Source organism: Actinacidiphila yeochonensis CN732 (assembly GCF_000745345.1).
Taxonomy (GTDB): domain Bacteria; phylum Actinomycetota; class Actinomycetes; order Streptomycetales; family Streptomycetaceae; genus Actinacidiphila; species Actinacidiphila yeochonensis.
This window is the reverse complement of sequence record NZ_JQNR01000003.1, coordinates 113,261-170,931: the sequence shown is the minus strand read 5'-3', so window position 1 is coordinate 170,931 and position 57,671 is coordinate 113,261. Positions and strand designations below refer to the sequence as shown.

Here is a 57,671-nt window from a genome sequence, read left to right as displayed (position 1 = left end):
GCGAATGGACGGTGGCGAACGGGTCCGGTGGCGTACCCGTTCCCGGGGTGTCTCCTGACGCACGGGAATGCCCGAAGGTTGTACGGATCGGTGTGAGAAGGCGGTGAATTCGGCGAACCGCCGCCGGGGTGCCGTGGGGAAGGTCGCCGCAGGTGGACGGTGTACAGGTGCTGTTTCCCTGTGGATCAGCGGCAGGCTGTTCCCGGTTGGCTGAAGTTGCCGTAGGGTCAATCGGGTTGTCGCGCCCATAAGGGCGTACTTGGGGCTCGCGGGAGGGACGCCGGCATGGCAACTCGGCGGTATGGGAGGCGGCTACGCAGGGGAGCGGCCGGTACGGCGGTGGCCGCCGCGGCGATGGCCGCACTGGGCGCGTCGCAGGCGCCGGGCCTGATCGGGGTCGCCAGCGGCGCCCCGCAGGACGGGCGCACGCCGGCGGCGACGGCCACCTCCGCGCAGCAGGACGACGGCACCCCGATCGACGGCGGTTCGCCGTACGTGACGCAGCTGCCGCCGTTGAACACGCCCACCGGCCCCGTCGCGGCGAGCTCCGGCGGGCAGGACACCACCGTGACGGTGCCGGCCGGCGGCGCGACCCTGCCGACCACGGTGCTGGCCGCGTACGAGCGGGCCCAGGAGCTGATCGCGAAGAGCGACCCGGGCTGCGAGCTGCCCTGGCAGCTGCTGGCGGCGATCGGCCAGGTCGAGTCGGGCCAGGCCCGCGGCGGCGCGGTGGACGCCAACGGCACCACCTACCAGCCCATCCTCGGCCCGGTGCTGAACGGGGACGGCTTCGCCGACATCACCGACACCGACGGCGGCCAGTACGACGGCGACGCGGTGCACGACCGAGCGGTCGGCCCGATGCAGTTCATCCCGTCCACCTGGCGCACCTGGGGCGCGGACGGCAACAACGACGGCGTCGCCAACCCGAACAACATCTACGACGCCGCCCTGGCCGCGGGCCACTACCTGTGCGCGGACGGGCGGGACCTCGCGGTGCCGGCCGACATGGACCAGGCGATCCTCGGCTACAACCACTCCGACGCGTACCTGGACCTGGTGCGCTCCTGGTACGAGCACTTCGTCAACGGCGGCGTGGTGCAGGGGCCGGACAAGTCCGGCAGCGCCGGGCCGACGATACCGGCGCCGGCTCCGGTCCCCTCGACCCCGGCGACCACCTCGCCGAGCGCGTCGCCGAGCCCGTCCTCAAGCCCGTCCGCGAGCCCGAAGCCGTCGCCGACGAAGACGGCCGGCGGCAGCGCCTCGCCGAGCCCCTCGGCGTCGTCGAGCCCGACGGGCACGCCGACCGGCAGCCCCTCCGACAGCCCCACGGGCGGTCAGCCGAGCAGCAGCCCGACCACGGGCGAGCCCAGCAGCGACCCGACGACGCCGACGGACCCGCCGACCACGCCCGGCTGCCCGACCGACCCGGCCACGCCCACGCCGACCGACAGCGGCCAGGCCTCGCCGTCGCCGTCCCCGACGGACAGCGGCAGCGCCTCGCCCACCCCGGACCCGTGCGCCACGGACACCACGTCCCCGACCCCCTCGGACTCCCCGTCCGCGTCGGAGGCGGCCACGGCGGACGCCGGCGCCGCGGGCTGAGCGCGGCCCGACACCGGAACGGCCGGCTCCGGCCCACCCTCCTGGGCGGGCCGGCCCCGGCCGTTCCGGTGTCGCTTCCCTAGTCGCGGACGCAGACGAAGACCGCGGTGCCCGGCAGCAGCCCGCCCCGCAGCGGGGACCAGCCGCCCCACTCCTGGGTGTTCCAGGCCGGCCACTCCGGCTCCACCAGGTCGACCAGCCGCAGCCCGGCCGCGGTGATCTCCCGTACCCGGTCACCGAGGGTGCGGTGGTGCTCCACGTACACCGCCAGGCCCCGCGCGTCCTGCTCGACGTAGGGGGTGCGGTCGAAGTAGGAGGCGGCGGCGGTCAGCCCCTCCGGGCCCGGCTCGTCGGGGAAGGCCCAGCGCACCGGGTGGGTGACGGAGAAGACCCAGCGCCCGCCGGGCCGCAGTACCCGCGCGATCTCGCGGTGCACCCTGGCGGTGTCCGCTATGAAGGGCAGCGCCCCGTAGGCGGAGCAGGCCAGGTCGTAGGAGCCGTCCGCGAACGGCAGGTGCCCCGCGTCGGCCTGCACCAGCGCCGGCGCCTCCGGTCCCGTGAGCCCGGAAGCCCCGGCGGGCCCGGCGGCTTCGGCGGCCGCCTCCACGTCGATCCGCCGGGCGTGCTGGAGCTGCCGGTGGGAGATGTCCAGCGCGACCGGCCGGGCCCCCTGGGCTGCCAGCCAGCGCGAGCACTGGGCGGCGCCGGCGCCGATCTCCAGGACCCGGAGGCCGCGCAGCCCCTCGGCCGGGCCCAGCAGCCCGGCGGCCGCCTCGTCCAGGCCCTCCGGCCCCCACACGAAGCGCGCGTCGCCGAGGAAGCCGCCGTGCTCGCGCTGGTAGTCGTCGGCGTTGCGGTCCCACCAGTGCCGGTTGGCCCGGCTGCTCTCCGTGGCCCCGGCCGTACGCCGGGTCGCTTCAGGTTCGGGTCCTTGGATCATGGGGGCAGTCGTCGTACTCTCTGAGAGGACCTGCGGCGGGGTGACTTGTACCGGTTCGGTGGGCTACGCGCTTGGTGTGCGCCTTCGTGCATTGACCCTGTCCGGCTGCCCCCGTATGCTACAAGTTGCGCTGCGAGCCTGCGCGCCTCGGACGGAGCAGGCCACGCTCGATACTGTCAGCGATCCCTTGGTCGTGAGCTCCGCTCCCGGCCCTCGCGGTGGCGGCAGGAACGAAACGGGCTCATGGCGTAGCAGTACCTACGACTTACTGTCCGTACCGGAGTCCTTTCCCTAATGACGAGCAGCACCGAGGCCCCTCGTAGCACCACCCCGCAGGTGGCGGTCAACGACATCGGCAACGAGGAAGCCTTCCTCGCCGCGATCGACGAGACGATCAAGTACTTCAACGACGGCGACATCGTCGACGGCGTCATCGTGAAGGTCGACCGGGACGAGGTCCTGCTCGACATCGGTTACAAGACCGAGGGTGTCATCCCCTCTCGCGAGCTGTCGATCAAGCACGACGTCGACCCCAACGACGTCGTCGCCGTCGGTGACGAGATCGAGGCCCTGGTCCTCCAGAAGGAGGACAAGGAGGGCCGCCTGATCCTCTCGAAGAAGCGTGCCCAGTACGAGCGTGCCTGGGGCACCATCGAGAAGATCAAGGACGAGGACGGCATCGTCACCGGTACCGTCATCGAGGTCGTCAAGGGCGGCCTCATCCTGGACATCGGCCTGCGCGGCTTCCTGCCCGCGTCGCTGGTCGAGATGCGCCGGGTCCGCGACCTCCAGCCGTACGTCGGCAAGGAGCTCGAGGCCAAGATCATCGAGCTGGACAAGAACCGCAACAACGTGGTCCTGTCCCGCCGTGCCTGGCTGGAGCAGACCCAGAGCGAGGTGCGCCACACCTTCCTCACCACCCTGCAGAAGGGCCAGGTGCGCACGGGCGTCGTCTCCTCGATCGTCAACTTCGGTGCGTTCGTGGACCTCGGCGGCGTCGACGGTCTGGTGCACGTCTCCGAGCTGTCCTGGAAGCACATCGACCACCCGTCCGAGGTCGTCGAGGTCGGCCAGGAGGTCACGGTCGAGGTCCTGGACGTCGACATGGACCGCGAGCGCGTCTCCCTGTCGCTGAAGGCGACCCAGGAAGACCCGTGGCAGCAGTTCGCCCGCACCCACCAGATCGGCCAGGTCGTCCCGGGCAAGGTCACCAAGCTCGTCCCGTTCGGCGCGTTCGTCCGCGTCGACGAGGGCATCGAGGGCCTGGTGCACATCTCCGAGCTGGCCGAGCGCCACGTGGAGATCCCGGAGCAGGTCGTCCAGGTCAACGACGAGATCTTCGTCAAGGTCATCGACATCGACCTCGAGCGTCGCCGCATCTCGCTGTCGCTCAAGCAGGCCAACGAGTCCTTCGGCGCCGACCCGGCCTCGGTCGAGTTCGACCCGACCCTCTACGGCATGGCCGCGTCGTACGACGACCAGGGGAACTACATCTACCCCGAGGGCTTCGACCCGGAGACCAACGACTGGCTGGACGGCTACGAGAAGCAGCGCGAGGAGTGGGAGGGGCAGTACGCCACCGCCCAGGCGCGCTTCGAGCAGCACCAGGCGCAGGTCATCAAGTCCCGCGAGGCCGACGAGCAGGCCGCGGCCGAGGCGGGCAACGCCCCGGCCGGCCAGGGCGCCAGCACCGGTGGCTCCTACTCCTCGGAGTCGGACGACAACAGCGGTGCCCTCGCCTCCGACGAGGCGCTGGCCGCGCTCCGCGAGAAGCTCGCCGGCGGCCAGAGCTGATCGCTCCCGCCCGGCGCTGAACCGCGCGACGAAGGGCCCGCATCCCCTGGCCACAGGGGGTGCGGGCCCTTCGGGCGTTTCCGGACCGGAGCGGCGCCCGACCGTGCCCGAGGGTGTGGGAAGGCGTCCGACCGTTGTCCGGAGGGGGCCTCGCCGCTCCCGAGGGGGCCTCGGGCGGTTCCCCGCGGCGGTAGGATCACCTCATGTGACCGCGCCGACCCGGCACGTCACCGCGCCGCGCGGGGGCGGCGGCTCAGGGGGTGACCGCGATGTTCGTCAGGCCCTTGCCGCCGGTCACGGTGTTGGAGGAGTACACCGTGGTGGGGCAGGAGGCGGAGTAGTTGGTGACGTCGACGGCGAGCTGGTTCGCCCCGGTGGAGCCCGTCAGGTCCGAGTCGTTGCCCCGGAAGACGGTGCCGCAACCCCAGCCCGGCTGCTGCGTGTGCGTCTGGTAGCCGTCGTTGATGGTGCGGGTGCCGTGGTTGCCCGTGACCGTGTAGCCGTTGCCCTTGACGTCCACCCAGGAGTCGTCGTAGTTGGTCATGCTCAGGCCGCTGCCGTCGAAGGTGTTGCCGGAGACGGTGCCGCCGGTGGTGCCCTCCTTCAGGTCGATGTTCTCCGCCCCGATGTTCGGTCCGATCGTGTTGTCGAGGATCTGCACCCGGTCGCTGTTGTCGTCCAGCTCGTTCGCGGTGCCGACGTACACGCCCTCGCCGTAACCGGGCCGCTGGAGCCCGGTGTTGTAGATGTGGGAGTTCTCGATCACGTCGTCCGTGCTGGAGGTGCGGAAGTGCACCCCCTCCATCTGGAGGTCGTGCACGGTCACCGAGTCGATCACCACGTGGCTCGCGGTGTCGGTGACGATGCCCTTCTGCCCGCCGGTCACGGTGATCCCGCGCACCGTCCACCAACTGGCCTCGTCCAGGTAGAAGCCGTACCCGCCGGAGGAGGACAGCACCGCGGCGGACGAACCGGTGAGGGTGATGGGCTGGGCCTGTGTGCCCGAGACGTACTCCTTGAAGTTGCCGGTGTAGGTGCCGTCGGCCAGATGGATGGTCTGGCCCGGCACCGCCGCGGCGAGCGCGGCCTTCAACTCCTTGGCCGTCGTGACCTCGACGGTGGCCGAGCCGGTGACCGAGTCGGTGACCGAGTCGGCGGCCGGGGACACGGCGGCGGCCGGGACCGCCGGGGCCAGCACGGCCGCCGCGAGCAGGGCCGCGACCGCCCCGGACAGCGCGGGCGGTGCGGGCAGCGGGCGGCGGAGGAAGCGGAGCGGGAGCGTGTGGGGTCGCATCCGGAACACCTTTCAACAGCGTGAACGGTGGACGCCGACATGAACGTCAGGCGGTCTCCGGGGACCGTAGAAGCCAGCCGACGGCCCGTCAAGAGTGCCTCCGCAGTCGCCCCGACGGCCCCGGAGCCGCCGTCCGCGCAGCCCGCTACCCGCACCCGGAGCCGCCCCGGCCGGACCGGCGCCCGCCGGACGCGCCCGCCCGGGACGGCCTGCTGCCCCGGGCGAGCGCGTCCGGGCGGAGCCGGGAATGACCGGCCGGGCCTGTTCGTTGACGATGGCAAGAAGTGAGGGAGGACGATGACCGTGTTGGACCCCCAGGGGCTGTACGCGTACGTACCGGGTGGAGCCGAGGCTGTCGACGAGGCGGTCGGTGACACCGGTCCCGTCCTGCTCTACCACCTCGAAGGATTCATGGACGCCGGCGAGACCGGCGAGCAGGTCGCCGGCCAGCTGCTGGACCGCCTCGACCACCGGCTCGTCGCCCGCTTCGACGCCGACCGGCTGGTCGACTACCGGGCCCGACGTCCCCTGATGACCTTCGAGCGCGACCAGTGGACGTCCTACGAGGCGCCCGCGCTCGACCTGCACCTGGTGCGCGACACCACCGGGACACCCTTCCTGCTGCTGGCCGGCCCCGAGCCGGACGTGGAGTGGGAGCGGTTCACCGCCGCCGTCCTCCAGATCGTCGAACGCCTCGGCGTGCGCCTGGCGATCAACTTCCACGGCATCCCGATGGGTGTGCCGCACACCCGCCCGGTCGGCCTGACCCCGCACGGCAATCGCGTCGACCTGGTGCCCGGCCACCGCGCCTGGTTCGAGGAGGCGCAGGTGCCCGGCAGCGCCGCCGCGCTCGTCGAGTACCGGCTCGACGAGGCCGGCCGTGACGTGCTCGGCGTCGCCGCGCACGTGCCGCACTACCTGGCCCGCTCCCCGTACCCCGACGCCGCCCTCGCCGTGCTGGAGGCCGTCACCGGCGCCACCGGACTGGTACTGCCCGAGATCGCCCACGCGCTGCGCCGCGAGGCGCACACCGTACGGGTCGAGATCGACCGGCAGGTCGCCGAGGGCGACGGCGAGCTGGTGACCGTGGTGCGCGGCCTGGAGAGCCAGTACGACGCGGTGGCCGGCGCGCACGACCGCGAGAACCTGATCGCCGAGTCGGTGGACCTGCCCTCCGCGGACGACCTCGCCGCCGAGTTCGAGCGCTTCCTCGCCGACCGTGAGGACGACGGGCGGTAGCGCCCGCGGGCCGCCCCGCCCCCGGCCGGGCGGTAGCGCCCGCGGGGCCGCCCCGCCCCCGGCCGCGCCGGGCGGCGCTCTAAGCTGTGGCCATGCCGAAGATTGGCCTGACCGGGGGCATCGGCGCCGGGAAGAGCGAGGTCGCGCGCCTGCTCTCCTCCTACGGCGCGGTCCTCGTCGACTCCGACGTCATCGCCCGCGAGGTGGTGGAGCCCGGCACCGAGGGGCTGGCCGCCGTGGCCGCCGAGTTCGGGCCCGGAGTCCTCACCGCCGACGGCCGGCTGGACCGGCCCGCGCTGGGCGCGATCGTCTTCGCCGATGCGGAGCGGCGCGCCGCCCTCAACGCGATCGTCCACCCCCTCGTCGCCCGCCGCGCCGCCGAACTCCAGGACGCCGCAGGCCCGGGCGCCGTGGTCGTCCACGACGTCCCGCTGCTCACCGAGAACGGCCTCGCGCCGCTGTACGACCTGGTCGTCGTCGTCGACGCCTCCGAGGCCACCCGGCTGGACCGGCTGGTGCGGCTGCGCGGCATGTCGGAGCAGCAGGCCCGCTCCCGGATGGCCGCCCAGGCCACCCGCGAGCAGCGGCTCGCCATCGCCGACCTGGTCGTCGAGAACGACGGCCCGCTGGAGGAGCTGGCCCCCCGGGTCCGGACCGTCTGGGAGGCGCTGTCCCGGTCCGCCTGATGCCGCGACCGGGGCACACCCTGCCGGGAGAGGCGCCGGCCGCGGGCCGGGCGGTGGACGCCCCCGGGCCGGGGCCCGGAACGCCGGGAATGCGATTGCCGGTGGCTGTGTTGGGTATGCCTGACCAGACGTTCAGTCGTCACTCGTGCCGATCCGAGGGAGGCGGCCTTGTTGGAGAGGACCCCGGAGACCAACGTCATCGACTTCCGCGCCGCTGAGCACCTGCTCGCCGCCCGCGACCCGAACGGCGCGGTGAAGCTGCTCGACCCGGTGGTCTCCGCCCACCCCGAGAACACCGCGGCCCGGCTGCTGCGGGCCCGCGCCTTCTTCGCCGCGGCCCGACTGCGACCGGCGGAGCTGGAGTTCCAACTCGTGCTGGAACGCGAACCGGACAACGCCTTCGCGCACTTCGCGCTGGGCCGCACCCTGGAGCGCGCCAACCGCTCCGAGGAGGCGCGGCGCCACTTCCGGCTCGCCGCCGCCCTCGACCCGCGCCCGGACTACCTGGCCGCCGCGCGCTTCGAGACGGACTGATACCGGCCGGCGGCCCGCCCGGAGACGGGCGGCCGCCACCCGCGCACGAGCCCCGGCGGCGCTCGGAGCGCCGCCGCACCCCGGAGCCGCCGTCTCGCGCCCTCGGCGTTCTCGCCGGTGACGCATGCGGCCGGGGCCGTTGTCAGCGGTGCCTCGTAGGCTGGGACACATGGCAGAAGTCGCATGGACGGTGCGGGAGACCCCGATCGGCCCGCTGTTCGCGGCGCACTCCGAGGCGGGGCTGGTCCACGTCGCGTTCCACACCGGGCCGGAGCGGGCTCCGCGGACGGCGGCCTCGGTGGCGCGGCGGCTCGGCTGCGAGGCCGTCGAGGCCCCGGAGGCCCTGGCAGCGGTCGCCCTGCAGCTCGGCGAGTACTTCGCGGGGGAGCGCCTCCGCTTCGACCTCCCGCTGGACTGGTCGCTGACCACCGGCTTCAACCGCAGAGTGCTGCGGGAGCTGTACGCCGGGGTGCCCTACGGCAGCGTGGTGGGGTACCAGGACCTCGCCGACCGGGTCGGCGAGCCCGGCGCCGCCCGGGCGGTGGGCGTCGCGATGGGCGCCAACCCGCTGCCCGTGGTCGTCCCGTGCCACCGTGTGGTCGAGAGCGGCGGTGGCATCGGCGGATTCGGCGGCGGCCTGGAGACCAAGCGCACCCTGCTGGCGCTGGAGGGCGTGCTGCCCGCACCGCTCTTCTGAGACCACGGCCGACGCAGGGCCGACGCGGGACAGCAGCAGGCAGCCGACCCCGGCGCGCCGGTTCGGGGGCACCCCCGGGCCCCTTCCTCGGGCAAGCCACCGCGCGATGTCAGAGGGCCGCCGTACGGTGGTTACATGCGGCCCGTTTCAGACATCGAACGCACAGTGGCGCCCTTCGAGGTCGTCAGCCCCTACCAGCCCAGCGGTGACCAGCCCGCCGCCATCAGCGACCTGGAGCGCCGGGTCCGCGGCGGTGAGAAGGACGTCGTGCTGCTGGGCGCCACCGGTACGGGCAAGTCGGCCACCACGGCGTGGATGATCGAGAAGCTCCAGCGCCCCACCCTGGTGATGGCGCCGAACAAGACGCTGGCCGCCCAGCTGGCCAACGAGTTCCGCGAGCTGCTGCCGAACAACGCCGTCGAGTACTTCGTGTCGTACTACGACTACTACCAGCCCGAGGCGTACGTCCCGCAGACGGACACGTACATCGAGAAGGACTCCTCGATCAACGAGGAGGTCGAGCGGCTGCGCCACTCCACCACGAACTCCCTGCTCACCCGGCGTGACGTGGTCGTCGTCGCCTCCGTCTCCTGCATCTACGGCCTGGGTACGCCGCAGGAGTACGTCGACCGCATGGTCCGGCTCAAGGTCGGCGAGGAGATCGACCGCGACGCGCTGCTGCGCCGCTTCGTCGACATCCAGTACACCCGCAACGACCTCGCCTTCACCCGCGGCACCTTCCGGGTGCGCGGCGACACCATCGAGATCTTCCCGGTGTACGAGCAGCTCGCGGTCCGCATCGAGATGTTCGGCGACGAGATCGAGGCGCTGTACACCCTGCACCCGCTCACCGGCGAGGTGATCACGGAGGACGAGCAGGTCTACGTCTTCCCCGCCACCCACTACGTGGCCGGCCCGGAGCGGATGGAGCGGGCCATCTCCGGCATCGAGTCGGAGCTGGAGGCACGGCTGGCGGAGATGGAGAAGCAGAACAAGCTGCTGGAGGCCCAGCGGCTGCGGATGCGCACCACCTACGACATCGAGATGATGCGGCAGATCGGCACCTGCTCGGGCATCGAGAACTACTCCCGGCACATCGACGGCCGCGGCCCCGGCACCGCACCGGACACCCTCATCGACTACTTCCCGGAGGACTTCCTCCTGGTCATCGACGAGTCGCACGTCACCGTGCCGCAGATCGGCGCGATGTACGAGGGCGACGCCTCCCGCAAGCGGACCCTGGTCGACCACGGCTTCCGGCTGCCGTCCGCGCTGGACAACCGGCCGCTGAAGTGGGAGGAGTTCCTGACCCGGGTCGGGCAGACGGTCTACCTGTCGGCCACCCCCGGTCCCTACGAGCTGTCCCGGTCCGACGGCGTGGTCGAGCAGATCATCCGCCCCACCGGCCTGGTCGACCCCGAGGTCGTCGTCAAGCCCACCGAGGGCCAGATCGACGACCTGGTGCACGAGATCCGGGTCCGCGCCGAGCGCGACGAACGGGTCCTGGTCACCACCCTCACCAAGAAGATGGCCGAGGACCTCACCGACTACCTGCTGGAACTCGGCATCCAGGTGCGGTACCTGCACAGCGACATCGACACCCTGCGCCGGGTGGAACTGCTCCAGGAGCTGCGGGCCGGCGAGTTCGACGTCCTGATCGGCATCAACCTGCTGCGTGAGGGCCTGGACCTGCCCGAGGTCTCCCTGGTGGCCATCCTCGACGCCGACAAGGAGGGCTTCCTGCGCTCGGGCACCTCCCTGATCCAGACCATCGGCCGGGCCGCCCGTAACGTCTCCGGCCAGGTCCACATGTACGCGGACCGGATCACCGCGGCCATGGAGAAGGCGATCGACGAGACCAACCGCCGCCGCGAGAAGCAGATCGCCTACAACACCGAACGGGGGATCGACCCGCAGCCGCTGCGGAAGAAGATCGCCGGCATCCTGGACTCCTTCGCCCGCGAGGACGCCGACACCGAGGAGCTGCTGGGCTCCGGGCGGCAGCGCTCGCGCGGCAAGGCGCCGGTGCCGGGCCTGTCGGGCAAGGCGGGCGGGAAGCACACCGGTGCCCAACTGCCGGCCGACGAGCTGGCCGATCTCATCGCCCAGCTCACCGAGCAGATGCACACCGCGGCCGCGGAGCTCCAGTTCGAGGTCGCGGCGCGGATCCGCGACGAACTCGGCGACCTGAAGAAGGAGCTGCGCCAGATGCGCGAGGCCGGCGTCGCCTGACGTCCGGTGCCGGGCGCCGAACGGCAGGCTGCGGCCGGGGTGTTCGGCGCTCCGCGCCTCCGCCGCCCTCGGGTGGGCCGCCGTCGGACACCGCCGGTGGATTCGGCGGCGGTGGAGCGGGTTCCCCGCCCTGACCTGTTGCTAGGGTTTCCGGGGCGCGACGTCCGTGGCACGGCCGCCCGCGACACGGGCCGAGCGCGACGGCCCGCCGGAGCACCGCGAGGTGACGGCCGACCTCCTCCGCCGGCGGCCCGGCCACCGCCGGCGCCCACAGGGAGGACCGGCCGGCCACGGTGGGAGTACAGGCGGGGTAACGGGTGGAAGGGGAGAGCACATGACGGTCAACATGACCAAGGGCCAGAAGATCAGTCTCAGCAAGTCGGACGGGGGCGCGCTCAGCGCCGTCCGGATGGGTCTCGGCTGGCAGGCCGCCCCCCGACGGGGCCTCTTCGGCAGCCGCACCCGCGAGGTCGACCTCGACGCCTCGGCGGTGCTCTTCGCCGACAAGCAGCCGGTGGACGTGGTCTTCTTCCAGCACCTCACCAGCGACGACGGCTCGGTCCGGCACACCGGCGACAACCTCGTCGGCGGCGCCGGCCAGGGCGGCGACGACGAGTCCATCCTGGTCGACCTCCAGCGGGTGCCCGCGAACGTCGACCAGATCGTCTTCACCGTCAACTCCTTCACCGGCCAGAGCTTCGCCGAGGTGCAGAACGCGTTCTGCCGGCTGGTCGACGAGACGACGGGCCAGGAGCTGGCCCGCTACACCCTCACCGGCGGCGGCCCCTACACCGCGCAGATCATGGCGAAGGTGCAGCGCGGCGCCGGAGGCTGGACCATGACCGCGATCGGCACGGCAGCCAACGGGCGCACCTTCCAGGACCTGATGCCCGCGATCCGGGCCGCCCTGTAGACACGCCCGTCAGGGAGCCCGGGTGCCCAATGGCGGCGCCCGGGCTCCCGCACGAGGGACGGCAGCCGTCGCCGTCGGAGAGCCGCCCGCGCCCACGAGCCGGCGCCCGCGGCGCGCCCGGGCCCGCGAGCCGGCGCCCGCTGCCCGGGGCCCGCAGGGCCCCGGCGATCCCTGCCGCCCGAGGCGCACCGGTTCCACGTCCTACCCGCGCCGCCGGCCGGAGCTCCCGGCCCAAGGCCATCCGGCCAGGTGAGGGGCGCCCTCCCATGGTCCCGTCTCCGCCCCGTCTCCGCCCCGTCACCGGTCAGGGCCGCCTGCCGGGCCGGCCCGGGCGGTCGAACTCCGTCGGGACACAACCAACGGCGAGCGGACCCCGCTGAGGCGGGTCGACCGTCGCGCCGTCCCGGGCAGTGCTCTTCCCGGACGGGATCACGTCATCCACCTGCGTGCTTTACCTCTATTTGGTGATCCGGGTATCATTCCGTGACCTGCCGATCGCCGGAGGACCCGTGGACGTATCCCTCGCCCTCTGGGCGCTGACCATCGCCGGTCTTGGCGCCCTCATCGGAGTCGACTTCCTGGTCCGGCGGGAACCCCATGAGGTGTCGATCCGCGAGGCGGGGATCTGGACGGCCGTATGGGTGGTGCTCGCCGCCCTCTTCGGCGTCGGCCTGCTGGTCTTCGGCGGCGGCCGGCCCGCGGGGGAGTTCTTCGCCGGGTACGTCACCGAGAAGTCCCTCAGCGTCGACAACCTCTTCGTCTTCGTGCTGATCATGGCGAAGTTCGCGGTGCCCCCGGTGTACCAGCAGCGGGTGCTGATGTTCGGGGTGCTGATCGCGCTGGTGCTGCGAACGGTGTTCATCGCCGCCGGGGCGACCGTCATCGCCAACTTCTCCTGGGTCTTCTTCGTCTTCGGCGGCTTCCTCGTCTGGACCGCCTGGAAGCTGCTGCGCGAGGCCGCCTCAGGGGACGACGAGAAGGGGGAGTACGAGGAGAACCGGATGCTCCGGGCGGTCGAGCGGCGCGTGCCGTCCACCAGCCGCTACCACGGAACCCGGCTGGTCGTCCGGGAGGACGGCCGCCGCCTCGTCACCCCGATGCTCGTCGTCCTGGTCGCCATCGGCACCACCGACGTGCTCTTCGCCTTCGACTCCATCCCGGCCATCTTCGGCCTCACCCAGGACCCGTACATCGTCTTCACCGCCAACGCCTTCGCCCTGATGGGACTGCGCCAGCTGTACTTCCTCATCGGCGGGCTGCTGAAACGGCTGGTCCACCTCTCGTACGGGCTGTCGGCGATCCTGGGCTTCATCGGCGTCAAGCTGCTGCTGCACGCGCTCCACGAGTACGGGGTGCACGTCCCGGAGATCTCGGTGCCCGTCTCCCTGGCGGTGATCGTCGGCGTCCTCGCGGTGACGACGGCCACCAGCCTGGCCGCCTCCCGCCGCGGCGCCCAGGAAGCGGCCCCGTCCGATCCCGCGTCCGAGCCGCCGTCCGATCCCACGAACGGCACCGGCCCCGGCACCGACGCCGGGCCCGCGCCGTCCGCACCCTCCGCCCCGTCGGGCAGCCGCCGCGCGGACCCCGCGAGTAGCCGCGGCCGCCCGGGCCGGACCACGCCACCCGTCCGTGCGGCGCCCCCTGCGCGAGATCCGGCCCGGCGGGGGACTAGCGTGGCTCCGGCAGCGGAATCCACGCGAAAGGCACGGACGTGGCGAGCACGGCGGACCCCCGGGCGCTCCCCGAACTCACCGGGACCCGGTTCCTCCACACCTGGCAGCTCGACGGGCCCGTACTGGCCGTCGTACTCCTGCTCGGCGCGGTCTACGGCTACGGGGTGTGGCGCAGGACGCGGGCCGGCGAGCGCTGGCCGGTGTGGCGTACGGCGGTCTTCTACCTCTTCGGCCTCGGCGCGCTGGTGTTCGCCACGATGTCGGGGCTGGCCGTCTACAACCGGGTGCTCTTCTGGCCCGCCGCCGTCCAGAACATCCTGCTCGACCTCTACGTCCCCCTCGGCCTCGCCCTCGGCGACCCGCTCGGCCTGGCCTCCCCGGACGGGCGGCTGCGCCGGGCCTTCGCCTCCGCGCCCGCGCGGGCGCTGACGTACCCGCTGGTCAGCTCGGTGCTGGTGCTCGCCTCCGAGCTGACCATCTACTTCACGCCCTACTTCACGACCTCGCTCGGCAACGGCCTGGTCAGGCAGCTGATGCATCTGCAGCTGGTCCTCACCGGCTGCCTCTTCGTGCTGCCGATGCTCAGCCGCCAGGAGCTGCTGCCGCGCTGGTGCAGCCACCCGGTGCGCGCGGTCCTGGTCCTCTTCGACGGCCTCTTCGACTCCGTGCCCGGCATCGTCGTCATGACCAGCGGCACCCTCGTCGCCGGCCACTGGTACACCAGCCACCCGCGCACCTGGGGGCCCTCGGTCCAGCACGACCAGATGCTCGGCGGCGGTCTCATGGTCACCCTGGCGGAACTCGTCGGGCTGCCGTTCCTGCTGCTGGTCTTCGCCGAGTGGTGGCACGCCGAACGCGAGCGCACCGCCGTGATGGACGCCGCCCTGGACCGCGAGGCCGCGCGCCAGGCCGCCTCGTCCCCGCCGCACCGCCCGCCCGGTCCGCCGGCCCCACGCGGCCTGCCGAGGCCGCCGAGGCCGTTGAGGAGTCCGGGACGGCCGAGAAGTCCGGGACCGCCGCCCCGCAGCCGGCCGCCGCCGCGGCCCGCCCGGTCCCGCCGGTGCCGGAGATGACCCGCCCCTGGTGGGAGACCGACCAGGGCGAGGTCGGCATGCGCATGCGCGGCGAGCGCTGACCTCCCGCCTGGCGGGCACGGGACGGGCGCGCGACTGACGGACAGCGGTCCGCCGGCCGCCCACGGCTCGGGCCGGGGCGGCACTACGCGGCTGCCGGGCCCCTGCTCGACGTACGCACCGACATACGCACCCGACATGCGCACCGACGGGCGCTCGCGACGTGCGCTCGCGACGGGACCCGATCACCGACCCCTACCCCTGGATGCGCCCGAAGCTGGCCGAGCCCGTCGCCCCCACGTCCTGACCTCCGGCCGCGCGGTGACGGCTCGCCGGGTCACCAGCCGCGTTCGCGCCACTCCGCCAGGTGGGGGCGCTCGGCGCCGAGGGTGGTGTCGTTGCCGTGGCCGGGGTAGACCCATGTCTCGTCGGGGAGGACGTCGAAGAGCTTCGCGGTGACGTCGGCCAGGAGCGAGGCGAAGGCGGCCGGGTCGCCGTGGGTGTTGCCCACGCCGCCGGGGAAGAGGCAGTCCCCGGTGAAGAGGTGCGGGTGTCCGTGCGGGTCGTCGTAGACGAGGGCTACGCTGCCGGGGGTGTGGCCGACGAGGTGGCGTGCGGTGAGGACGACGCGCCCGAAGCGGACGGTGTCGCCGTCGTCGAGCGGCGCGGCCGTCGGGACGGGGATGCCGTCGGCGTCCTCGCGGCCGGCGTACGTGCGCGCGCCGGTGGCGTTCACGACGGCGGCGAGGGCCTGCCAGTGGTCGCCGTGCCGGTGGGTGGTGACGACGCCGGCCAGCCCGTCGGTGCCGACCACCTCCAGCAGGGTGCCGGCGTCGTTCGCCGCGTCGACGAGGAACTGTTCGCCGGTGGCGCGGCAGCGCAGCAGATACGCGTTGTTGTCCATCGGCCCGACCGCGACCTTCGTGACGACCAGGTCCGCCAGCTCGTGCACGTCGGGCGTGCCCCCGACGGCGACCTCTCCCGTGTAAGCCATGGCGCCAGCCTAGCGATGGCGCCGTGCGGGGACCGGCCGGTGCGGGAACCCGGCCGCCGTGGACGGCGTCTCGCACAGACGGACGGTGCGCCACACGATCGAGTGAATGAGGGTGAGCGCGACCGCTAATCGAATGCACGTGCTATAGGGTCGTGTACGCGGTCGCAGCCGGGCGGGAAGCCGGTCCGGGTGTGGCGCGATACCGACAAGTGGAAGAAAAGCCGCGGCCACCCCGTTTACGCTGACTGGGGGTGCGACGCTCCATCGTTTCCCCCGTCCCCCCACTTTCCGAAGGAAAGGCGCACTGGCGTGGCCGACCGACTCACTATCCGTGGCGCTCGCGAGCACAATCTGCGGAACGTCTCGCTCGACCTGCCCCGGGACTCCCTCATCGTCTTCACCGGCCTGTCCGGCTCGGGGAAGTCCTCCCTCGCCTTCGACACGATCTTCGCCGAGGGCCAGCGCCGCTACGTCGAGTCGCTGTCCTCCTACGCCCGGCAGTTCCTCGGCCAGATGGACAAGCCGGACGTCGACTTCATCGAGGGGCTGTCCCCGGCCGTCTCGATCGACCAGAAGTCCACCTCGCGCAACCCGCGCTCCACCGTGGGCACCATCACCGAGGTCTACGACTACCTGCGGCTGCTCTTCGCCCGGATCGGGAAGCCGCACTGCCCCGAGTGCGGGCGCCCCATCGCCCGGCAGTCGCCCCAGGCGGTGGTGGACAAGGTGCTGGAGCTGGAGGAGGGCAGCCGCTTCCAGGTGCTCTCGCCGCTGGTGCGCGAGCGCAAGGGCGAGTTCGTCGACCTCTTCGCCGACCTCCAGACCAAGGGCTACAGTCGCGCCCGGGTGGACGGCGCGACGATCCAGCTCACCGACCCGCCGAAGCTGAAGAAGCAGGAGAAGCACACCATCGAGGTGGTGGTGGACCGGCTGACCGTCAAGGGGTCCGCCAAGCGCCGCCTCACCGACTCCGTCGAGACGGCGCTCGGCCTGTCCGGCGGCATGGTGATCCTCGACTTCGTGGACCTCCCGGAGGACGACCCGCAGCGCGAGCGGATGTTCTCCGAGCACCTGTACTGCCCGTACGACGACCTGTCCTTCGAGGAGCTGGAGCCGCGCTCCTTCTCCTTCAACTCGCCCTTCGGCGCCTGCCCCGAGTGCACCGGCATCGGCTCCCGCATGGAGGTCGACCCCGAACTGCTGGTGCCGGACGAGGACCGCAGCCTGGACGAGGGGGCCATCTCCCCCTGGAGCAGCGGCATGTCCAAGGGGTACTTCGAGAAGCTCGTCCAGGGCCTGTCGAAGGAGCTCGGCTTCCGCACCGACATCCCCTGGGCCGGCCTGCCCGCCCGTGCCAAGAAGGCCCTGCTGTACGGCCACAAGTCCGAGGTCCGCGTCTCCTACCGCACCCGCTTCGGCCGCGACCGCTCGTACACCACGAACTTCGAGGGCGTGGTCAACTACGTCAAGCGGCGCCACCAGGAGTCGGAGAGCGACGCCAGCCGGGAGCGCTTCGAGGGCTACATGCGCGAGGTGCCCTGTCCGACCTGCCACGGCAGCCGGCTGAAGCCGCTGGTGCTGGCCGTCACGGTGGAGGGCCGCTCGATCGCCGAGGTCTCCGCGATGTCGATCAGCGACTGCGCGGAGTTCCTGGGCGCGATGAAGCTCAACGCGCGCGACCGCAAGATCGCCGAGCGCGTCCTCAAGGAGGTCAACGAGCGGCTGCGCTTCCTCGTCGACGTCGGCCTGGACTACCTCTCCCTCAACCGCGCCGCCGGCACCCTCTCCGGCGGCGAGGCCCAGCGCATCCGGCTGGCCACGCAGATCGGCTCCGGACTCGTCGGCGTCCTGTACGTGCTGGACGAGCCCTCCATCGGCCTGCACCAGCGCGACAACCACCGGCTGATCGAGACGCTGGTACGGCTGCGCGACCTCGGCAACACCCTGATCGTCGTCGAGCACGACGAGGACACCATCAAGACCGCCGACTGGGTGGTCGACATCGGCCCCGGCGCCGGCGAGCACGGCGGCAAGGTCGTCCACTCCGGCTCGCTCAAGGAGCTGCTGGAGAACCCCGAGTCGCTCACCGGCCAGTACCTCTCGGGCCGGCGCGCCATCCCGGTGCCGCCGGCGCGCCGCCCGGTCGACCCCGAGCGGAACCTCACGGTGCACGGCGCCCGCGAGCACAACCTCCAGGACATCGACGTGTCCTTCCCACTGGGCGTGCTCACGGCGGTCACCGGCGTCTCCGGCTCCGGCAAGTCCACGCTGGTCAACGACATCCTCTACACGCACCTGGCGCGCGAGCTCAACGGTGCCCGCACGGTGCCCGGCCGGCACACCCGGGTCGACGGCGACGACCTGGTGGACAAGGTCGTGCACGTCGACCAGTCGCCCATCGGACGCACCCCGCGGTCCAACCCGGCCACGTACACCGGGGTCTTCGACCACGTCCGCAGGCTCTTCGCGGAGACGATGGAGGCCAAGGTCCGCGGCTACCTGCCCGGCCGGTTCTCCTTCAACGTGAAGGGCGGCCGCTGCGAGAACTGCGCGGGCGACGGCACCATCAAGATCGAGATGAACTTCCTGCCGGACGTGTACGTCCCGTGCGAGGTCTGCCACGGTGCCCGCTACAACCGGGAGACGCTGGAGGTCCACTACAAGGGCAAGTCCATCTCCGAGGTGCTGGACATGCCGATCGAGGAGGCGCTGGACTTCTTCGAGGCGGTGCCCGCCATCGCCCGCCACCTGCGCACCCTGCACGAGGTGGGCCTCGGGTACGTCCGGCTCGGCCAGTCCGCGCCCACCCTCTCCGGCGGCGAGGCGCAGCGCGTCAAGCTCGCCTCCGAGCTCCAGAAGCGCTCCACCGGCCGGACGGTCTACGTGCTGGACGAGCCCACCACCGGCCTGCACTTCGAGGACATCAGCAAGCTGATCAAGGTGCTCTCCGGGCTGGTCGACAAGGGCAACTCGGTGATCGTGATCGAGCACAACCTCGACGTGATCAAGACCGCCGACTGGGTGGTCGACATGGGCCCCGAGGGCGGCAGCGGAGGCGGCCTGGTGGTGGCCGAGGGCACCCCCGAGCAGATCGCGGGTATCCCGGCCAGCCACACCGGCAAGTTCCTGCGCGACATCCTCGACCCCGAGGCGGTCAGCGACGCGGCGGTGCCCGCACCCCGCAGGCGTGCGGCGGCCAAGACGGCCTCGGCGTCAGGGGCAGCAGGCAGGACGCGCGCCAAGGCACCCGCCAAGTCCGCCGCCTCGGCGGCCGGGACGGGCGCCAAGGCCAAGGGCGCCGCCACGTCGGCGTCGGGCACGGGCACCTCCTCGGGCGCCTCGGGCAAGGCCTCGGGGAAGAAGGCCGCCACGCCGAGGAAGCGGGCGGCGAAGGCGTAGCCGGGGCGGCGCGGCTCCGGGGGCGCGGACGGCCGGAGGAGGCGGCGGCCCTCCCGGGAAGGGCCGCCCGTGACGCGGTGCCGCCCCCGGGCGGGCGTCCGCCCCGCACTGGAGCGGGCCCGGCACGGGGTGGGGGCGGACGGGTGCCTCGGTGCCCGCGTGGTCCGGCACGTGGCCGGGGACGCGGCCGGAGCCGCCCCCGCGCGCAGGCGACGCCGGCCGGCGGCGGGTGAGGGACGGCAGGCGGCACGCCGCCGTCCGGCGCTCCGGGGACGGGTCGTAGGGTACGCACGGCAAGACCGTCACTTCCCGTACCAGGAGCACACATGTCCACCGAAACGCCCGCCGGCCGCCGCACCGTCCTGCGGGGCGCGGCACTGGCCGGGACCGTCGGGATCACCGGGGCCGGCCTGGCCGCCTGCGGCGGCAAGAAGGACACCGCCGACGGCCCGACGAAGCCCGTGGACCTCGGCTCCGCCTCGGCGGTCCCCGTCGGCAGCGCCAAGCTCTACCGCGAGGACCGGGTGCTGGTGTCGCAGCCGCAGCAGGGCCGGTTCAAGGCGTTCAGCGCCGTGTGCACCCACCAGGGCTGCGTCCTGGACTCCGTCCAGGGCACCACCGCCTCCTGCCCCTGCCACGGCAGCCAGTTCGACGTCGAGACCGGGAAGGTCGTCCAGGGCCCGGCGGTCGCGCCGCTGCCCGCGGTCGACGTCACCGAGCGCGGCGGCAAGCTCACCGCCGGTCCCGGGGCCTGAGTGGGGCCCGCCCTGCGGCGGGGTCCACGCGCCCTCACCGCGGCGCCCCACCGCGGTGCTCCGGCGCCCGCCGGAACACGGTCCGGGCGGGCCCGGTGCGACCTGGTCCGGAGAGCTGAAGTCGCCCTCCCGAGCGGCCTCGTCGCAGACCGTATCCACACGGTACGACAGTAGGGTGGTGGCATGGCAGACCCCAGCAGTTACCGACCGAAGCCGGGCGAGATCCCCGACTCCCCAGGGGTCTACAAGTTCCGGGACCAGCACCGCCGGGTGATCTACGTCGGCAAGGCGAAGAGCCTGCGCCAGCGCCTGTCCTCCTACTTCCAGGACATCACCAACCTGCACCCGCGGACCGCCACCATGGTCACCACGGCCGCCTCCGTGGAGTGGACGGTGGTCTCCACCGAGGTCGAGGCGCTCCAGCTCGAGTACTCCTGGATCAAGGAGTTCGACCCGCGGTTCAACGTCAAGTACCGCGACGACAAGAGCTACCCCTCCCTCGCGGTGACCATGAACGAGGAGTTCCCCCGGGTCCAGGTGATGCGCGGCCCCAAGCGCCGCGGGGTGCGCTACTTCGGCCCGTACGCCCACGCCTGGGCCATCCGCGAGACCGTCGACCTGCTGCTGCGGGTCTTCCCCGTACGCACCTGCTCGGCCGGCGTCTTCAAGCGCTCCGCCCAGATCGGCCGCCCCTGCCTGCTCGGCTACATCGGCAAGTGCTCCGCGCCCTGCGTGGGCCGGGTCAGCCCCCAGGAGCACCGCGAACTCGCCGAGGAGTTCTGCGACTTCATGGCCGGCCACACCGGCACGCACCTGCGCCGTCTCGAACAGGGGATGAAGTCCGCCGCCGAGGCCATGGAGTACGAGCAGGCGGCCCGGCTGCGCGACGACATCGAGGCGCTGCGCCGCGCCATGGAGAAGAACGCGGTGGTGCTCGCCGACGCCACCGACGCCGACCTGATCGCCGTCGCCGAGGACGAGTTGGAGGCGGCCGTCCAGATCTTCCACGTACGCGGCGGCCGGGTGCGCGGCCAGCGCGGCTGGGTCACCGACAAGGTGGAGGCCGTCGACACCACGGACCTGGTCGAGCACGCCCTCCAGCAGCTGTACGGGGACGAGTCCGGCGACGCCGAGCAGGCCGGCGGCGCCGGCGGTGTCCCCAAGGAGGTGCTGGTCCCGGTGCTGCCCGAGCCGGTGGAGCCGCTCGCCCAGTGGCTCTGCGACCGGCGCGGCTCCCACGTCAGCCTGCGGGTGCCGCAGCGCGGCGACAAGAAGGACCTGATGGCCACCGTGCAGCGCAACGCGCAGCAGGCGCTGGCCCTGCACAAGACCAAGCGCGCCTCCGACCTGACGACCCGCTCCCGCGCCCTGGAGGAGATCGCCGCGGCCCTCGACCTGGACACCGCGCCGCTGCGGATCGAGTGCTACGACATCAGCCACCTGCAGGGCGACGACGTGGTGGCGTCCATGGTCGTCTTCGAGGACGGCCTGGCCCGCAAGAGCGAGTACCGCCGCTTCCAGATCAAGTCCTTCGCCGGCCAGGACGACGTCCGGGCCATGCACGAGGTCGTCACCCGCCGCTTCCGCCGCTACCTCCAGGAGAAGCAGCGCACCAGCGAGTGGGAGGAGCAGATCACCGGGGACGCCGGCGGGCCGGAGCCGACGGGCGCGACGTCCGAGCGGGACGCCGCCGCCCCGCCGCGGACCGCCGCGAGCCCCGCCCTCCCGGGGACCGATCCGGTACCGGCGCCGCACCCCCCGCACACCTCGCACGCGCCCGCCGGCGTTCCCGACGGCGCTCCCGACGGCGACGGCGACGACGCTGACGGCGGCGACGACGGAGCGGAGGGCGTGGGCGGTCCGATCGACCCGGAGACCGGCCGGCCGCGCAAGTTCGCCTACCCGCCGCAGCTGGTCGTCGTCGACGGCGGCCAGCCGCAGGTGGCGGCGGCCCGCCGGGCCCTGGAAGAGCTGGGCATAGCCGAGGACGTCGCCGTCTGCGGCCTGGCCAAGCGACTGGAGGAGGTCTGGCTGCCCGGCGAGGACGACCCGGTGATCCTGCCGCGCACCAGCGAGGGCCTGTACCTGCTCCAGCGGGTGCGCGACGAGGCGCACCGGTTCGCGATCACCTACCAGCGCAGCAAGCGCTCGAAGACCATGAAGGCCGGGGCGCTGGACGCGGTTCCCGGCCTGGGCGCCACCCGCAGGCAGGCTCTGCTGAAGCACTTCGGCTCCCTGAAGCGGCTGCGGGCGGCGAGCGTGGAGGAGATCTGCCAGGTGCCGGGGATCGGCCGCCGTACGGCGGAGACGGTCGTCGCGTCCCTGGCCGCCGCGGCTCCGGCCGCACCGGCCGTGAACACCGCGACCGGCGAGATCATCGACGACAGCAGCGACGGGACACCCGCCACCCCGGCGGCGGCCCCGTCCGACCCTCGGGGGCAGAGCGCATGACCGGCCCGGACCATTCCGACCACCCAGACCAGCCGCGTGAGAAGCCGCACGGCGAACCACAGGAGAAGCCGCACGAACAGCCGCGGCCACCCGCGCGCGAACAGGCGGACGGCGACGGGGGGCAGCCCGGTTCCGCGCCGGACGGCACCCCCGGCAAGCGGGCCGCCCACGCCGGCGTGGGAACCGTGGGACCCGCCGCTCCCGTGGCGTCCAACGGCGAGGCCCCCATCCCCGAACTGGTGATCATCTCCGGGATGTCCGGGGCCGGCCGCAGCACCGCCGCCAAGTGCCTGGAGGACCTGGGCTGGTTCGTGGTGGACAACCTGCCGCCCGCCCTCATCCCCACCATGGTCGACCTCGGGGCCCGCTCGCAGGGCAACGTGGCCCGGATCGCCGTCGTGGTCGACGTGCGCGGCCGGCAGTTCTTCGACAACCTCCGGGAGTCGCTGGCCGACCTCGCCGGCCGGGGTGTCAAGCGGCGGGTGATCTTCCTGGAGGCGTCGGAGGAGGCGCTGGTGCGCCGCTTCGAGTCCGTCCGGCGCCCGCACCCCCTCCAGGGCTCCGGCCGGATCGTCGACGGCATCGCGGCCGAGCGCGACCTGCTGCGCGAACTGCGCGGCGACGCCGACCTGGTGATCGACACCTCCAGCCTGAACGTCCACGAGCTGCGGGCCAAGCTGGACGCGCAGTTCGCAGGCGAGGAAGAGCCGGAACTCAGGGCCACCGTCATGTCGTTCGGATACAAGTACGGGCTGCCCGTCGACGCCGACCTGGTGGTGGACTGCCGCTTCCTGCCGAACCCCCACTGGGTGCCGGAGCTGCGGCCCTTCACCGGGCTCAACGACGAGGTCGCCACGTACGTCTTCAACCAACCCGGCGCGAAGGAGTTCCTGGACCGCTACGCCGAACTGCTGCACATCATCGCGGCCGGATACCGCCGCGAGGGCAAGCGGTACGTGACCATCGCCGTGGGCTGCACGGGTGGCAAACACCGCAGTGTGGCGATGTCGGAGCGGCTGGCGGCCAGACTGGCGGCGGACGGGGTGGAAACGGTGACCGTACACAGGGACATGGGGCGCGAGTGATCAGAACAGGTCGACGGCGGCTTCGGGGCGGCGGGGCCGCCGCGGGCGGCCGGCGCAGCGGGGTGCCGCCGAAGGTGGTCGCCCTGGGGGGCGGGCACGGGCTGTCAGCCTCCTTGGCCGCGTTGCGCCGGATCACCGGCGACCTGACGGCGGTGGTCACCGTCGCCGACGACGGAGGGTCCAGCGGCCGGCTCCGCACCGAGATGGGCGTGCTGCCCCCCGGCGACCTGCGCAAGGCGCTGGCGGCGCTGTGCGGGGACGACGAGTGGGGCCAGACCTGGTCCCGGGTGCTCCAGCACCGCTTCGTCAGCGGCGGCGACCTGCACGGCCACGCGGTGGGCAACCTGCTCATCGTCGCGCTGTGGGAGCAGCTCAAGGACGAGGTGGCCGCGCTGGAATGGGTCGGCCGGCTGCTGGGCGCGCACGGCAGGGTGCTGCCGATGTCGGCGGTGCCGCTGGAGCTGGAGGCGGTGGTGCGCGGCCACGACCCCGCGCTGCCCGAGGAGATCGGCATCGTCCGCGGCCAGGCCACCGTGGCGCTGACCCGGGGCGAGGTGCAGGAGGTCCGGCTGGTGCCGGCCGACCCGCCGGCGGTGCCCGAGGCGGTGCAGGCGGTCACCGACGCCGACTGGGTGGTGCTGGGCCCCGGCTCGTGGTTCTCCTCCGTCATCCCGCACCTGCTCGTACCGGAGTTGGCGGACGCGCTGGCCCAGACCCGGGCCCGGCGGGTGCTCACGCTGAACCTCGCTCCGCAACCCGGTGAGACGGAAGGCTTTTCTCCGCAGCGTCACTTGGAGGTTTTGGGGCGACACGCCCCTAAACTCACCATCGACGTGGTTCTCGCCGACGAGGCCGCCGTACCCGACCGGGACGCCCTGGTACGGGCCGCCGAGCAACTGGGCGCCACGGTGGAGCTGGCCCGGGTCGCCGCCCCTGACGGGCCGCGGCACGATCCCGAGTCGTTGGCGGCCGCGTATGACCGGATTTTTCGTATGCGTGGAAGGATCGGCCCATGGCGATGACGGCAGCGGTGAAGGACGAGATCTCCCGGCTCCCCGTCACCCGGACCTGCTGCCGCAAGGCGGAGGTCTCGTCGATCCTGCGCTTCGCGGGCGGCCTGCACCTGGTCAGCGGGCGGATCGTGATCGAGGCCGAGCTGGACACGGGGATCGCCGCCCGGCGGCTGCGCAAGGACATCCTGGAGATCTTCGGGCACGCCTCCGACCTGGTGGTGATGGCCCCCGGCGGACTGCGCCGGGGCAGCCGCTACGTGGTCCGCGTGGTGGCCGGCGGCGACCAGCTGGCCCGCCAGACCGGCCTGGTCGACGGGCGCGGCCGCCCCATCCGCGGCCTGCCCCCGCAGGTGGTCTCCGGCGCCACCTGTGACGCCGAGGCCGCCTGGCGCGGCGCGTTCCTCGCCCACGGCTCGCTCACCGAGCCGGGCCGCTCCTCCTCCCTGGAGGTCACCTGCCCCGGGCCCGAGGCCGCGCTCGCGCTGGTCGGCGCCGCCCGCCGGCTCCAGATCCCGGCCAAGGCCCGCGAGGTGCGCAACGTCGACCGGGTGGTGGTCCGCGACGGCGACGCGATCGGCGCGCTGCTGACCCGGCTCGGCGCCCACGACTCGGTGCTGGCCTGGGAGGAGCGGCGGATGCGCCGCGAGGTTCGGGCCACCGCGAACCGGCTGGCCAACTTCGACGACGCGAACCTGCGCCGCTCGGCCCGCGCCGCGGTGGCGGCGGGCGCCCGGGTGGCCCGCGCGCTGGAGATCCTCGGCGAGGAGGTGCCCGAGCACCTCGCGGCGGCGGGCCGGCTGCGCATGGATCACAAGCAGGCGTCCCTGGAGGAGCTGGGCTCGCTGGCCGAGCCGCCGCTGACGAAGGACGCCGTGGCCGGACGCATCCGGCGGCTGCTGGCGATGGCGGACAAGCGGGCCTCCGACCTCGGGATGCCCGGTACGGAGGCCAACCTCACCGACGAGATGGTCGTCTGACCGCTCGTCCCCCGGGCGCGGCCGCGGGGACGGCCCGCACGGCCCGCATGGCTCCGGCCGCGTCCGGCGCGGGCCGTCCCCCAGGTCCGCGCCGGGCGTGCCCGGGTCCGCGCCGGACGTGCCCGGGTCCGCGCCGGACTGCCCCGGCGGTGCCGGCGCACCGGGGGCACGGCCGGTGACGTGGTGGTGAACCGCGGACGGCGGCACATCGGACGGCCGGGCGTCGGCGGGGTCGTCGTTCCCGGCCGACATCGGGTGAGGGTAGGCTCAGGGGTGGTCGGGGACATCCCATATTTCGCAGCCGGAGAGGGACTCCGGCGACTGAGCGAGGAGATCGGTTCGTGACGATCCGGGTAGGTATCAACGGCTTCGGCCGCATCGGGCGCAACTTCTTCCGCGCCATCCTCGAGCAGGGTGCGGACATCGAGGTCGTGGCGGTCAACGATCTGGGTGACACCGCGACCACCGCGCACCTGCTCAAGTACGACACCATCCTGGGGCGCCTCAAGGCCGAGGTCACCCACACCGCCGACACGATCACGGTCGACGGCCACACCATCAAGGTGCTGGCCGAGCGCGACCCCGCGAACCTGCCGTGGGGCGAGCTGGGCGTCGACATCGTGGTCGAGTCCACCGGCATCTTCACCAACGCCGAGGACGCGGGCAAGCACCTCGCCGGCGGCGCCAAGAAGGTCATCATCTCGGCGCCCGCCAAGAACGAGGACATCACCATCGTCATGGGCGTCAACCACGACGCCTACGACGCCGCGAACCACAACATCATCTCCAACGCCTCCTGCACCACCAACTGCGTGGCGCCGATGGCGAAGGTGCTGCTGGAGAACTTCGGCATCGTCAAGGGCCTGATGACGACGGTCCACGCGTACACGAACGACCAGCGCATCCTGGACTTCCCGCACAAGGACCTGCGCCGCGCCCGCGCCGCCGCGGAGAACATCATCCCGACCACCACGGGTGCCGCGAAGGCCACCGCGCTGGTCATCCCGGAGCTCAAGGGCAAGCTCGACGGCATGGCCATGCGCGTGCCGGTCCCGACCGGCTCGGTCACCGACCTGGTCGTCGACCTTGAGCGCGAGGTCACCAAGGACGAGGTCAACGCCGCCTTCCAGAAGGCCGCCGAGGGCCAGCTCAAGGGTCTGCTGGAGTACACCGAGGACGAGATCGTCTCCTCGGACATCGTCAACACCCCGGCCTCCTGCACCTTCGACTCCTCCCTGACCATGGTCCAGGGCAAGACCGTCAAGGTCATCGGCTGGTACGACAACGAGTGGGGCTACTCCAACCGCATCGTCGACCTGGTGACCTTCATCGGCAACCAGCTCTGATCGCTCAGGCAGCCACCCACCCAGCCGCGCACTGCGACGGGCGGCACGTTGCGAGCGACCGGTGAGCGACAGTTGAGCGGCAGGGTCCGGTTCGGCGCGCGACGCGCCGGGCCGGGCCCTGCCGTCGTCGCCGCCGCGGCCGAACCGGCCGCCGCCGACCGTGCCGCGCCGCGGCGCCGGCCCCGCCGAGGCGGGATTCGTACCCACAGGAGAGCCCACCGATGAAGACGATCGACGACCTCGTCGCCGAGGGGCAGGTCGCGGGCAGGCGCGTGTTCGTGCGCGCCGACCTGAACGTGCCGCTCGCCGGCGAGGAGATCACCGACGACGGCCGCATCCGCGCGGCCGTGCCCACCATCACCCGGCTGGCGCAGGCCGGCGCGAAGGTGATCGTCGCCTCGCACCTGGGACGCCCCAAGGGCGCCCCCGACCCGCAGTACTCGCTGGCCCCGGTGGCCCGCCGGCTCGGTGAGCTGCTGGGCGCGGAGGTGGCGTTCGCCGCCGACACCGTCGGCGACAGCGCCCGCGCCACCGTGGCGGGGCTGGCCGACGGCCAGGTCGCGCTGCTGGAGAACCTGCGCTTCAACGCCGGCGAGACCGCCAAGGACGACGCCGAGCGCGGCGCCTTCGCGGACCAGCTGGCGGAGCTCGCGGACGCCTACGTCGGTGACGGCTTCGGCGCGGTCCACCGCAAGCACGCCTCCGTCTTCGACCTGCCGGCCCGGCTGCCGCACGCCGCCGGCGGCCTCATCGCCGCCGAGGTCGGGGTGCTGAAGAAGCTCACCGAGGACGTCTCCCGCCCCTACGCGGTGGTGCTCGGCGGCTCCAAGGTCTCCGACAAGCTCGGCGTCATCGACCACCTGCTGGAGAAGGCCGACCGCATCCTGGTCGGCGGCGGCATGGTCTTCACCTTCCTGAAGGCGCAGGGCCACGAGGTCGGCAAGAGCCTCCTCCAGGAGGACCAGCTCGACACGGTCCGCGAGTACCTGGCGCGGGCCGAGGCCCGCGGGGTGGAGTTCGTGCTGCCGGTCGACGTGACCGGCGCCACGCAGTTCCCCGACCTGAAGACGAAGGCGCCGGCCGACCCGGTCACCGCGCCCGTCGACGCGATCCCGGCCGACGTGATCGGCCTGGACATCGGCCCGGAGTCGCGCAAGCAGTTCGCGGCCAAGCTCGCCGACGCGGCCACCATCTTCTGGAACGGCCCGATGGGTGTCTTCGAGCACCCGGACTTCGCCGACGGCACCCGCGCGGTCGCCCAGGCCCTGGTGGACTCCCAGGCGTTCAGCGTGGTCGGCGGCGGCGACTCCGCCGCGGCCGTGCGCATCCTGGGCTTCGACGAGGACGCTTTCGGCCACATCTCCACCGGTGGCGGCGCCAGCCTGGAGTACCTCGAAGGCAAGACCCTGCCCGGCCTGGAAGCACTGGAGCACTGAACCGAGCATGACCGAGACCACCCGCACCCCGCTCATGGCGGGCAACTGGAAGATGAACCTCAACCACCTTGAGGCCATCGCGCACGTCCAGAAGCTCGCCTTCGCCCTGAACGACAAGGACCTCGACGCCGTCGAGGTCGCCGTCCTCGTGCCCTTCACCGACCTGCGTTCGGTGCAGACCCTCGTCGACGGCGACCGGCTGCGCATCGGCTACGGCGCCCAGGACATCTCGGCCCACGACTCCGGCGCCTACACGGGCGAGGTCTCCGGGCCGATGCTGTCCAAGCTCAAGTGCTCCTACGTGGCCGTGGGCCACTCCGAGCGTCGCGAGTACCACGGTGAGGACGACGCCACCGTCAACGGCAAGGTGAAGGCCGCGTTCAAGCACGGCCTGACCCCCATCCTGTGCGTGGGCGAGGGCCTGGACGTGCGCCGCGCCGGCAACCACGTCGCCCACACCCTGGCCCAGCTCGACGGCGCCCTGAAGGACGTCACCGCCGAGCAGGCCGCCGCGATCGTCATCGCCTACGAACCGGTCTGGGCGATCGGGACCGGCGAGGTCGCCACCCCCGAGGACGCCCAGGAGGTCTGCGCGGCGATCCGCGGCCGGCTGGCCGAGCTGTACGACCAGGCGCTCGCCGACGGCGTGCGCATCCAGTACGGCGGCTCCGTCAAGTCCGGCAACGTGGCCTCGATCATGGCCCAGCCGGACGTCGACGGCGCGCTCGTCGGCGGCGCCTCGCTGGACGCCGAGGAGTTCGTCAAGATCGTGCGGTTCCGCGACCAGTGACCACACCGTCCCGGGGCCGGTGACCGGCCGCCGGGCCGGCGGGTGATCCCGCGGGTGGAGCGGTCCTGCGACCGGCCTCTGGTGGGCCTCGATCGGCTCTCGGCCCGTCTTCGGCCCGTCTTCGGGCGGCCGAGGCCGGTCGTCGGCCGGTCGCCGGTCCTCTGCCGGCCCCGCGTCGGCCGGGGGCCGGTCGGGACGGCGGTCCGCCGCTGATCACCGGGCCCGCCGGACCGGTGATGTCCGGACGGTTGTGAAGTACCCTGGCGGGGCCGGGCCGCGTGATCCGTGCGGCGCCGGCCCCGCGAAACCGGCCGTAGCGCGGCCGTACGGTTTCGTGGTGTAGTCAGACATCGGGTCGCGACAGGTGTCGGGACGTAGTCGAGAGAGTTGGTCCAGCCGTGGTCATCGGGGTCTCCATCGCCCTCATCCTCTTCAGCCTGCTGCTCCTGCTGCTCGTGCTGATGCACAAGGGCAAGGGCGGCGGCCTGTCCGACATGTTCGGCGGCGGCATGCAGTCCTCCGTCGGCGGTTCCTCGGTGGCCGAGCGCAACCTCGACCGGATCACCGTGATCGTGGGCCTGTGCTGGTTCGCGTGCATCGTCGCGCTCGGCATCATCATGAAGGTCAAGAACTGACCGGTGCCCCTCGCGCGGCCGGAAGCCCGGCCGCGCCAGGCACCACCCCGGGGCCCCGCCTCTCGGCACCGCCCGGAACCACGACGCCGCCGTCGGCCCAGCCGACGGCGGCGTCCGGTATGTCCGGGCATGTGCGTTCGTGACTGCCGCTGACCTCCTGCCGGCGGCTCCGCCGCCGCTACTCGCCCCGCCGGCCGGCGCGCGTTCCCGCTCTCGCGCCCGCTGCCGTCCGCCCCTTCCGCCGTGCCGCTCCCAACGGAGCGCGGCGGAGCGGAAGTCGACGGCCCTGCCCGACGGATCCGGCAACCGCCGCGGCGGGTGACCGTGCCGGCCGTGGCCGACCGTGTCCGGTGGTGTCCGATCGGGTCCGACGGGGGCCGACGGGGGCCGACGGGGTGCGACGGGGTGCGACGGGTTCCAACTGGACCCGGCTGTGGCCTTCCGGACCCCGACAGCCCACCTCCGTAAGGGAGTCGGCCGCGAACACCCTCAGGCCCGGGCTCCGCGGCGGTGTCCGGAACGCGCCCACGGGCGACGGCCGTTCGTGCGGGGGGAACTGACGCCTCGTCGACGGCATGGGCGTTCCGCGACTTATGATGGGAGCGCGACTTGGGATACCGTTCCCTATCCCGCAAGGCGCGGGGGCGTACCGGTCTCCGTCCAGGGCGACCTCGCAGCACCATCACGCAGGGAGTTACGACCGTGGCAAGTGGCAACGCGATCCGTGGCAGTCGGGTCGGAGCGGGGCCGATGGGAGAGGCCGAGCGCGGCGAGTCAGCCCCGCGTCTGCGCATCTCCTTCTGGTGCTCCAACGGCCATGAGACCCAGCCGAGCTTCGCCAGCGACGCGCAGATCCCGGAGACCTGGGACTGCCCCCGCTGCGGCTTCCCGGCCGGGCAGGACGAGGAGAACCCGCCGGCACCGCCGCGCACCGAGCCGTACAAGACGCACCTGGCGTACGTGCGCGAGCGGCGTTCGGCCGCCGACGGCGAGGCGATCCTCGCCGAGGCGCTGGCCAAGCTCCGCGGCGAGATCTGACGCCGGCGACGGCACCCCGCCGCACCCACCGCGCCGGTCCTGCGCCGTGACGTCCGCGGGCCCGCCGTCCGCCGCGCCGGGCGACCCGCGCGCGGACGTTCCGGGCGCGCCGGGCGCGCTGGACGGCCGGGATCTCCTAGCCGTCGCCGCGGAGGTCCTCCGAGCCGCCGTCCCGGTTGCGGACGCCGCGCGCGGGGCGGCCCGTCCGGCCGCCGCGGACCGCGTGGCCGTCGGCGATGTGCGCGGTGAGCGCGATCGAGGCGGTGGCCCGCTCGTAGGTGAGCTGGGCCACCCGCGCGTAGAGGCAGTCGACGATCAGCAGGACCGAGTGGCGGGTGCCGAAGTTCCCCCGGCGGAAGCTCGTCTCGCCGGAGAAGGACGTCAGGCGGACGTCCGCGGCCTGCGCCACCGGCGAGCGGGGGTCGCCGGTGATGGCGACCGTGGTCGCGCCCCGGTCCGCGGCCAGCCGCAGGGGTTCCAGGACCTCCCGGGTCGTCCCGGAGTGGGAGACCGCCACCACCGCGTCGGAGGGCGTGAGCAGGGCGGCCGACGTCTCCGCCGCGTGCACCTCGGTCCAGGCCTGAGCCGCGCAGCCGATCCCGAACAGGCGCGCCTGCGTCTCCTCGGCCACGACGCCGGAGCCCCCGACCCCGTACACGTCGATCCGGCGGGCCCTGGCGAGGGCCTGGGCGGCCCGCTCCAGCGCCTCCCGGTCCAGCCGGTCGGCGGTGTGCCGCAGGGCCCGCAGATCGGCCTCGGCGACCACGCCGATCACGTGCTCCAGGTCGTCGTCGGGCCCGATCCTCGGCCCCAGCGCCGTCGGGCGCGAGGCGGCCTGGTCCCGGCCCATCTCCTGCGCCAGCCCGATCAGCAGCTGCTGGTACGACTCCAGGCCGAGTGCGTGGCAGAAGCGCGTCACGGTGGCCTGCGAGGTGCCGGTGCGGCGGCCGAGTTCGGCCGCCGAGCCGTGCGTGGCGGCCGCGGGGTCGGCGAGCACCGTCTCACCGACCCGGCGCAGGGAGCCGGACATCCGCGGGAGTTCGGAACGGATCAGGGCGGTGATCACGGCAGCTCCTTTCGGGGCGGCGGCTGTCTCGGGTCGTCGTGTCGGCGGCTGTCGGGGGGTCATCGGAGCGGTCGGGACGGCGCGGGGCCGTCCGGAGCGGTCGGGACTTGTGCCCGGGCGAATCTATCAACCACCATGCTGCCCGATGAATGAAACACACAACCGACCCGTGGTGGTCGGCGTCGACGCGGGCGGTACGCGCAGCCGGGCGTGCCTGGTGGAGGCGGTGCGGCCGACCGCGCCCGGTGGACCCTGGCAGGCGGGGGAGGTCCTCGGCCGCGGCAGCGGCGGCCCCGGGAACGCGCTGAGCGTCTGCCGGGCCGACCTGACCCGGCACCTCACCGAGGCCGTGGGCGAGGCCCTGGCCGAGGCCGAGGCGGCTGACCCCGGAGTGCGCGGGCGGCTGGCGGCGGCGTACGGCGGGTTCGCCGGCGCGGCCCAGGGACTGGGACCCGAGCGCGGGGAGGAGCTGGCCCAGGACTGCCTGCGGGCCGCGCTGGCCGCCCACGGCGCCCCCGGCGTGCCGGTCGCGGCCGGCGGCGACATCGACGTCGCGCTGGCAGCGGCGCCGGGCGCGCCGGCGGACGGCCTGGTGCTCATCGCCGGCACCGGCGCCATCGCCGCCCGGATCGGCGACCGCCGGCGGGCCGCCGTCTCCGACGGCCACGGCTGGCTCCTCGGCGACGAGGGCAGCGGCTACTGGCTGGGCAACCACGGGGTGCGGGCGGCCCTCGAAGCGCTGGACGGCCGTGGCCCGTGGACCGGGCTGGTCCCGCGCGTTGCCGGGTACTTCCTGCCCGAGCGCTTCGCCGCCGGGGAGCCCGGCGGGGAGCCCGGCGATGGTGCCACCCCGGCGGTACCGGGCGGCGAGCCGGGACGGGACGGGCGCGGCCAGGGCGGCCTCGACGGGCTGGACCGGCTCGGCGGCCCCGAGCGGCACCGGCTCAGCGAGGCCATCGTGTCCGCCGCGTACGCGCTGCCGCCGGTCCGGCTGGCCGCGCTCAGCACGGCGGTGGCGGAGGCGGCGGCCGAGGGCGATCCCGTGGCCGCCGGCCTGCTGGACACCGCGGCCGACCTGCTCGCCGGCACCGTCCGCTCGCTCGACCCCCGTCCGGGCGACCCGCTGGTCGCCACCGGCGGACTGCTCGCCCCCGGCGGGCCGCTGCTGGACCGGGTCACCGAACGGCTGGCCGGGCACGGCCTGCGCGTGTTCGCCGTCCCCGACGGCTCCCAGGGGGCGGCCGCCCTGGCCTGCACTCTGCTCTGACGGCTCTGACGGCACTGACTGGTGCCGACGGGCACCCGGACTCGCGCCGAGGGGCACTCCGACTGACACCGACGGAACCAGCGGCGGGCCGGTCCGACTGCCCGCAGGCCGGGGGGAACGGCCTTGACGCGGACCCGTGATGGATTGTTTCATCAGCACGCTGAATTACTGGTGGATCGAACCAGTCTCCACCGGCACCAGGACGACCTGAAGGGGATGCGGGCATGGGCGCGGGCGGCAAGGACGAGGGACGGATCAGTGCGGCGCGGTTCGCGGACGAGGGCCGCGCGGCGGTCGAGCGGGCGATCGCGGCGAACAAGGAGTCGGTGGCGGCGGCCGCCCGCCTCTTCGCCGACTGCGTGGCCGCCGACGGGGTGATCCACGGCTTCGGTACCGGCCACTCGCAGGCCACCGTGCTGGAGGTGGTCGGCCGGGCCGGCGGCTACATCCCCACCAACCGGATCGGCCTGGCCGACCTCGTGCTGCGCGGGGACGAGGACCGCGCCACGCTCGCCGACCCGCTGCTGGAGCGCACCCCGGGCCTGGCCAAGCGGCTGTACGAACTGGCCGCCCCGCGCCCGCAGGACCTCTTCGTCATCGTGTCCAACTCCGGCGTGAACAACTCGATCGTCGACATGGCCCTCCTGGTCAAGGAGGCCGGTCACCCCCTGGTGGCCCTCACCTCCCTGACCCACACCAACTCCGTGCCCGCTCTCCACCCCAGCGGCAGGCGGCTGGCCGAGATCGCCGACGCGGTCCTGGACAACTGCGCCCCCAGCGGCGACGCGCTGCTGCCGCTGCCGGACGGCAACGCGCTGTGCGGGGTCTCCACCATCACCTCGGCGATGCTGGTGCAGATGGTGGTCGCGGAGTCGGTCGGCCTGCTCGTCGCCGAGGGCCACGAGGCGCCGGTGTACGTGTCCGCCAACCTGCCCGGCGGCCACGAGCGCAACACGGTGCTGGAGGAGCGGTACGCCGGACGCATCCACCGCGGCGGCTTCTGACCGTCCCGGAAACGGGGGCCGGCCGGCTGCGGCCCGGCCGCCCCCGCCGGACTTCCCTGCGGCCCGTCCGACCGCGCCCCTCCTGCGGCCGGACGGGCTCTCCCGCCCGACCGTCCGACCGCGACCGCCGCGCTGGGCCGCCGGGCCGCCGCACCGCACCGCCGCGCCGGGGTCGCGCGCGGCGGCCCCGTTCTGTGCGCCCGCCCGCGCCCCGGGCTCCGCAGGCACCGTACGCCCCCTCCCACCCATCGCCTCCTCCACCGCGTCAGCGCAGGTCAGCGCGGATTGTCAGTGGGTTCGCCTAGCGTGTACGCGTGATCACCTCGGGTGGCCGGACGGCCGCCTGGGTCCGTGCGCGCCGGCGAAGCCCGGGAGGAGGAGGGGGAGATGAGCAGGGAGGCCGTCCGGTCCGAGAGCCCGGCAGGGTCCGCCGGTCCGGTGCGGTCCGACGGTCCGGCCGCCAGGCCGGGTGCGACCGTCTCCGCCCTTCCGCGCTGGCGTGGCGGCTTCGGGCAGGTGTGGACGGCGGCCGTCGTCTCCCGGTTCGGGGACGGGCTGCGGGGAGGCGCCCTGCCGCTGCTCGCAGCGTCCCTGACCCGCTCGCCGCTGCTGGTGTCGCTGGTGACGGCGGCCGGATACGCCCCCTGGATCGTCTTCGGGCTGCTCGGCGGCGCGCTCGCCGACCGGATCGACCGGCGTCGCGCGATGCGCGCGGTGGACGCCGTACGCGCCCTGCTGACCGGCGCCTTCGCGGTGGCCGTGGCGGTGGACCGGGCCGGGATCGGGCTGCTGCTGGCGCTCGCGTTCGCGCTGACCACCCTTCAGACGCTCTTCGACAACGCCGCCACCGCCCTGCTGCCCGAGGTCGTGCCCCGGGCGGCGCTCGCGGCGGCCAACGCCCGGCTCAGCACCGGCCAGACCGTCGCCGGCACCTTCCTCGGGGCGCCGCTGGTCGCGGCCGTGCTCACCCTGGGCGCCGGCGCGCCCTTCGCACTGGACGCCGCCACCTTCGCGGTCGCCGCCGTCCTCGTCGCCACGCTGCCGCGAACCCCCGCCGGGGCGGGCGCCGAGGAGGACGGCGGGCCGCGGCGGGGCCTGACACCCCGCCCGTCCGGCCGCAGGCAGCGCCACGACATCGCCGAAGGCATACGCGTGCTGTGGCAGGACCGGCTGCTGCGCGCGATATGCGCCGCCAACACCCTCGCCAACGTGGGCGTGGGCGCCCTGGTGGCCACCCTCGTGCTGGAGATGACCGGGTGGCTGCACGCCGGCCACGGCGGATTCGTGGCGGCGATCACCGCGTACGGCGTCGGCAGCGTCGCCGGCGGGCTCCTGGCGGGCCGGGTACGCGGCCCCGCCGGCGGGGTCCGGGTGCTGCCCGTCACCCTCTCGGTCCAGGCGGGCTGCCTGGTCGTCCTGGGGTCGGTCCGGTCGACCGCGGTCGCCGTCGCGGCCATGGCCGTCTTCGGCGCGCTCGGGTCGGTGTGGAACGTCCGCACGGTCACCCTCACCCAGCAGCGCACCCCCGAGGCGCTCCTGGGCCGCGTCTCGGCGGCCAACCGCACCCTGTCCGTGGCCGGCGCGCCGTTCGGCGCGCTGCTCGGCGGCTCGGCGGCCTCCGCCTGGGGGTTCAACACGCCCGCCCTGCTGGCCGCGGCGCTCTTCGGCTGTGCCGTCGCGGCGCTTGCGGTCCCCGGGGTGGTGCGGCACCACGACGGGTGACGGCAGGCGTACCCGCGTGAGCCCGTCCGAACCCGGGTGAACGAGCGTGAGCCCGTGTGAACCCGTTCGAACCACCGCCCGGCCGACGGCCCGACGGCGGTGCCGCGCGGGCGACCTCACGGACACGGACGCGGGCAGCGGGAGGCGGCCAGGAGGCCAGGGGACGGCCGGGAGGGTGGCTGGAGGTTGCGGCTGCCCGCCCGCCCGGCTGCCCGGCCGTGCGCGGGTGCGGTCGGTTCCGAGGCCGGGGCCCGTGGTGGGCGCTCGGCGTGGCTCGGCCGGTACGGAACGCAGCCGCCCAGGGGAAGCCAGCGCGGCGCGAGCGGGAGCCGGATCTCGTCGCGGCGGGTCATCAACTAGTTTGGATCTCGCAGCGAGAACGAGGAGAAGTGGACTGATGTCCGAAAAGAACGCCCAGGGCTCACCCCGGCTTGACCAGCGGCCCGAGTGGAACGCGCTCGCCAAGCACCGCGAGGAGATGGCCGACACCCATCTGCGTGACCTGTTCGCCGGCGACCCCGAGCGGGCCGGCCGCTACACCGTCCAGGTGGGCGACCTCCACCTGGACTACTCCAAGCACCTGGTCACCGACGAGACCCTGGGACTGCTGCGCGATCTGGCCGCGGCCACCGGGGTGTTCGAGCTGCGGGACGCGATGTTCCGCGGCGACCGGATCAACACCACCGAGAACCGCGCGGTCCTGCACACGGCGCTGCGTGCCCCGCAGTCCGCGACCGTCGACGTGGACGGCGCCAACGTGGTGCCCGGCGTCCACTCGGTGCTCTACAAGATGACGGTCTTCGCCGACCGCGTCCGCTCCGGCGAGTGGACCGGCCACACCGGCAAGCGCATCCGCAACATCGTCAACATCGGCATCGGCGGCTCCGACCTCGGCCCGGCGATGGCCTACGAGGTGCTGCGCCCCTACACCGACCGGTCCCTGACCGTCCGTTTCGTCTCCAACGTCGACGGCGCCGACCTGCACGAGGCGGTCCGCGACCTGGACGCCGCCGAGACGCTGTTCATCATCGCGTCCAAGACGTTCACCACGATCGAGACGATCACCAACGCCACCTCGGCCCGCCAGTGGCTGCTCGGCCAGCTCGGGGCCGGTCAGGAGGCCGTCGCCAAGCACTTCGTGGCGCTGTCCACCAACGCCGAGAAGGTCGGCGAGTTCGGCATCGACCCGCAGAACATGTTCGAGTTCTGGGACTGGGTCGGCGGCCGCTACTCCTTCGACTCCGCCATCGGCCTGTCGCTGATGACGGCCATCGGGCCCGAGGCGTTCCGCGAGATGCTGGCCGGCTTCCACCTGGTGGACGAGCACTTCCGCACCGCGCCGCCGGAGCAGAACGCGCCGCTGCTGATGGGCCTGCTCGGCATCTGGTACGGCAACTTCCACGACGCCCAGGCGCACGCCGTCCTGCCCTACAGCCACTACCTCAGCCGCTTCACCGCCTACCTCCAGCAGCTGGACATGGAGTCCAACGGCAAGTCGGTGGACCGCGACGGCAACCCCGTCGGCTGGCAGACCGGGCCCGTGGTCTGGGGCACCCCCGGCACCAACGGCCAGCACGCCTACTACCAGCTGCTCCACCAGGGCACCAAGCTGGTGCCGGCCGACTTCGTGGGCTTCGCGAAGCCGGTCGCCGAACTCGGCGCGCTGGCCGGCCAGCACGACCTGCTGATGGCCAACTTCTTCGCCCAGACGCAGGCGCTGGCGTTCGGCAAGACCGCCGAGGAGGTCCGGGCCGAGGGCGTCGCCGAGGAGCAGGTGGCGCACCGCACCTTCCACGGCAACCACCCGACCACCACCATCCTGGCCGGCGAGCTCACCCCGTCGGTGCTCGGCCAGCTGGTGGCCCTCTACGAGCACAAGGTCTTCGTGCAGGGCGCGGTGTGGAACATCGACTCCTTCGACCAGTGGGGCGTGGAGCTCGGCAAGGTGCTCGCCAAGCGGGTCGAGCCGGCCCTGACCGAGGGCGCCGACGTGCCCGGCCTGGACGCCTCCACCACGGCGCTGGTCGCCAAGTACCGCGAGCTGCGCGGCCGCTGAGCACGCCTCCGGCGCGCTCCCCGGCGCCCCCGGCATCCGGTCCGGCCCCCGCCCCGTGACGGCGGCGGGAGAGCTGCCGCTCGCGCCGGGGGCTCCCGCGCGAGCGGCGGGAGCCGGGGGAGCCGGGGAAGCCGGGGGAGCCCGTACGGAAGGCACGGAAAAGGGGCCCCTGGGGGCGGTTCACCGAACCGCCCCCAGGGGCCCCTCTCCCGTGTGCCGTGAGCCGGCCGTGCCCGCTACGCCGAGGCCGGCGGGTACAGCGACGGCGGCAGCTTCGCCGCCGCGGCCCGGTCCAGCAGCCACAGCGTGCGGGACCGCCCGTAGGCGCCCGACGCCGGAGCCTGCACCTCGCCGGGCGCGGACAGCGCCAGCGCGACGGCGCCGGCCTTGTCCTCGCCCGCCGCCAGCAGCCACACCTCGCGGGCCGCCCGGATGGCCGGGAAGGTCAGCGAGATCCGGGTCGGCGGCGGCTTCGGCGAGCCGTGCACCCCGACCACGGTGAGCACGGACTCCCGGGTCCCCGGGTGCTCGGGGAAGAGCGAGGCCACGTGCGTGTCCGGGCCCACCCCCAGCATGAGCACGTCGAACGCCGGTACGTGCGCGTGGTCCTCGCCGCCGGCGGCCGCCGCCAGCTCCGCCGCGTAGGCCGCCGCGGCGGCCTCCACGTCGGAGCCGTACGGACCGTCGGACGGCGCCATCGCGTGCACCCGCGCAGGGTCCACCGGCACCGCGTCCAGCAGTGCCTCGCGGGCCTGCGTGACGTTGCGCTCCGGGTCGCCCTCGGGCAGGAACCGCTCGTCGCCCCACCACAGGTCGATCCGCGACCAGTCGATCGCGTCCCGGGCCGGGGACTGCGCCAGCGCGGCCAGCAGGCCGTTGCCGTTGCGGCCCCCGGTGAGCACCACCGACGCGGTGCCCCGGGCTGCCTGGGCGTCCACGACCTTCGTGATCAGCCGGGCCGCGGCGGCCTCGGCCATCAGCTCCTTGTCGCGGTGGACGACGACCTGGGGCGTGCTCACTTGTCGCCCGCCGCCTTTCCGGACGCGGGCTTCCCCGACGCCGGCTTGCGCGCGGGCGCGCCGGCGGCGGCCTTCGCCGACGCCGAACGCGGCGTCTCCGGCTCCGCCTTCTCGCCCTCCTTGCCCGGGTTGACCAGGTGCTTCAACCCGAACTGGATCGTCGCACGGTATATGTCGTCCGGGTCGAGACGGCGCAGTTCCTCAGCGATCAGCTCGGAGGTCTCGCGCCGCTTGAGGGCCACGTGGCGGTCCGGCTGGCCGGGCACGGACAGCTCGGCCAGCGCTCCGTCCGGGCGGTCCAGGCAGATGTCGCCGTCGGAGGTGAACAGGCGCACGGCGGTCAGCCCCGGCCCGTCCGACACCTTCCGCTCCACCTGCACCCCGAGGCGGTCCGCCAGCCACAGGGCCAGCAGCTCGGTGCTCGGGTTGTACGCCTCGCCCTCGACCGAGGCCGCGGTGATCTTGCCGTGCTTCTGGTCCAGAGCCGCGGCCAGCATCGAACGCCACGGGGTGAGCCGGGTCCACGACAGGTCGGTGTCGCCCGGCGCGTACGTCCTGGCCCGGTTCTGGAGCGAGCCGACCGGGTCCTCGACGGCCGAGCCGTCGGTGATCCGGCGCTGCGCCAGCCGGCCCAGGGGGTCCTCGCCGACGTTCTCCGGGGCCTTGTCCGGCCACCAGCACACCGCGGGGGCGTCCGGCAGCAGCAGCGGCAGGACCACCGACTCGGCGTGGTTGGCGAGCTCGCCGTGCATACGCAGCACGACCGTCTCGCCGGTGCCCGCCTCGTCACCCACCACGACCTCGGCGTCCAGCCGGGCCGAGGCGCGGTCACGCGGGGAGCGTCCGGGGCGCCGGATCACCACGAGGATGCGGGAGGGGTGCTCCCGGGACGCCTCGTGGGCCGCCTTGAGCGCGTCGTAGGCGCCGCCCTCGTCGGTGGCGATCACCAGCGTCAGCACCATGCCGACCGCCGGCGTGCCGATCGCCCGCCGGGCCTCGATCAGCCCGGAGTTGATGCGCGACGACGTCGTGTCCGTCAGATCGATCCTCATGGCCGGCGCCAACTCCTGCCGTCTCGTGCGAGCATTTCGTCCGCCTCGGCCGGGCCCCAGGTGCCCGACGCGTACTGCGCGGGCTTGCCGTGCTTGTCCCAGAACGCCTCGATCGGGTCGAGGATGGTCCAGGAGAGCTCGACCTCCTGGTGCCGCGGGAAGAGGTTGGCGTCGCCGAGCAGTACGTCCAGGATCAGCCGCTCGTACGCCTCGGGGCTGGATTCGGTGAACGACTCGCCGTAGGCGAAGTCCATCGTGACGTCCCGCACCTCCGTGGAGGTGCCCGGCACCTTCGAGCCGAAGCGGACGGTGACGCCCTCGTCCGGCTGCACCCGGATGACCAGCGCGTTCTCGCCCAGCTCCTCGGTGGCGCCGGACTCGAAGGGCAGGTACGGGGCGCGCTTGAAGACCACCGCGATCTCGGTGACCCGGCGGCCCAGCCGCTTGCCGGTGCGCAGGTAGAACGGCACCCCGGCCCAGCGGCGGTTGTTGATCTCCAGCTTCACCGCGGCGTAGGTGTCGGTCTTGGACTTGGGGTCGATGCCGTCCTCCTCCAGGTAGCCGAGCACCTCCTCCCCGCCCTGCCAGGCGTGCGCGTACTGGCCGCGCACGGTGTACTTCGCCAGGTCGTCCGGGAGCTGGACGGCGCTGAGCACCTTCAGCTTCTCCGCCGTCAGCGCCTTCGGGTGGAAGGAGCCGGGCTCCTCCATCGCGGTGAGCGCCAGCAGCTGGAGCAGGTGGTTCTGGATCACGTCACGGGCGGCGCCGATGCCGTCGTAGTACCCGGCGCGGCCGCCGATGCCGATGTCCTCGGCCATGGTGATCTGCACGTGGTCCACGTACGAGCGGTTCCAGATCGGCTCGTACATGGTGTTGGCGAAGCGCAGCGCCAGGATGTTCTGGACCGTCTCCTTGCCCAGGTAGTGGTCGATCCGGAAGACCTCGTTGGGCTGGAAGACGTCGTGCACGATCTGGTTGAGCTGCTGCGCGCTCGCCAGGTCGTGGCCGAACGGCTTCTCGATGACGGCACGCCGCCACGAGTCGCCGGTGGGGCTCGACAGGCCGTGCTTCTTCAGCTGCTGCACCACGTTGGGGAAGAACTTCGGCGGCACCGACAGGTAGAAGGCGAAGTTGCCGCCCGTACCGCGGGCCTTGTCGAGGTCCTCGATGGTGGTCTTGAGCTCCTCGAACGCCTTGTCGTCGTCGAAGTCGCCCTGCACGAAGCGGCAGCCCTCGGCGAGCTGCTGCCACACCTCCTCGCGGAACTCGGTGCGCGCGTGCTCCTTGACGGCGTCGTGCACCTCCTGCGCGAAGTCCTCGTCCTCCCACTGGCGGCGGGCGAAGCCGACCAGCGCGAAGCCCGGCGGCAGCAGGCCGCGGTTGGCCAGGTCGTAGACCGCCGGCATCAGCTTCTTGCGGGAGAGGTCACCGGTGACGCCGAAGATGACCAGGCCCGACGGCCCCGCGATGCGCGGAAGCCGTCGGTCCAGCGGGTCACGCAGCGGATTGACGGCGCTGCCGGACGGCCCCCCCTGCTCACTCCTGGGGTCGGCCACCTCACGCCTCCGAGGGGACGAGGCGCTCAAGCTCCGCCTTGGTGGAGTCCAGCAGCTCGTTCCAGGCCGCCTCGAACTTCTCGACGCCCTCGTCCTCCAGGAGCTTCACGACCTCGTCGTAGGAGATCCCGAGGGCCGCGATGGCGTCCAGGTCCGCGCGGGCCGCGACGTAGGTGCCGCGGATGGTGTCGCCGGTGATGCCGCCCTGCTCGGCGGTGGCCTCCAGCGTGGCCTCCGGCATGGTGTTCACCGTGTTCGGCGCGACCAGGCCGGCGACGTACAGGGTGGCCGGGTAGGCCGGGTCCTTCACGCCGGTCGAGGCCCACAGCGGGCGCTGCTTGTTGGCGCCGGCCTTCTCCAGGGCGGCCCAGCGCTCGGAGGCGAAGACCTCCTCGTAGGCCTCGTAGGCCAGCCGCGCGTTGGCGACGGCCGCCTTGCCCTTGAGCGCCTTGGCCTGGTCGGTGCCGATCTTCTCCAGCCGCTTGTCGATCTCGCTGTCGACGCGGGAGACGAAGAACGACGCCACCGAGTGGATCTGGGTGAGGTCGATGCCGGCCGCCTTGGCCGTCTCCAGACCGGAGAGGTAGGCGTCCATCACCTCGCGGTAGCGCTCCAGCGAGAAGATCAGCGTGACGTTGACGCTGATGCCGCGGCCGATGACCTCGGCGATGGCCGGCAGCCCCGCCTTGGTGGCCGGGATCTTGATCAGGGTGTTGGGGCGGTCCACCAGCCAGGCCAGCTGCTTGGCCTCGGCGACGGTCGCCGTGGTGTCGTGCGCCAGGCGCGGGTCGACCTCGATGGACACCCGGCCGTCCTGGTGGCCCGTGGCGTCGAAGACCGGGCGCAGCACGTCGGCGGCGTCGCGGACGTCCGCCGTGGTGATCATCCGGATGGCCTCTTCGACCGTCACGCGGCGCGCGGCGAGGTCGGTGAGCTGGGCCTCGTACCCGTCACCCTCCGAGATGGCCTTCTGGAAGATCGACGGGTTGGTGGTGACACCCACCACATGCTGCTGGTCGATCAGCTCGGACAGGTTTCCGGACGTGATGCGCTTGCGGGACAGGTCGTCCAGCCAGATCGCCACGCCTTCGTCGGAGAGGCGCTTGAGTGCGTCTGTCATGGGGATTGCATCTCCTGTTGTGTCGTGTTACCTGCGTCAGCGATCAGCGGCGGCGAGAGATTCCCGCGCCGCGGCGGCCACCGCCTCCGCGGTGAACCCGAACTCCCGGAAGAGGACCTTGGCGTCGGCCGAGGCACCGAAGTGCTCCAGGCTGACGACCCGTCCGGCGTCTCCCACGTAGCGGTACCAGGTCAGCGCGATACCGGCCTCGACGGCGACCCGCGCCCGCACCGACGGCGGCAGCACGCTGTCGCGGTACTCCTGGTCCTGCTCCTCGAACCACTCCACACACGGCATCGACACGACGCGGGTGGGCACGCCCCCGGCCTGGAGCTCGTCGCGGGCGGCGACCGCGAGCTGCACCTCGGAGCCGGTGGCGATGAGCACCACCTGCGCCGGGCCGCCCTCGGCCTCGCGCAGCACGTAGCCGCCGCGGGCGGTGTCGTCGTTCGGCTCGTAGACCGGCAGGCCCTGGCGGCTGAGCGCCAGACCGTGCGGGGCACCCTTGCCGTACACCTTCGTCCAGCGGCGCTGGATCTCCCGCCAGGCGATGACGGTCTCGTTGGCGTCGGCCGGACGGACCACGTTCAGGCCCGGGATGGCGCGCAGCGAGGCCAGGTGCTCCACCGGCTGGTGCGTCGGGCCGTCCTCGCCCAGGCCGATCGAGTCGTGCGTCCACACGTAGGTGACCGGCAGGTGCATCAGCGCCGACAGCCGCACCGCGTTGCGCATGTAGTCGGAGAAGACCAGGAAGGTCCCGCCGTAGGCGCGGGTGTTGCCGTGCAGGGTGATGCCGTTCAGCTCCGCGGCCATCGAGTGCTCGCGGATGCCGAAGTGCACCGTGCGGCCGTACGGGTCGGCCTCCGGCAGCGGGTTGCCGGTCGGCAGGAACGAGGAGTTCTTGTCGATCGTGGTGTTGTTGGAGCCGGCGAGGTCGGCCGAGCCGCCCCACAGCTCCGGGATGACCCCGCCCAGCGCCTGCAGCACCTTGCCGGAGGCGGCGCGGGTGGCCACGGAGCCGCCGGCCTCGAACACCGGCAGGTGCTCCTCCCAGCCCTCGGGCAGCTCGGCGGCGGCGACGCGGTCGAAGAGCGCGGAGCGCTCGGGGTTGGCGGTGCGCCACGCGGCGAAGGACTTCTCCCACTCGGCGCGGACGTCGCGGCCCCGGTCGCCGACGGCGCGGGTGTGGGCGATGACCTCGTCGGCCACCGCGAAGTGCTGGTCCGGGTCGAAGCCCAGGACACCCTTGAGGGCCCGCACCTCGTCCTCGCCCAGGGCGGAGCCGTGGGCGGCCTCGGTGTTCTGCGCGTTCGGGGCCGGCCAGGCGATGATGGAGCGGGTGGCGATGAACGACGGCCGCTCCGTCTCGGCCTGCGCGGCCTTCATGGCGAGGTACAGCCCGTGGACGTCGAGGTCGCCGTTCTCCTTCGGGGCGACCCGCTGCACGTGCCAGCCGTAGGACTCGTACCGCTTGCAGGTGTCCTCGGAGACGGCCGTCTCGGTGTCACCCTCGATGGAGATGTGGTTGTCGTCCCACAGCAGCACGAGGTTGCCGAGCTTCTGGTGGCCCGCCAGCGAGGAGGCCTCCGCGGAGATGCCCTCCTGGAGGCAGCCGTCGCCGGCGATCGCCCAGACGGTGTGGTCGAAGGGGGACTCGCCGGTGGCGGCCTCCGGGTCGAACAGGCCGCGCTCGTAGCGGGCGGCCATGGCCATGCCCACCGCGTTGGCCACACCCTGGCCGAGCGGGCCGGTGGTGGTCTCCACGCCGGTGGTGTGGCCGTACTCCGGGTGCCCCGGGGTCAGCGAGCCCCAGGTCCGGAAGGACTCCAGGTCCTCCAGCTCCAGGCCGTACCCGGCCAGGTAGAGCTGCGTGTAGAGAGTCAGGCTGCTGTGCCCGGCAGAAAGGACGAAACGGTCCCGGCCGGTCCACTGCGCGTCCGACGGGTCATGCCGCATCAGCTTCTGGAACAGCAGGTATGCGGCCGGCGCCAGGCTCATGGCCGTGCCGGGATGGCCGTTACCGACCTTCTGCACGGCGTCGGCGGCCAGGACACGCGCGGTGTCCACCGCGCGCTGGTCCAACTCGGTCCACTCAAGGTCTGCGATGGTCGGCTTCTTGCTCACCCTGGGTCAGGGCTCCTCTCCACATACGTTGAAAAAGTGCCGGTGACTGCTGCCTATCCGACGCTGTCGAGCCTACCGCCGCAGAACCGGGGGCCTCCGACCGCGCTGGTGCTTCTGTGGACAACACCAGCCGAAACGGCGGTGGCGCGGCGGTGGCAACCGGGTGATGGGGCGTGCCCGGCCCGGCCGCGCGCGACGACGCCGCGTCAGGGACCGCCGCCGCCGCGGCCGCAGCGGCACCGTCTGCCGGCCCCGTGTGCCGGCCCCTTGCGACGGGCCCGCGAGGCACCGGCGGACGGGGGGCGCCGCGGCGCGACACGGACGCGCGGGCGACCCCGGGAGAAGGCCGGGTATTCCCTGCGTCTAGAGTGGCGTGGTACGCGCAAGCCTCACCAGGTCCGCTGATTTCCGGCGGCGGAGCTTGCTGGTCTCATCATCTCGTGGGGTGTTCGTGACGGCCGTCGATTCCCGACCCGCAGGGGTCATCGGGACGGGCTCTGCGCCGACAGGCTCGGCTCACCGGCCGCCGAAGGCGCGCGTCATGGCCTTCGTGGCCCTGACCAAGCCGCGCATCATCGAGCTGCTGCTCATCACGACCGTTCCGGTGATGTTCCTCGCCGCGGGCGGAGTGCCGAGCCTGTGGCGGGTGGTGGCGACCGTCGTCGGCGGCTATCTGTCGGCGGGCGGCGCCAACGCGCTCAACATGTACATCGACCGCGACATCGACGCGCTGATGCACCGCACCGAGCAGCGTCCGCTGGTCACCGGCATGGTCTCGCCGCGCGAGGCGCTGGTCTTCGGCATCACCCTCGCGGTGGTCTCCACCGCCTGGTTCACCGTGCTGGTGAACCCGCTGTCGGCGGCGCTGTCGCTGGCCGCGATCCTCTACTACGTCTTCGTCTACACCCTGTGGCTGAAGCGGCGCACCGCTCAGAACATCGTGTGGGGCGGCATCGCCGGGTGCCTCCAGGTCTTCATCGGCTGGTCGGCGGTCCGCAACGAGCTGGCCTGGGCGCCGTTCGTGCTCTTCCTGGTGCTGTTCTTCTGGACGCCGCCGCACTACTGGCCGCTGTCCATGAAGGTGAAGGACGACTACGAGCGGGTCGGCGTGCCGATGCTGCCCGTGGTGGCCGGCAACAAGGTGGTCGCGCGGCAGATCGTCATCTACAGCTGGGTGATGGTGCTCACCTCCCTGACGCTGTGGTGGCCGCTGGGCGAGACCTCCTGGTTCTACCCCGTGGTGGCGGCCTTGCTCGGGGCGTTCTGGCTGCGCGAGGCGCACGGGCTGCACGCCCGCGCCAAGGCCGGCGTCACCGGCCCGGCCCTCAAGGAGATGCGGCTGTTCCACTGGTCCATCACCTACGCGACGCTGCTGTTCGTGGCCGTCGCCGTGGACCCCTTCCTGCACTGAGCCTCCCGCGCTGAGTCCCCGGTGCCGGCCCTTCCCTGGGGCGGCGTCGGAGTGCCCCTCCTTATGGACCCCGGATGATCCCGGGCGGCCCCAGGCCGTCCGGGATCACCGCGTTCGCGCGGCGGTACGTCCGGGCGGGGGTGCGCTGTCGGTTACCCGCGAGTAGGGTGCGGGTATGGCTGACAGCACGGTGGAGAGGGACGCACGGGCCGATCGGCGGGTCCGGCGGCTGACCCGGCAGATCCACGCCTTCGGGCGGGCGCACGGCGGCACGCAGGCACACCTGGAGTACATCGGGCAGCGCGGCGCCCGGATCGTCCTGGTGGGGGAGGACGGTGCCTGGGGCGACCTGGTCGCGCCCACCTACGCCATCGGCGAGCGGGCCGTGCGCGGCTCCGGCGCCACCGTCCGCGAGGAGTTCGGCGCCGAGCTCGCCGCCGAGGTCCGCACTGGGCCGTACGAGTGGACCCGGATGGCCGGTATCCAGATCGGCGGTCCCGCCAACACCTAACCGCGCCCCCGCGCGTTAGTCCCGGTACGGCGGTCCGCCCGGGCGAACCCTGGAGCCGCCGGGCGGGAGCGGGTCCCGCGAGCGTCCCCGTGGTCCCGGCCGGCGCCGCCGTCCGACCGGGGCGCGGGCCGACGGCGGACGGGACGGGGTGCGGCCGATGACCGGAGTGCGGGCACGCCTGCTGGACGCGTACTGCCACGGGTACGACCCGGGCGACCTCGGCCTCGGCGGCTTCGAGGCCCTCCTGCCGGGCGAGGCGGCGCCCGGCACGACCCTTTTCGACAGCCCCGCCGGCTACGCGGTGCGCCGCTGGTGCCCGCCGCTGCTGGGCCTGGAGCCGCACTGCCCGCCCGCGCGCTACCTCGCCCGCCGCCGGGAGCTGGGGGCCTTCCAGGCCGTCCGGCTGCTGCTGCGGGGGGCGGGCATCGCCGGATACGTCGTGGACAGCGGCGAACCGGGCGGGCTGGCCTCGGCGAAGGAACTGGCCGAGGCGGCGGGGGCGCCGGCCGGCGAGGCCGTGCGGCTGGAACCGCTCATCCAGCAGGTGGCCGACACCTCCGGCACGGTGGACGCCTTCCTGGCGAACCTCGCCGAGGCCGTCCACAGCGCGGCGCCGGCGGCCACCGCCCTCTGCCTCGACGGCGCCCTGCCCTGCGGCGGTGTCCCCGGGACCCCGGCGTTCCCCGCGGGGTCCGTGGAGCCGGCCCTCCCGGGGGCCGCCGCCCTGGGGGAGCCCGGGTGCGGCAGCGGATGCGGGTGCGGCGGCGCGGGGGACACCGGACCGCCCGGACCGCTGGACGTGCGGCGGGCCGCGGGCCGGTGGCTGGCCGTGCGCCGGGTACGGGAGCGGCCCGCCGATCCGGTGCTGCTGCGCCACCTGAGGTGGCAGGCGGTCGCCGCCGGGCTCCCCCTGCTGCTGCGGTACCCCTGCGGCGGCCCGGGCCCCGGCGCGGACGCCGCCTTCCTGCGGGCAGCGGCCGGGCTCGGCGCGGACGTGGTGCTGCTGCCGCCGGCGCGGCACGAGGCGGCCGCGGCGCTGCTCGCCGCCCAGCTGCCCCACGTGCACGTGGCCGTCGGCGGGGACCCCTCAGCGGTGCTGGCGAGCACCCCGTTCGGCAAGGTCCTCTACGGCAGCGGCGCGGCCGGCCTGCCGGAGCTGCACGTGGCCGCCGCCGGCGGGTTCAGGGTGGGCCTCGGCCGCCTGGTGGCCGAACGGGTCGCGGCCGGCGAGTGGAGCCGGGCCGACGGCGAGCGCGTCACGTCCCTGGTGTGCGCGGGGAACGCCGCCCGCCTCTTCCCGCAGGCCGCGACCGCCCCGGGCGCCGCCAGGCGGCCGCTCACCGGGTGACGGGCGGCCGCGTGCACCGGGTCGCGGGGCGGTCGCGGTCGCCGGGTGGCTGGGCGGCCGGGTGACAGGGCGGTCGGTGACAGGGCTGTCGCGGTGGCCGGGCGATGCCAGGCCGAACGGCGTCAGGTGACCGACAGCCGTTCCGGGGCGGCAGGCACCGGCACCCGGGGATCGGTCTGCGGCCGCTCGCGGAAGGAGAGCAGCACCCGCAGCACGGCGATCCAGACCAGGCACGCGCCGAACATGTGCAGGTCGACCAGGGCCGCGGGCAGGTGCGTGAAGTACTGGACGTAGCCGATGACGGCCTGCCCCATGAGCACCAGGAACAGGTCGCGCGCCCGTCGCTGCGGCCCCACCGGGGAGTCGACCGCCCGCAGCACGAACCACAGGGCGACCGTCAGCCCGACCACGATCCACGCGAAGTCGGCGTGCAGCTGGGCGACCGTCCTCCAGTCCACGGGGATGCGGCGCACCGTGTAGGAGCCGGAGGACTCGCCCGGGTGCGGGCCGGCGCCGCTGACCATCGTGCCCACCACGATCAGCACCGCGGCCGCGGCGGCGAGCACCTGCCCGAGCTGCCGCACCGGCTTGCCCACCAGCGGGCGGGCCGCCGCGTCGCCCTCGCCCAGCCGGTGCCAGGTGAGGACGGCGACGGTGATCAGCGCCGCCGACAGCAGGAAATGGAGGGAGACCACGTACGGGTTGAGCTTGGTCAGGACGGTCAGACCGCCCCACACCGCGTTGAACACCACCACCCAGAACTGCGCCCAGGCCAGCCTGAGCACCCCGGGCCGCCGCCGCGCGCTGGAGCGGACGGCGATGATGGCCCATCCGATCACGGCGCACAGCACGTACGTCAGCATGCGGTTGCTGATCTCGATGGTGTGGTGCAGGCCCATCTCGCGAGTGCCGAGCAGGCTGTCGCCCCGGCAGGTCGGCCAGGTGGGGCAGCCCAGTCCGGAGGCCGTCACCCGCACCGCGCCGCCGGTCACCACGATCACCACGGACATCACCAGGGCGGCGAAGGTCGCCCGGCGCACCGTCACGGGATCGGGGGTCCACCGTGCGGCGATCCAGGCCATCGGGTTCCGCGCGATGTCCCGCGCGTGGGAGAGCAGCTTCGGCACGCCCCTCATCGTAGGCGTCTTCTTGTGCACGCTTTCACGAGGGGGCGGCCAGTCTGTGGAAAACCCGGGGGAGCCGCGGGGAAACCGCAGGGGGAAGCCGGGGGAAACGGCTGCCGACGGCGTGTCGACGCATGACCAATGATCATGTGAAAAGACGCAAAAACGGTAAAAGGCGGAAGAAGCGGGAAAGCCGGAAAACGCCTCCGCCGAGGCGCCGCGCGCCCTAGCATCATCGGTCACACCCCGTGCCGGGCCGGTGCCGCAGCGCCCCGGTCCGCCCGACAGGAGGGCTCGCGGATGGCCGGCCAGCACCGTGATTCCGTCAACCGCCGAAGACTGCTGTACGGGGGCGCCGCCGCGGCCCTCGGCGGCGCCGGCGCCGCGGCCTGGGCCAGCGGTGCCTGGGACGCCCCCGCCGCCGGCGCCGCCACCGGCGACCACCCCGGCTACGCCGACGTGGTCGCCGACTTCGGCGCCAAGGGCGACGGCCGCACCGACGACAGCGCCGCCTTCCAGGCCGCCTACGCCTACGCCGAGCAGCGGGCCGAGAGCGGCACCGGCCGCACCGTCGTCCTGGTGCCGCCCGGCCAGTACCTCGTCACCCAGCCGGGCGCGCTGATCGACGCCGACCAGCCCACCCACCAGCGCAACGGGCTCCGGTTCGTCGGCGGCGGCCTGCGGATCAGCGACATCGTCTTCGCGCCCAAGAGCGTGGACGAGGACGCCGGCACCTACCTGTGCCGCAACAACGACACCTGGCAGAACGTCTCCTTCGAGGGCCTGCGCTTCACCTCGGGCACCCCGGGTGCCTCGTTCTTCTCGTCCTACTCCACCGGCGGCGCGGCCAACTACCGGTTCACCGAGTGCGAGTGGATGGGGGAGTGGGAGTACGGCATCGCGCTCGACGGCAGCAACGACAACTCCGAGATGCGCTGGGAGGCGTGCCGGGTCGGCGGCGCCTACCGCAGGGCGTTCCTGTACTCCGGGCTCTCGAAGCGCTCCACCACACCCGAGCAGCAGGACCAGTTCCTCAACTACTGGTTCACCGACATGAACGTCACCTACGAGTGGGGCGACTTCCTGGAGTTCCCCTACGGCGGCTCGATCACCTGCCGCTCCGGCAGCTACATCGTCACCGGGCGCCGCCCCACCCCGCACCCCGACTACGGCTTCGAGAGCGCCTTCTTCCGCTTCCCGCGCCCCTCGCACTTCGACGGCGTCCAGCGCTTCCACGCCGAGGACATCCGCTTCGAGCTGCGCGACGACGCGGTGGTGGTGATCGACTGCGACTGGAACCGCGGCACCGTCCACTTCAACGACTGCGACGACACCGCCCACGCGTTCAAGTCGTTCTCCGACGGGCTCCGCGCCCACCGCTACACCCTCACCGGCAACGGCCCCCTGGTCCGCTACGACTCCTGCCAACTGGTCGGCAACCACCTCTACCGGGGCACCCGGGCCGCCAACCCCCCGGTCTGCGTGCGCTACGACATGTGCCGCCTCGCCTCGCACCCCCGGGCCCAGTTCCTGGCGCTGGACGACTCCGGCGGCGGCACGGACTTCGCCCGCTTCGTCGACTGCGTCCCAGCGGGCTGAGCCACCCGGCGGGGCTTACGCGTCGAAGTCGTACTCCAGGACGTACGACGCCGCGTCCAGGGTCATCTCGTTCACCTCGACCGGCTGCCCGTCGTCCGTGTAGGCGGTCCGGCAGACCAGGATCACCGGCGTGCCCGCGGCGAGCTCCAGCCGGCCGGCCTCGTCCGCCGAGGGCATGCGGGAGCGGATCTCCTCGCGGAAGCGGGCCGGCGCGTGGCCGAGTTCGGCGAGGCGGGCGTAGATGCCGCCCGGCCCCGGGTCCTCCCGGACGACGGCCGACCCCGCCACCAGGGCGGCGGGCAGATAGGACGTCGCCAGCAGCACCGGCTTGCCGTCCAGGACGAATCTGCGGCTGCGCACGCAGACCGCCTCGCCTGCCTCGATCCCCAGCACGGTCGCGACGTCCTCGCGCGCCGCTTCCTCCGTGACCTCGATCTGGTCGACGACGAGGTTCCGACCCTCGGACTCGGCGGCCCAGATCGAGCGGCCGCCGCCCCACCGGCTGCCGGACACCCGCTGGATTCCCCGCCGCCGCAGCGGCCGGAAGGCACGGACGAAGACCCCGGCCCCCTTGCGCGCCTCGGCGACGCCCTCGCTCTGGAGTACGCCGAGCGCTTGGCGCGCCGTCATCCTGGCCACCTCGTAGGTCGCCATCAGGTCGTTCTCACCCGGCAGCCGATCGCCCGGGCCGTACTCCCCGCGGTCGATCGCCACCCGCAGATCGTCGGCGATCCGCCGGTACTTCGGCTGACGACGCCCGCTCTCGTTGCTCATACCGGCTCCTCGCCTCTCCTCTCTAGACAGCATAGGGGCGGGCGGATGGCGCACCTGTTCGGCGCTCCTGCCCACGAGGCGGTTGACATCTCTAGAGATGTTGGCTTTCCTGAGATGTATAGAGAAGTTGCCGGACGACTGCCTTTTGAGAGGCCGAAGTCCTCTGCGCTCCGGAGGGAACTCTTCGTGCAAAGGTCATCTGAGCGGCAGGCCGCCCTGCTCCGAAATCCCGATCGCCGCCCGATCGGCGTGTTTCCTCTCGCCGAACGTGTGCCCTTCATTGCCTCATGGACGTCTGAGAGCGCTGAGCAGCCTGAGGTCGTCCAGCGCCGAGGCCGACTGGCCTATCTCAACGAACGCCCGTATGACCGTGACGGCGACGGCATCCTCTGGCGCCGAGTACCGAGCAGCCCCGGCAAGGGGAAACCGCAGTACGGCAAGGTGCACTTCCTGCGTCAACGGCAGGCGATGGGCGGGCTCCTCTGCCAGGTCTGCGGTCGGCCCGCCGGCCATGACAGCGACGGCGACGGGCTTCTGTGGCTGCTCGGAGACGCCCCCGATCCCCAGGGCGCCTGCCCCTCGGAACTGGTGACCGGCCACCCGCCGGTGTGCCTCGCCTGTGCCCGGCAGTCGGTGCGGAGTTGTCCGCACCTGCGTCAGCGGTACACGGCGGTGCGCGTCCGCCGCTTCGCGCTCAGCGGTGTGCACGGGGTGCTCTACCGCCCGGGCTTCCCGAGCCCGGTGCCGTACGAGGTCGGCGGTCTGGACTTCGGGGACGACCGGATGGCGTGGATGCAGGCAGCCCAACTCCTGATGCGCCTGGACCAGTTCCATGCCGTGGACCTGGAGTCGGAGTATCAGGTACTCGCTCGGCGGCGCTGAACGGAGCGCACGGGGTTCCCGTGGCGGCGCGGCGGGCTGACCGCCGTCCCCGGACCGCGGCGGTTCACGCCGCCGGCGCCACCAGGTGGCGCACGCGGGGTTCGCCCGCCGCCAGCGACCGGGCGCGCTCCACCAGCTCGGCGTCGTACCCGGTCAGCCGGCCGTCGTGCTGGAGCAGGTGCTCCTGCCACGAGGGGACCTCGAAGATCTCGACCCAGACGTTCTCGCGCTCCGCGTCGCGGTAGAGGGACCAGTGGACGGCGCCGGTGCGGCGGCGGGAGACGGACAGGGCCGCCATCGCCGCGCGGAAGTCGGCGGTGCGGTCGGCGGCCACCTCGTAGTCGATCTCGACCAGCACGGGGCCGCCCCCCGGCTCCTCGTCGAAGGCCAGCATCGGCTCGGGCCAGGGCGCCACCGCGTCCCGTTCGAGGGTGCCGGTCCGGGCGTGCACCGGCCAGAGCGCCAGGGACAGCGAGGAGAGCAGCAGCAGCGCGGTCGCGGCCAGCAGCGTCGGCCGGATGCCGGCCGCCTGGGCCAGCAGGCCCCACAGCAGGGTGCCCACCCCCTGGCCGCCCATGAAGACCATCAGGTAGACGGCCAACCCCCGGGCGCGCACCCACGCCGGCAGGGCCAGCTGGAGGGTGGTGTTGAGCGTGGACAGCGCGTACAGCCAGCCGACGCCGGTCAGCACGAGGAGGACCGCCACCACGACCGGCTGCGTCACCAGGGCCGCGGCCGCGCTGCCGGCGGCGAAGGCGCAGCCGCTGAGGGCGAGCAGGAGGTTGCGGCCCACCGCCGCCCGGACGCGCTTGACGGTGACGGCGCCGGCGATCGCGCCCAGTCCCAGAGCGCCCAGCAGCAGTCCGTACCCGCCCGCGCCGAGGCCGAGCCGGGTGGAGGAGACCACCGGCAGCAGGCCCCACAGGGCGGAGGCGGGGACGACGAACAGCCCGGCGCGCAGCAGCAGCCGCCGCACTCCGGGCGCGTTGCGGACGTAGCGGGTGCCGGCCGCCAGGGCGGGACGGATACGCTCCGGGGCCCCCGCGCCGCGCGGGTCGGCGCGGTGCCAGGCCGTCAGGGCGCCGACCACGCCGAGGAACGACACCGCGTTGATGGCGAAGACCACGTCGGGGCCGGTGACGGCGACGATGACGCCGGCGAGGGCCGGGCCGACGGCGCGGGCGAGGTTCACGTTGAGGCTGCCGAGCGCCGCGGCCGCGGGGATCTGCCCGCGCGGGACGAGTTCGGGCTGCACCGCCTGCCAGCCGGGGCCCGTCAGCGCGCTGCCGCAGCCCAGGAGGAAGACCAGCGCGATGAGGACCGAGGGGGTGGTCAGCCCGGCGGCGGTCAGGGCGGCCAGCGCCGCGCTGACCGCCGTCATCCCGACGGACAGCCAGATCAGCAGGCGGCGCCGGTCGAGCACGTCGGCGAGCACCCCGGCGGGCAGCGACAGGAAGAGCACGGGCAGCAGCGAGGCCGCCTGCACCAGCGAGGTCAGCGTGGGCGCGTTCGGCTGGTGGACGAGCATCCACTGGGCGCCGACGGTCTGCATCCAGGTGCCGACGTTCGACCCGAGCTGGGCCAGCCACAGCGACCGGAAGGTCCGCAGCCGCAGGGGCGCCCAGGACGACCCGCCGCCGTCCTGGCCCCCGGCCGTCGGGCCGCTGCCGGCGGGGCCGCTCCTGCCGTCGGCGGACCGGGGCTCGGACCCCTCCGTCCCTGGGGACTGCGGTGGCGCGGCCATGGCGGGCTCCCTCCCCCGCGGCCGCCTCGCGGACCCCCGCGCGGCGCGGAGACCGCGTGTCACCTGGGAAGATACCGTCCCCAGCCGCCGCCGGGCCCGGCGGGAGGCAGATCCGGGGCGGCTACTCCCAGCGGAAGAAGCGGGCTGCCGCGCCGAGGCCGAGGACCGACCAGACCGCGAGGATGCCCAGGTCGCCCCACGGCATCCCGGCGCCGTGCTGGAGCACCGAGCGCAGGCCGTCGGAGAGCGCGGAGACGGGCAGCAGCCGCAGCACGTGCTGCCCGCCGCCGAACTTGTCCAGCGGCACGATCACCCCGCCGCCGACCAGCAGCAGCAGGAAGACCAGGTTCGCGGCGGCCAGGGTGGCCTCGGCCTTGAGGGTGCCGGCCATGAGCAGGCCGAGCCCGGAGAAGGCGGCGGTGCCCAGCAGCATCAGCAGCACCACGGCGGCCGGGTCGCCGTGCGGCGACCAGCCCAGCGCGAAGGCGATGGCCACCAGCAGCGCGCTCTGCAGCACCTCGGTGGCCAGCACCGCGCAGGTCTTCGCCGTCATCAGCGCCCAGCGCGGCAGCGGCGAGGCGCCGAGCCGCTTGAGCACCCCGTAGCGGCGTTCGAAGCCGGTGGCGATGGCCTGGCCGGTGAACGCGGTGGAGAGCACGGCCAGGGCCAGCACGCCCGGGGCGAGGAAGTCCACCGACTTGCCGGCGCCGGTGTCCACGATGTCGACGCTGCTGAACAGGGCCAGCAGCAGTGCCGGGATGATCACCGTCAGCAGCAGCTGCTCGCCGTTGCGCAGCAGCATCCGGGTCTCCAGCAGGGCCTGCGCGCGGATCATCCGCGGCAGCGGCGCCCCGCCCGGCGCCGGGGCGAACGGGCCGGGCGCGGCGGCCGGCCGGCCGGCCGGGGCCTGCGCCGGGACAGCGGCGGGGACGGCGCCGGGGTGGAGGGCGGTGTCGACGGGCTCATGCGCGCAGCTCCCTGCCGGTCAGTTCCAAGAAGACGTCCTCCAGGGTGCGCCGCTCCACCGCGAGGCGGTCCGGCATGACGCCGTGCTGGGCGCACCAGGAGGTGACGGTGGCCAGCAGCTGCGGGTCGATGGTGCCCTCGACGCGGTAGGAGCCGGCGGAGGGCTCGGTGGCGCGGCTCCCGTCGGGCAGCGCCTTGAGCAGTGAGGCGAGGTCGAGGCCGGGGCGGCCGGAGAAGCGCAGGGTGTTCTCCGCGCCGCCCCGGCACAGCTCCTCGGGGGTGCCGGAGGCGACCGCGCGGCCGGCGTCGATGATCACGACGTCGTCCGCGAGCTGCTCGGCCTCCTCCATGAAGTGGGTGGTGAGCACGACGGTGACGCCGTCCGCGCGCAGATCCCGGACCAGGTCCCAGGTGGCGTGGCGGGCCTGCGGGTCGAGGCCGGCGGTGGGCTCGTCGAGGAAGACCAGCTCGGGGCGGCCGACCACGGCCATGGCCAGCGCGAGCCGCTGCTGCTGCCCGCCGGACAGCCGCCGGTAGGGGGTGCGGCCGCAGGACCCGAGCCCGAGCCGCTCGATCAGCAGGCCGGGGTCGACCGGATGGGCGTGCAGGGCCGCCGCGTGCCGCAGCATCTCCTCGGCGCGGGCGCCGGGGTAGACGCCGCCGGACTGGAGCATCACCCCGATACGGGGCCGCAGCGCGGCGTTCCGCGCGGCCGGGTCCAGCCCGAGGACGCGGGCGGTGCCGGCGTCGGGGCGGCGGTAGCCCTCGCAGATCTCGACGGTGGTGGTCTTGCCGGCGCCGTTCGGGCCCAGCACGGCGGTCACGCCGCCACGGGCCACCCGCAGGTCCAGCCCGTCCACGGCGGCCTTGGTCCCGTACCGCTTGACCAGACCGGTCAGCTCGACCGCGGGCTCGTTTCGCATGCCGACGAGTCTAGGGAGCCGTGCGGGTCCTCGGCCCCGCGGCCCCGCGGCTGAGCCGCTCGGCGGACGCGAGCGGCGCCGGGGTGTGCGCGGCGGAGGGGACCGGGGGCCGCGGCCGCCGCTGGCCAGGGCGTATCGTGCCTGGTGGGCGGCGCGGCCGGGAGGCTCGCCGGGCGCGTCGCGGAGACCGCGGTGAGGTAACCCTAAGTGACGCATTCCACCGCGGGGGCGACTGTCGCCGCTTGCCCGGGCGAGATGAATTACGCAACAATGGCATTGTGAAAAACGTCGGCGGCGCTCCGATCGGAGCGGAGGAGCAGACGACCGGGGAGCGGCGTACCCGCAACCGCGTCGCCCGCTCCATCCTGGGCCACGGGCCCTCCACCGCCGCGGACCTGGCCGAACGGCTGGGCCTCACCCAGGCGGCGGTCCGCCGCCACCTCGACGCCCTGGTGGCCGAGAACATCGTCGAGCCCCGCGAGCAGCGGGTCTACGGCAGCCGCGGCCGAGGCCGTCCGGCCAAGGTGTTCGCCCTCACCGACTGCGGACGCGACGCGTTCGACCAGTCCTACGACCAGCTCGCCGCCGACGCCCTGCGCTGGATCGCGCAGTCGGCCGGCGGCGGGGAGTCGGGCGAGGCCGCGGTGACCGCGTTCGCCCGCGCCCGGGTCGCCGCCCAGGCCGAGCGCTACCGCGCCCTGGTCGAGGCAGCCGCCCCCGAGGACCGGGCGAAGGTCCTGGCCCGCGCACTGTCCGCCGACGGGTACGCTGCAAGCGCGCGCAGCGCCCCCGCCCCGGCCGGGGCCGCCCCGGGAGCCAAGGGCTTCGAGGGCGAGCAGCTGTGCCAGCACCACTGCCCGGTGGCCCACGCCGCCGAGCAGTTCCCGCAGCTGTGCGAGGCCGAGGCCGAGGTCTTCTCGACCCTGCTCGGCACCCACGTCCAGCGGCTGGCGACGATCGCGCACGGCGACGGGGTGTGCACCACGTACATCCCCCGCGCGCACCCGGCGCCGCCGCCCGGTGGACCGGCGCCCGCGGAGTCCACGGACCCCGCGGGCCGCGGCGGGACGCGCCACCCGGCGCGGGCGCCGCAGCAGGAGCCTCGGCACCACCCCCAGCACGACCCCCAGTACCAACCGCAGCACGACCCCAAGCACGTCTCAGCAAGCACGTCCGGGAGGAACCCCGCATGACCGCTCCTACGGAGACCGCTCGTCCGGAGCAGCACCCGGAGCTCGAAGGCATCGGAAACTACGAGTACGGCTGGGCCGACTCGGACGTCGCGGGTGCCGCCGCCAAGCGCGGCCTGTCCGAGGACGTCGTCCGCGACATCTCCGGCAAGAAGTCCGAGCCCGAGTGGATGCTGAAGCTGCGCCTGAAGGGGCTGCGGCTCTTCCAGAAGAAGCCCATGCCGACCTGGGGCTCCGACCTCACCGGCATCGACTTCGACAACATCAAGTACTTCGTGCGGTCCACCGAGAAGCAGGCCGAGAGCTGGGAGGACCTGCCGGAGGACATCCGCAACACCTACGACAAGCTCGGCATCCCGGAGGCGGAGAAGCAGCGCCTGGTCGCCGGTGTCGCGGCGCAGTACGAGTCCGAGGTCGTCTACCACCAGATCCGCGAGGACCTGGAGGAGCAGGGCGTCATCTTCATGGACACCGACACCGCGCTGCGCGAGCACCCGGAGCTGTTCCAGGAGTACTTCGGCACCGTCATCCCGGCCGGCGACAACAAGTTCGCCTCGCTGAACACGGCGGTGTGGTCCGGCGGGTCCTTCATCTACGTCCCCAAGGGCGTGCAC

Annotated in this window: 45 protein-coding genes and 1 pseudogene (1 of these 46 cut by a window edge); 32 read left to right on the top strand and 14 right to left on the bottom strand. The window is 73.3% G+C overall.

Annotated features, from left to right (window positions below; all coding sequences use genetic code 11):
* The first annotated feature begins 285 nt into the window (after nucleotides 1-285).
* Complete coding sequence (locus BS72_RS02455) at nucleotides 286-1,605, top strand: lytic transglycosylase domain-containing protein (RefSeq protein ID WP_037906015.1); 1,320 nt, start codon at nucleotides 286-288, stop codon at nucleotides 1,603-1,605.
* A 79-nt stretch (nucleotides 1,606-1,684) separates the two neighbouring features.
* Here BS72_RS02455 and BS72_RS02450 read toward each other — a convergent pair whose 3' ends face one another.
* On the bottom strand, nucleotides 1,685-2,545 hold the full coding sequence (locus tag BS72_RS02450) for a class I SAM-dependent methyltransferase (RefSeq protein WP_037906013.1): 861 nt from the start codon (nucleotides 2,543-2,545) through the stop codon (nucleotides 1,685-1,687).
* A gap of 294 nt (nucleotides 2,546-2,839) precedes the next feature.
* Between BS72_RS02450 and rpsA the strand changes: the two genes are divergently transcribed.
* Nucleotides 2,840-4,339: a 30S ribosomal protein S1 gene (gene rpsA / locus BS72_RS02445; RefSeq protein ID WP_037906011.1), complete on the top strand. Its 1,500-nt coding sequence runs from the start codon at nucleotides 2,840-2,842 to the stop codon at nucleotides 4,337-4,339.
* Between the two features lie 253 nt (nucleotides 4,340-4,592).
* Here rpsA and BS72_RS02440 read toward each other — a convergent pair whose 3' ends face one another.
* Nucleotides 4,593-5,633 carry a right-handed parallel beta-helix repeat-containing protein gene (locus tag BS72_RS02440; protein ID WP_078900956.1) on the bottom strand — a complete coding sequence of 347 codons (1,041 nt, stop codon included), beginning with the start codon at nucleotides 5,631-5,633 and terminating at the stop codon, nucleotides 4,593-4,595.
* Nucleotides 5,634-5,936: 303 nt separating this feature from the next.
* Here BS72_RS02440 and BS72_RS02435 point away from each other — a divergent pair, with 303 nt between their 5' ends.
* The 8 genes and pseudogenes from BS72_RS02435 to BS72_RS02395 all read left to right on the top strand — a co-directional run bounded on the left by BS72_RS02435 (nucleotide 5,937) and on the right by BS72_RS02395 (nucleotide 14,680).
* Nucleotides 5,937-6,872, top strand: a complete 936-nt coding sequence (locus BS72_RS02435; protein WP_037907319.1) for a PAC2 family protein — start codon at nucleotides 5,937-5,939, stop codon at nucleotides 6,870-6,872.
* A gap of 92 nt (nucleotides 6,873-6,964) precedes the next feature.
* Nucleotides 6,965-7,558: a dephospho-CoA kinase gene (coaE, locus tag BS72_RS02430; RefSeq protein ID WP_037906009.1), complete on the top strand. Its 594-nt coding sequence runs from the start codon at nucleotides 6,965-6,967 to the stop codon at nucleotides 7,556-7,558.
* A 168-nt stretch (nucleotides 7,559-7,726) separates the two neighbouring features.
* Nucleotides 7,727-8,092: a tetratricopeptide repeat protein gene (locus BS72_RS02425; RefSeq protein ID WP_037906007.1), complete on the top strand. Its 366-nt coding sequence runs from the start codon at nucleotides 7,727-7,729 to the stop codon at nucleotides 8,090-8,092.
* Nucleotides 8,093-8,261: 169 nt separating this feature from the next.
* Complete coding sequence (locus BS72_RS02420; RefSeq protein ID WP_037906005.1) at nucleotides 8,262-8,789, top strand: methylated-DNA--[protein]-cysteine S-methyltransferase; 528 nt, start codon at nucleotides 8,262-8,264, stop codon at nucleotides 8,787-8,789.
* Between the two features lie 135 nt (nucleotides 8,790-8,924).
* A complete protein-coding gene (uvrB, locus tag BS72_RS02415) occupies nucleotides 8,925-11,021 on the top strand; it encodes an excinuclease ABC subunit UvrB (protein WP_037906003.1) in 2,097 nt (698 codons plus the stop codon).
* Nucleotides 11,022-11,355: 334 nt separating this feature from the next.
* Entirely contained in the window at nucleotides 11,356-11,934 is a 579-nt protein-coding gene (locus BS72_RS02410; protein ID WP_037906001.1) for a TerD family protein, read from the top strand.
* Between the two features lie 509 nt (nucleotides 11,935-12,443).
* Nucleotides 12,444-13,424: pseudogene (locus BS72_RS33535) on the top strand (TerC family protein); the annotation flags it as partial.
* 221 nt (nucleotides 13,425-13,645) lie between these two features.
* Nucleotides 13,646-14,680, top strand: a complete 1,035-nt coding sequence (locus tag BS72_RS02395; RefSeq protein ID WP_078900955.1) for a cytochrome c oxidase assembly protein — start codon at nucleotides 13,646-13,648, stop codon at nucleotides 14,678-14,680.
* Between the two features lie 337 nt (nucleotides 14,681-15,017).
* Here the strand turns inward: BS72_RS02395 and BS72_RS02390 are convergent, their stop codons facing one another.
* A complete protein-coding gene (locus BS72_RS02390; protein ID WP_037905995.1) occupies nucleotides 15,018-15,674 on the bottom strand; it encodes an MBL fold metallo-hydrolase in 657 nt (218 codons plus the stop codon).
* Nucleotides 15,675-15,983: 309 nt separating this feature from the next.
* On the opposite strand from BS72_RS02390, the gene uvrA reads away from it, so the two are divergent.
* From uvrA to BS72_RS02335, 11 genes are all read left to right on the top strand, one after another.
* Nucleotides 15,984-19,073, top strand: coding sequence for an excinuclease ABC subunit UvrA (gene uvrA, locus BS72_RS02385; protein WP_037905992.1), 3,090 nt, complete (start codon nucleotides 15,984-15,986; stop codon nucleotides 19,071-19,073).
* A 326-nt stretch (nucleotides 19,074-19,399) separates the two neighbouring features.
* Complete coding sequence (locus BS72_RS02380; RefSeq protein WP_037905990.1) at nucleotides 19,400-19,828, top strand: Rieske (2Fe-2S) protein; 429 nt, start codon at nucleotides 19,400-19,402, stop codon at nucleotides 19,826-19,828.
* Nucleotides 19,829-20,011: 183 nt separating this feature from the next.
* The gene (gene uvrC, locus BS72_RS02375) at nucleotides 20,012-22,279 is read left to right on the top strand and encodes an excinuclease ABC subunit UvrC (RefSeq protein ID WP_037905988.1); all 2,268 of its coding nucleotides are present in this window, start codon (nucleotides 20,012-20,014) and stop codon (nucleotides 22,277-22,279) included.
* Nucleotides 22,280-22,482: 203 nt separating this feature from the next.
* Nucleotides 22,483-23,364 carry an RNase adapter RapZ gene (gene rapZ / locus BS72_RS02370; RefSeq protein WP_107498680.1) on the top strand — a complete coding sequence of 294 codons (882 nt, stop codon included), beginning with the start codon at nucleotides 22,483-22,485 and terminating at the stop codon, nucleotides 23,362-23,364.
* A complete protein-coding gene (locus BS72_RS02365; protein WP_078900954.1) occupies nucleotides 23,361-24,386 on the top strand; it encodes a gluconeogenesis factor YvcK family protein in 1,026 nt (341 codons plus the stop codon). The genes rapZ and BS72_RS02365 overlap by 4 nt, the downstream gene beginning before the upstream one ends.
* Complete coding sequence (whiA, locus tag BS72_RS02360) at nucleotides 24,377-25,354, top strand: DNA-binding protein WhiA (protein ID WP_037905984.1); 978 nt, start codon at nucleotides 24,377-24,379, stop codon at nucleotides 25,352-25,354. Before BS72_RS02365 ends, whiA begins: the two co-directional genes overlap by 10 nt.
* 341 nt (nucleotides 25,355-25,695) lie before the next feature.
* Nucleotides 25,696-26,700, top strand: coding sequence for a type I glyceraldehyde-3-phosphate dehydrogenase (gap, locus tag BS72_RS02355; RefSeq protein WP_037905982.1), 1,005 nt, complete (start codon nucleotides 25,696-25,698; stop codon nucleotides 26,698-26,700).
* A gap of 221 nt (nucleotides 26,701-26,921) precedes the next feature.
* The gene (locus tag BS72_RS02350) at nucleotides 26,922-28,136 is read left to right on the top strand and encodes a phosphoglycerate kinase (RefSeq protein WP_037905979.1); all 1,215 of its coding nucleotides are present in this window, start codon (nucleotides 26,922-26,924) and stop codon (nucleotides 28,134-28,136) included.
* Between the two features lie 7 nt (nucleotides 28,137-28,143).
* Nucleotides 28,144-28,926, top strand: coding sequence for a triose-phosphate isomerase (gene tpiA, locus BS72_RS02345; protein ID WP_037905977.1), 783 nt, complete (start codon nucleotides 28,144-28,146; stop codon nucleotides 28,924-28,926).
* 404 nt (nucleotides 28,927-29,330) lie between these two features.
* Nucleotides 29,331-29,561 carry a preprotein translocase subunit SecG gene (secG, locus tag BS72_RS02340; RefSeq protein WP_198545769.1) on the top strand — a complete coding sequence of 77 codons (231 nt, stop codon included), beginning with the start codon at nucleotides 29,331-29,333 and terminating at the stop codon, nucleotides 29,559-29,561.
* Nucleotides 29,562-30,263: 702 nt separating this feature from the next.
* Nucleotides 30,264-30,599: an RNA polymerase-binding protein RbpA gene (locus tag BS72_RS02335; RefSeq protein WP_073497103.1), complete on the top strand. Its 336-nt coding sequence runs from the start codon at nucleotides 30,264-30,266 to the stop codon at nucleotides 30,597-30,599.
* Nucleotides 30,600-30,735: 136 nt separating this feature from the next.
* Here the strand turns inward: BS72_RS02335 and BS72_RS02330 are convergent, their stop codons facing one another.
* Nucleotides 30,736-31,665 (bottom strand): MurR/RpiR family transcriptional regulator, encoded by a 930-nt coding sequence (locus BS72_RS02330; protein WP_265736768.1) that lies wholly within the window; start codon nucleotides 31,663-31,665, stop codon nucleotides 30,736-30,738.
* A gap of 145 nt (nucleotides 31,666-31,810) precedes the next feature.
* Between BS72_RS02330 and BS72_RS02325 the strand changes: the two genes are divergently transcribed.
* The 4 genes from BS72_RS02325 (at nucleotide 31,811) to pgi (ending at nucleotide 37,714) form a co-directional block, all read left to right on the top strand.
* Complete coding sequence (locus BS72_RS02325) at nucleotides 31,811-32,932, top strand: N-acetylglucosamine kinase (RefSeq protein WP_037905971.1); 1,122 nt, start codon at nucleotides 31,811-31,813, stop codon at nucleotides 32,930-32,932.
* Nucleotides 32,933-33,156: 224 nt separating this feature from the next.
* Nucleotides 33,157-33,936 carry a sugar isomerase domain-containing protein gene (locus tag BS72_RS02320; RefSeq protein ID WP_037905969.1) on the top strand — a complete coding sequence of 260 codons (780 nt, stop codon included), beginning with the start codon at nucleotides 33,157-33,159 and terminating at the stop codon, nucleotides 33,934-33,936.
* A gap of 387 nt (nucleotides 33,937-34,323) precedes the next feature.
* A complete protein-coding gene (locus BS72_RS02315; RefSeq protein WP_078901067.1) occupies nucleotides 34,324-35,658 on the top strand; it encodes an MFS transporter in 1,335 nt (444 codons plus the stop codon).
* Between the two features lie 397 nt (nucleotides 35,659-36,055).
* Nucleotides 36,056-37,714, top strand: coding sequence for a glucose-6-phosphate isomerase (pgi, locus tag BS72_RS02310; protein WP_037905967.1), 1,659 nt, complete (start codon nucleotides 36,056-36,058; stop codon nucleotides 37,712-37,714).
* Nucleotides 37,715-37,950: 236 nt separating this feature from the next.
* Here the strand turns inward: pgi and pgl are convergent, their stop codons facing one another.
* The 5 genes from pgl to tkt are packed head-to-tail and all read right to left on the bottom strand — an operon-like array spanning nucleotide 37,951 to nucleotide 44,585.
* Entirely contained in the window at nucleotides 37,951-38,691 is a 741-nt protein-coding gene (gene pgl, locus BS72_RS02305) for a 6-phosphogluconolactonase (protein ID WP_232792237.1), read from the bottom strand.
* 38 nt (nucleotides 38,692-38,729) lie between these two features.
* On the bottom strand, nucleotides 38,730-39,785 hold the full coding sequence (gene opcA / locus BS72_RS02300; RefSeq protein ID WP_037905963.1) for a glucose-6-phosphate dehydrogenase assembly protein OpcA: 1,056 nt from the start codon (nucleotides 39,783-39,785) through the stop codon (nucleotides 38,730-38,732).
* Nucleotides 39,782-41,341, bottom strand: coding sequence for a glucose-6-phosphate dehydrogenase (zwf, locus tag BS72_RS02295; protein WP_051950567.1), 1,560 nt, complete (start codon nucleotides 41,339-41,341; stop codon nucleotides 39,782-39,784). The genes opcA and zwf overlap by 4 nt, the downstream gene beginning before the upstream one ends.
* A gap of 1 nt (nucleotide 41,342) precedes the next feature.
* Complete coding sequence (gene tal / locus BS72_RS02290; RefSeq protein ID WP_037905961.1) at nucleotides 41,343-42,461, bottom strand: transaldolase; 1,119 nt, start codon at nucleotides 42,459-42,461, stop codon at nucleotides 41,343-41,345.
* 36 nt (nucleotides 42,462-42,497) lie between these two features.
* A complete protein-coding gene (gene tkt, locus BS72_RS02285) occupies nucleotides 42,498-44,585 on the bottom strand; it encodes a transketolase (protein WP_037905959.1) in 2,088 nt (695 codons plus the stop codon).
* Between the two features lie 451 nt (nucleotides 44,586-45,036).
* On the opposite strand from tkt, the gene BS72_RS02280 reads away from it, so the two are divergent.
* From BS72_RS02280 to BS72_RS02270, 3 genes are all read left to right on the top strand, one after another.
* Nucleotides 45,037-45,996, top strand: a complete 960-nt coding sequence (locus tag BS72_RS02280; RefSeq protein ID WP_037907305.1) for a heme o synthase — start codon at nucleotides 45,037-45,039, stop codon at nucleotides 45,994-45,996.
* Between the two features lie 175 nt (nucleotides 45,997-46,171).
* The gene (locus BS72_RS02275; RefSeq protein ID WP_037905957.1) at nucleotides 46,172-46,507 is read left to right on the top strand and encodes a hypothetical protein; all 336 of its coding nucleotides are present in this window, start codon (nucleotides 46,172-46,174) and stop codon (nucleotides 46,505-46,507) included.
* 157 nt (nucleotides 46,508-46,664) lie between these two features.
* Nucleotides 46,665-47,855 carry a hypothetical protein gene (locus BS72_RS02270; protein WP_051950564.1) on the top strand — a complete coding sequence of 397 codons (1,191 nt, stop codon included), beginning with the start codon at nucleotides 46,665-46,667 and terminating at the stop codon, nucleotides 47,853-47,855.
* Nucleotides 47,856-47,977: 122 nt separating this feature from the next.
* On the opposite strand, the gene BS72_RS02265 is transcribed toward BS72_RS02270, so the two are convergent.
* Nucleotides 47,978-48,991, bottom strand: a complete 1,014-nt coding sequence (locus tag BS72_RS02265) for a COX15/CtaA family protein (RefSeq protein WP_037905955.1) — start codon at nucleotides 48,989-48,991, stop codon at nucleotides 47,978-47,980.
* 288 nt (nucleotides 48,992-49,279) lie between these two features.
* Between BS72_RS02265 and BS72_RS02260 the strand changes: the two genes are divergently transcribed.
* Nucleotides 49,280-50,578 (top strand): glycosyl hydrolase family 28-related protein, encoded by a 1,299-nt coding sequence (locus tag BS72_RS02260; protein ID WP_037905954.1) that lies wholly within the window; start codon nucleotides 49,280-49,282, stop codon nucleotides 50,576-50,578.
* A gap of 15 nt (nucleotides 50,579-50,593) precedes the next feature.
* On the opposite strand, the gene BS72_RS02255 is transcribed toward BS72_RS02260, so the two are convergent.
* The gene (locus BS72_RS02255) at nucleotides 50,594-51,352 is read right to left on the bottom strand and encodes a GntR family transcriptional regulator (protein WP_037905951.1); all 759 of its coding nucleotides are present in this window, start codon (nucleotides 51,350-51,352) and stop codon (nucleotides 50,594-50,596) included.
* 270 nt (nucleotides 51,353-51,622) lie between these two features.
* Here BS72_RS02255 and BS72_RS02250 point away from each other — a divergent pair, with 270 nt between their 5' ends.
* A complete protein-coding gene (locus tag BS72_RS02250; protein ID WP_232792188.1) occupies nucleotides 51,623-52,234 on the top strand; it encodes a hypothetical protein in 612 nt (203 codons plus the stop codon).
* Nucleotides 52,235-52,298: 64 nt separating this feature from the next.
* Here the strand turns inward: BS72_RS02250 and BS72_RS02245 are convergent, their stop codons facing one another.
* From BS72_RS02245 to BS72_RS02235, 3 genes are all read right to left on the bottom strand, one after another.
* Nucleotides 52,299-53,978 (bottom strand): MFS transporter, encoded by a 1,680-nt coding sequence (locus tag BS72_RS02245; RefSeq protein ID WP_078900952.1) that lies wholly within the window; start codon nucleotides 53,976-53,978, stop codon nucleotides 52,299-52,301.
* Nucleotides 53,979-54,099: 121 nt separating this feature from the next.
* The gene (locus BS72_RS02240; RefSeq protein WP_037905949.1) at nucleotides 54,100-54,813 is read right to left on the bottom strand and encodes an ABC transporter permease; all 714 of its coding nucleotides are present in this window, start codon (nucleotides 54,811-54,813) and stop codon (nucleotides 54,100-54,102) included.
* Between the two features lie 127 nt (nucleotides 54,814-54,940).
* Nucleotides 54,941-55,867 (bottom strand): ABC transporter ATP-binding protein, encoded by a 927-nt coding sequence (locus tag BS72_RS02235; protein ID WP_037905947.1) that lies wholly within the window; start codon nucleotides 55,865-55,867, stop codon nucleotides 54,941-54,943.
* 278 nt (nucleotides 55,868-56,145) lie between these two features.
* On the opposite strand from BS72_RS02235, the gene BS72_RS02230 reads away from it, so the two are divergent.
* Together BS72_RS02230 and sufB are read left to right on the top strand one after the other, a co-directional pair.
* Nucleotides 56,146-57,060 (top strand): helix-turn-helix transcriptional regulator, encoded by a 915-nt coding sequence (locus tag BS72_RS02230; RefSeq protein ID WP_107498654.1) that lies wholly within the window; start codon nucleotides 56,146-56,148, stop codon nucleotides 57,058-57,060.
* A protein-coding gene (gene sufB, locus BS72_RS02225) for a Fe-S cluster assembly protein SufB (protein ID WP_037905945.1) crosses the window boundary here: on the top strand, nucleotides 57,057-57,671 show its start. Its footprint extends 819 nt past the window's final position; the window shows 615 of its 1,434 coding nt (coding positions 1-615); it begins with the start codon at nucleotides 57,057-57,059; its stop codon lies off the right edge, out of view. Before BS72_RS02230 ends, sufB begins: the two co-directional genes overlap by 4 nt.

What these genes read in the sequence shown, in the direction of transcription:
- BS72_RS02455 (WP_037906015.1), top strand. Translation starts at nt 286, where the DNA reads ATGGCAACTCGGCGGTATGGGAGGCGGCTACGCAGGGGAGCGGCCGGT.
- BS72_RS02450 (WP_037906013.1), bottom strand. Translation starts at nt 2,545, where the DNA reads ATGATCCAAGGACCCGAACCTGAAGCGACCCGGCGTACGGCCGGGGCC.
- rpsA (WP_037906011.1), top strand. Translation starts at nt 2,840, where the DNA reads ATGACGAGCAGCACCGAGGCCCCTCGTAGCACCACCCCGCAGGTGGCG.
- BS72_RS02440 (WP_078900956.1), bottom strand. Translation starts at nt 5,633, where the DNA reads ATGCGACCCCACACGCTCCCGCTCCGCTTCCTCCGCCGCCCGCTGCCC.
- coaE (WP_037906009.1), top strand. Translation starts at nt 6,965, where the DNA reads ATGCCGAAGATTGGCCTGACCGGGGGCATCGGCGCCGGGAAGAGCGAG.
- BS72_RS02420 (WP_037906005.1), top strand. Translation starts at nt 8,262, where the DNA reads ATGGCAGAAGTCGCATGGACGGTGCGGGAGACCCCGATCGGCCCGCTG.
- uvrB (WP_037906003.1), top strand. Translation starts at nt 8,925, where the DNA reads ATGCGGCCCGTTTCAGACATCGAACGCACAGTGGCGCCCTTCGAGGTC.
- BS72_RS02410 (WP_037906001.1), top strand. Translation starts at nt 11,356, where the DNA reads ATGACGGTCAACATGACCAAGGGCCAGAAGATCAGTCTCAGCAAGTCG.
- BS72_RS02390 (WP_037905995.1), bottom strand. Translation starts at nt 15,674, where the DNA reads ATGGCTTACACGGGAGAGGTCGCCGTCGGGGGCACGCCCGACGTGCAC.
- BS72_RS02380 (WP_037905990.1), top strand. Translation starts at nt 19,400, where the DNA reads ATGTCCACCGAAACGCCCGCCGGCCGCCGCACCGTCCTGCGGGGCGCG.
- uvrC (WP_037905988.1), top strand. Translation starts at nt 20,012, where the DNA reads ATGGCAGACCCCAGCAGTTACCGACCGAAGCCGGGCGAGATCCCCGAC.
- whiA (WP_037905984.1), top strand. Translation starts at nt 24,377, where the DNA reads ATGGCGATGACGGCAGCGGTGAAGGACGAGATCTCCCGGCTCCCCGTC.
- BS72_RS02350 (WP_037905979.1), top strand. Translation starts at nt 26,922, where the DNA reads ATGAAGACGATCGACGACCTCGTCGCCGAGGGGCAGGTCGCGGGCAGG.
- tpiA (WP_037905977.1), top strand. Translation starts at nt 28,144, where the DNA reads ATGACCGAGACCACCCGCACCCCGCTCATGGCGGGCAACTGGAAGATG.
- BS72_RS02325 (WP_037905971.1), top strand. Translation starts at nt 31,811, where the DNA reads ATGAATGAAACACACAACCGACCCGTGGTGGTCGGCGTCGACGCGGGC.
- BS72_RS02320 (WP_037905969.1), top strand. Translation starts at nt 33,157, where the DNA reads ATGGGCGCGGGCGGCAAGGACGAGGGACGGATCAGTGCGGCGCGGTTC.
- BS72_RS02315 (WP_078901067.1), top strand. Translation starts at nt 34,324, where the DNA reads ATGAGCAGGGAGGCCGTCCGGTCCGAGAGCCCGGCAGGGTCCGCCGGT.
- pgi (WP_037905967.1), top strand. Translation starts at nt 36,056, where the DNA reads ATGTCCGAAAAGAACGCCCAGGGCTCACCCCGGCTTGACCAGCGGCCC.
- pgl (WP_232792237.1), bottom strand. Translation starts at nt 38,691, where the DNA reads ATGGCCGAGGCCGCCGCGGCCCGGCTGATCACGAAGGTCGTGGACGCC.
- opcA (WP_037905963.1), bottom strand. Translation starts at nt 39,785, where the DNA reads ATGAGGATCGATCTGACGGACACGACGTCGTCGCGCATCAACTCCGGG.
- tal (WP_037905961.1), bottom strand. Translation starts at nt 42,461, where the DNA reads ATGACAGACGCACTCAAGCGCCTCTCCGACGAAGGCGTGGCGATCTGG.
- BS72_RS02275 (WP_037905957.1), top strand. Translation starts at nt 46,172, where the DNA reads ATGGCTGACAGCACGGTGGAGAGGGACGCACGGGCCGATCGGCGGGTC.
- BS72_RS02270 (WP_051950564.1), top strand. Translation starts at nt 46,665, where the DNA reads ATGACCGGAGTGCGGGCACGCCTGCTGGACGCGTACTGCCACGGGTAC.
- BS72_RS02265 (WP_037905955.1), bottom strand. Translation starts at nt 48,991, where the DNA reads ATGAGGGGCGTGCCGAAGCTGCTCTCCCACGCGCGGGACATCGCGCGG.
- BS72_RS02260 (WP_037905954.1), top strand. Translation starts at nt 49,280, where the DNA reads ATGGCCGGCCAGCACCGTGATTCCGTCAACCGCCGAAGACTGCTGTAC.
- BS72_RS02255 (WP_037905951.1), bottom strand. Translation starts at nt 51,352, where the DNA reads ATGAGCAACGAGAGCGGGCGTCGTCAGCCGAAGTACCGGCGGATCGCC.
- BS72_RS02245 (WP_078900952.1), bottom strand. Translation starts at nt 53,978, where the DNA reads ATGGCCGCGCCACCGCAGTCCCCAGGGACGGAGGGGTCCGAGCCCCGG.
- BS72_RS02240 (WP_037905949.1), bottom strand. Translation starts at nt 54,813, where the DNA reads ATGATCCGCGCGCAGGCCCTGCTGGAGACCCGGATGCTGCTGCGCAAC.
- BS72_RS02235 (WP_037905947.1), bottom strand. Translation starts at nt 55,867, where the DNA reads ATGCGAAACGAGCCCGCGGTCGAGCTGACCGGTCTGGTCAAGCGGTAC.